The 57,316-nt window shown below is 74.9% G+C and carries 44 protein-coding genes (1 of these 44 cut by a window edge); 17 read left to right on the forward strand and 27 right to left on the reverse strand.

Annotation, left to right across the window (positions count from 1 at the left end):
• The 7 genes from OO47_RS11410 to OO47_RS11440 all read right to left on the reverse strand — a co-directional run.
• A partial coding sequence (locus OO47_RS11410) for a cellulose binding domain-containing protein (protein ID WP_033208824.1) occupies positions 1-1,127 on the reverse strand: 1,127 nt, incomplete at its 3' end.
• A gap of 268 nt (positions 1,128-1,395) precedes the next feature.
• Positions 1,396-2,190 carry a helix-turn-helix transcriptional regulator gene (locus OO47_RS11415; protein WP_033208827.1) on the reverse strand — a complete coding sequence of 265 codons (795 nt, stop codon included), beginning with the start codon at positions 2,188-2,190 and terminating at the stop codon, positions 1,396-1,398.
• Positions 2,191-2,493: 303 nt separating this feature from the next.
• The gene (locus OO47_RS11420; protein WP_030207622.1) at positions 2,494-2,826 is read right to left on the reverse strand and encodes a WhiB family transcriptional regulator; all 333 of its coding nucleotides are present in this window, start codon (positions 2,824-2,826) and stop codon (positions 2,494-2,496) included.
• A 127-nt stretch (positions 2,827-2,953) separates the two neighbouring features.
• Complete coding sequence (locus OO47_RS11425; RefSeq protein ID WP_030207623.1) at positions 2,954-3,298, reverse strand: DUF3140 domain-containing protein; 345 nt, start codon at positions 3,296-3,298, stop codon at positions 2,954-2,956.
• Entirely contained in the window at positions 3,298-3,525 is a 228-nt protein-coding gene (locus OO47_RS11430; RefSeq protein ID WP_030207624.1) for a hypervirulence associated TUDOR domain-containing protein, read from the reverse strand. Before OO47_RS11430 ends, OO47_RS11425 begins: the two co-directional genes overlap by 1 nt.
• Positions 3,526-3,740: 215 nt before the next feature.
• Positions 3,741-4,193 carry an SRPBCC family protein gene (locus OO47_RS11435; protein ID WP_030207627.1) on the reverse strand — a complete coding sequence of 151 codons (453 nt, stop codon included), beginning with the start codon at positions 4,191-4,193 and terminating at the stop codon, positions 3,741-3,743.
• Between the two features lie 127 nt (positions 4,194-4,320).
• On the reverse strand, positions 4,321-4,926 hold the full coding sequence (locus OO47_RS11440) for a lysozyme family protein (RefSeq protein WP_033208833.1): 606 nt from the start codon (positions 4,924-4,926) through the stop codon (positions 4,321-4,323).
• A gap of 294 nt (positions 4,927-5,220) precedes the next feature.
• On the opposite strand from OO47_RS11440, the gene OO47_RS11445 reads away from it, so the two are divergent.
• The gene (locus tag OO47_RS11445; RefSeq protein WP_030207631.1) at positions 5,221-5,448 is read left to right on the forward strand and encodes an EF-hand domain-containing protein; all 228 of its coding nucleotides are present in this window, start codon (positions 5,221-5,223) and stop codon (positions 5,446-5,448) included.
• Positions 5,449-5,467: 19 nt separating this feature from the next.
• Here OO47_RS11445 and OO47_RS11450 read toward each other — a convergent pair whose 3' ends face one another.
• Together OO47_RS11450 and OO47_RS11455 are read right to left on the reverse strand one after the other, a co-directional pair.
• Complete coding sequence (locus OO47_RS11450) at positions 5,468-5,776, reverse strand: hypothetical protein (RefSeq protein ID WP_030207634.1); 309 nt, start codon at positions 5,774-5,776, stop codon at positions 5,468-5,470.
• Between the two features lie 120 nt (positions 5,777-5,896).
• Positions 5,897-6,190, reverse strand: coding sequence for a hypothetical protein (locus OO47_RS11455; RefSeq protein WP_030207636.1), 294 nt, complete (start codon positions 6,188-6,190; stop codon positions 5,897-5,899).
• A gap of 200 nt (positions 6,191-6,390) precedes the next feature.
• Here OO47_RS11455 and OO47_RS11460 point away from each other — a divergent pair, with 200 nt between their 5' ends.
• The 3 genes from OO47_RS11460 (at position 6,391) to OO47_RS11470 (ending at position 9,297) form a co-directional block, all read left to right on the forward strand.
• Positions 6,391-6,702, forward strand: a complete 312-nt coding sequence (locus OO47_RS11460; RefSeq protein ID WP_030207639.1) for a hypothetical protein — start codon at positions 6,391-6,393, stop codon at positions 6,700-6,702.
• A gap of 136 nt (positions 6,703-6,838) precedes the next feature.
• Positions 6,839-7,879 (forward strand): vWA domain-containing protein, encoded by a 1,041-nt coding sequence (locus OO47_RS11465; RefSeq protein ID WP_030207641.1) that lies wholly within the window; start codon positions 6,839-6,841, stop codon positions 7,877-7,879.
• Positions 7,880-8,109: 230 nt separating this feature from the next.
• The gene (locus OO47_RS11470; protein WP_030207643.1) at positions 8,110-9,297 is read left to right on the forward strand and encodes a phospholipase D-like domain-containing protein; all 1,188 of its coding nucleotides are present in this window, start codon (positions 8,110-8,112) and stop codon (positions 9,295-9,297) included.
• 177 nt (positions 9,298-9,474) lie between these two features.
• Here OO47_RS11470 and OO47_RS11475 read toward each other — a convergent pair whose 3' ends face one another.
• From OO47_RS11475 to OO47_RS11490, 4 genes are all read right to left on the reverse strand, one after another.
• Positions 9,475-9,924 (reverse strand): ATP-binding protein, encoded by a 450-nt coding sequence (locus OO47_RS11475; RefSeq protein ID WP_051736388.1) that lies wholly within the window; start codon positions 9,922-9,924, stop codon positions 9,475-9,477.
• Positions 9,925-10,158: 234 nt separating this feature from the next.
• Positions 10,159-10,551 carry an STAS domain-containing protein gene (locus tag OO47_RS11480; RefSeq protein ID WP_030207651.1) on the reverse strand — a complete coding sequence of 131 codons (393 nt, stop codon included), beginning with the start codon at positions 10,549-10,551 and terminating at the stop codon, positions 10,159-10,161.
• 139 nt (positions 10,552-10,690) lie between these two features.
• Complete coding sequence (ppk2, locus tag OO47_RS11485; protein WP_078489589.1) at positions 10,691-11,704, reverse strand: polyphosphate kinase 2; 1,014 nt, start codon at positions 11,702-11,704, stop codon at positions 10,691-10,693.
• A 142-nt stretch (positions 11,705-11,846) separates the two neighbouring features.
• Positions 11,847-12,701 carry a DMT family transporter gene (locus OO47_RS11490; protein WP_030207656.1) on the reverse strand — a complete coding sequence of 285 codons (855 nt, stop codon included), beginning with the start codon at positions 12,699-12,701 and terminating at the stop codon, positions 11,847-11,849.
• Between the two features lie 166 nt (positions 12,702-12,867).
• Between OO47_RS11490 and OO47_RS11495 the strand changes: the two genes are divergently transcribed.
• The 5 genes from OO47_RS11495 to OO47_RS11515 all read left to right on the forward strand — a co-directional run bounded on the left by OO47_RS11495 (position 12,868) and on the right by OO47_RS11515 (position 18,668).
• Positions 12,868-14,025, forward strand: coding sequence for an AI-2E family transporter (locus tag OO47_RS11495; protein WP_078489590.1), 1,158 nt, complete (start codon positions 12,868-12,870; stop codon positions 14,023-14,025).
• Between the two features lie 193 nt (positions 14,026-14,218).
• On the forward strand, positions 14,219-14,971 hold the full coding sequence (locus OO47_RS11500; protein ID WP_030207661.1) for a D-Ala-D-Ala carboxypeptidase family metallohydrolase: 753 nt from the start codon (positions 14,219-14,221) through the stop codon (positions 14,969-14,971).
• A 116-nt stretch (positions 14,972-15,087) separates the two neighbouring features.
• Complete coding sequence (locus OO47_RS11505) at positions 15,088-16,875, forward strand: phosphatase PAP2 family protein (RefSeq protein WP_051715399.1); 1,788 nt, start codon at positions 15,088-15,090, stop codon at positions 16,873-16,875.
• Complete coding sequence (locus OO47_RS11510) at positions 16,841-17,818, forward strand: YihY/virulence factor BrkB family protein (RefSeq protein ID WP_030207668.1); 978 nt, start codon at positions 16,841-16,843, stop codon at positions 17,816-17,818. The genes OO47_RS11505 and OO47_RS11510 overlap by 35 nt, the downstream gene beginning before the upstream one ends.
• Before the next feature lie 43 nt (positions 17,819-17,861).
• Positions 17,862-18,668, forward strand: coding sequence for a phosphatase PAP2 family protein (locus tag OO47_RS11515; protein ID WP_063831894.1), 807 nt, complete (start codon positions 17,862-17,864; stop codon positions 18,666-18,668).
• A 15-nt stretch (positions 18,669-18,683) separates the two neighbouring features.
• On the opposite strand, the gene OO47_RS11520 is transcribed toward OO47_RS11515, so the two are convergent.
• A complete protein-coding gene (locus OO47_RS11520) occupies positions 18,684-18,920 on the reverse strand; it encodes a hypothetical protein (protein WP_051715402.1) in 237 nt (78 codons plus the stop codon).
• Positions 18,921-19,024: 104 nt separating this feature from the next.
• Positions 19,025-19,426, reverse strand: a complete 402-nt coding sequence (locus OO47_RS11525; protein ID WP_030207674.1) for a hypothetical protein — start codon at positions 19,424-19,426, stop codon at positions 19,025-19,027.
• A 215-nt stretch (positions 19,427-19,641) separates the two neighbouring features.
• On the opposite strand from OO47_RS11525, the gene OO47_RS11530 reads away from it, so the two are divergent.
• The gene (locus OO47_RS11530; protein ID WP_030207678.1) at positions 19,642-20,625 is read left to right on the forward strand and encodes a GlxA family transcriptional regulator; all 984 of its coding nucleotides are present in this window, start codon (positions 19,642-19,644) and stop codon (positions 20,623-20,625) included.
• A 35-nt stretch (positions 20,626-20,660) separates the two neighbouring features.
• Here the strand turns inward: OO47_RS11530 and OO47_RS11535 are convergent, their stop codons facing one another.
• The 3 genes from OO47_RS11535 to OO47_RS11545 all read right to left on the reverse strand — a co-directional run bounded on the left by OO47_RS11535 (position 20,661) and on the right by OO47_RS11545 (position 23,269).
• Positions 20,661-21,173, reverse strand: coding sequence for a hypothetical protein (locus OO47_RS11535; RefSeq protein WP_234323133.1), 513 nt, complete (start codon positions 21,171-21,173; stop codon positions 20,661-20,663).
• A complete protein-coding gene (locus OO47_RS11540) occupies positions 21,170-22,072 on the reverse strand; it encodes an alpha/beta fold hydrolase (RefSeq protein WP_078489591.1) in 903 nt (300 codons plus the stop codon). Before OO47_RS11540 ends, OO47_RS11535 begins: the two co-directional genes overlap by 4 nt.
• A gap of 99 nt (positions 22,073-22,171) precedes the next feature.
• Positions 22,172-23,269, reverse strand: coding sequence for a DUF1152 domain-containing protein (locus OO47_RS11545; protein WP_033208867.1), 1,098 nt, complete (start codon positions 23,267-23,269; stop codon positions 22,172-22,174).
• 264 nt (positions 23,270-23,533) lie between these two features.
• Between OO47_RS11545 and OO47_RS11550 the strand changes: the two genes are divergently transcribed.
• Complete coding sequence (locus tag OO47_RS11550) at positions 23,534-24,919, forward strand: STM4012 family radical SAM protein (protein WP_030207700.1); 1,386 nt, start codon at positions 23,534-23,536, stop codon at positions 24,917-24,919.
• 15 nt (positions 24,920-24,934) lie between these two features.
• Here the strand turns inward: OO47_RS11550 and OO47_RS11555 are convergent, their stop codons facing one another.
• From OO47_RS11555 to OO47_RS11565, 3 genes are all read right to left on the reverse strand, one after another.
• Positions 24,935-25,831, reverse strand: coding sequence for a DMT family transporter (locus tag OO47_RS11555; RefSeq protein ID WP_030207703.1), 897 nt, complete (start codon positions 25,829-25,831; stop codon positions 24,935-24,937).
• Positions 25,832-25,996: 165 nt separating this feature from the next.
• Positions 25,997-26,764: an SDR family NAD(P)-dependent oxidoreductase gene (locus OO47_RS11560; protein ID WP_030207704.1), complete on the reverse strand. Its 768-nt coding sequence runs from the start codon at positions 26,762-26,764 to the stop codon at positions 25,997-25,999.
• A 133-nt stretch (positions 26,765-26,897) separates the two neighbouring features.
• A complete protein-coding gene (locus tag OO47_RS11565) occupies positions 26,898-27,821 on the reverse strand; it encodes an NADP-dependent oxidoreductase (protein ID WP_030207705.1) in 924 nt (307 codons plus the stop codon).
• A gap of 125 nt (positions 27,822-27,946) precedes the next feature.
• Between OO47_RS11565 and OO47_RS11570 the strand changes: the two genes are divergently transcribed.
• The 3 genes from OO47_RS11570 (at position 27,947) to OO47_RS37230 (ending at position 30,273) form a co-directional block, all read left to right on the forward strand.
• A complete protein-coding gene (locus OO47_RS11570) occupies positions 27,947-29,032 on the forward strand; it encodes a GlxA family transcriptional regulator (protein ID WP_078489593.1) in 1,086 nt (361 codons plus the stop codon).
• 76 nt (positions 29,033-29,108) lie between these two features.
• On the forward strand, positions 29,109-29,666 hold the full coding sequence (locus tag OO47_RS11575; RefSeq protein ID WP_030207707.1) for a hypothetical protein: 558 nt from the start codon (positions 29,109-29,111) through the stop codon (positions 29,664-29,666).
• Positions 29,667-29,682: 16 nt separating this feature from the next.
• A complete protein-coding gene (locus OO47_RS37230) occupies positions 29,683-30,273 on the forward strand; it encodes a hypothetical protein (RefSeq protein WP_199812293.1) in 591 nt (196 codons plus the stop codon).
• A gap of 43 nt (positions 30,274-30,316) precedes the next feature.
• Here OO47_RS37230 and OO47_RS11585 read toward each other — a convergent pair whose 3' ends face one another.
• Genes OO47_RS11585 through OO47_RS11595 form a run of 3 tightly spaced genes read right to left on the reverse strand, consistent with a single transcriptional unit; the run spans position 30,317 to position 32,141 of the window.
• The gene (locus tag OO47_RS11585) at positions 30,317-31,447 is read right to left on the reverse strand and encodes an ABC-2 transporter permease (RefSeq protein ID WP_051715408.1); all 1,131 of its coding nucleotides are present in this window, start codon (positions 31,445-31,447) and stop codon (positions 30,317-30,319) included.
• 13 nt (positions 31,448-31,460) lie between these two features.
• Positions 31,461-31,871: an SRPBCC family protein gene (locus OO47_RS11590; RefSeq protein WP_030207715.1), complete on the reverse strand. Its 411-nt coding sequence runs from the start codon at positions 31,869-31,871 to the stop codon at positions 31,461-31,463.
• Between the two features lie 15 nt (positions 31,872-31,886).
• Positions 31,887-32,141 carry an HU family DNA-binding protein gene (locus OO47_RS11595; protein WP_030207718.1) on the reverse strand — a complete coding sequence of 85 codons (255 nt, stop codon included), beginning with the start codon at positions 32,139-32,141 and terminating at the stop codon, positions 31,887-31,889.
• Between the two features lie 127 nt (positions 32,142-32,268).
• On the opposite strand from OO47_RS11595, the gene OO47_RS11600 reads away from it, so the two are divergent.
• A complete protein-coding gene (locus OO47_RS11600) occupies positions 32,269-32,784 on the forward strand; it encodes a 2'-5' RNA ligase family protein (RefSeq protein ID WP_030207720.1) in 516 nt (171 codons plus the stop codon).
• A gap of 44 nt (positions 32,785-32,828) precedes the next feature.
• On the opposite strand, the gene OO47_RS11605 is transcribed toward OO47_RS11600, so the two are convergent.
• The 3 genes from OO47_RS11605 to OO47_RS11615 all read right to left on the reverse strand — a co-directional run bounded on the left by OO47_RS11605 (position 32,829) and on the right by OO47_RS11615 (position 55,654).
• Entirely contained in the window at positions 32,829-40,430 is a 7,602-nt protein-coding gene (locus OO47_RS11605; protein ID WP_030207727.1) for a non-ribosomal peptide synthetase, read from the reverse strand.
• On the reverse strand, positions 40,427-55,012 hold the full coding sequence (locus tag OO47_RS11610; RefSeq protein ID WP_030207729.1) for a non-ribosomal peptide synthetase: 14,586 nt from the start codon (positions 55,010-55,012) through the stop codon (positions 40,427-40,429). Before OO47_RS11610 ends, OO47_RS11605 begins: the two co-directional genes overlap by 4 nt.
• Before the next feature lie 423 nt (positions 55,013-55,435).
• A complete protein-coding gene (locus OO47_RS11615) occupies positions 55,436-55,654 on the reverse strand; it encodes an MbtH family protein (protein ID WP_030207731.1) in 219 nt (72 codons plus the stop codon).
• A gap of 740 nt (positions 55,655-56,394) precedes the next feature.
• On the opposite strand from OO47_RS11615, the gene OO47_RS33935 reads away from it, so the two are divergent.
• Both OO47_RS33935 and OO47_RS11625 read left to right on the forward strand, forming a co-directional pair.
• A complete protein-coding gene (locus OO47_RS33935) occupies positions 56,395-56,817 on the forward strand; it encodes an SsgA family sporulation/cell division regulator (protein WP_051715411.1) in 423 nt (140 codons plus the stop codon).
• 69 nt (positions 56,818-56,886) lie between these two features.
• Positions 56,887-57,316 carry the 5' end (the start) of an oxygenase MpaB family protein gene (locus tag OO47_RS11625; protein ID WP_078489595.1) on the forward strand. 548 nt of this gene lie beyond the right edge of the window, so 430 of the gene's 978 nt are visible here — the first part of the coding sequence; it begins with the start codon at positions 56,887-56,889; its stop codon lies beyond the right edge, outside the window.

Genomic DNA, 57,316 nt, shown 5'->3' on the forward strand with positions numbered 1-57,316 from the left:
CAGGACTGGGCGAAGGCGGCCGGGTTCTGCACGGCCTGGCCGAAGCCGCCGGACCAGGTCCAGCCGCCGAAGGACCACAGGACCTTGATGTGCGGGTACTGCGCCTTCAGCTTGCGGAGCTGGTTGAAGTGGCCGCGCAGCGGCTGGTCCCACACGTCGGCCTTGCCGTCCACCGACTGGTCGGCGGTGAAGGACTTCTCGTAGTCGGCGTAGGAGTCGCCGACGGTGCACTTGCCGTTCTGCACGTTGCCGAAGGCGTAGTTGATGTGGGTGATCTTCGACGCGGAGCCGGAGGTCACCAGGTTCTTCACCGTGTAGGGGCCCCAGTTGGTGAAGTAGCCCAGGTTGATCTTCCCGTTGCCGCCGGGGTTCTCGCCGCCGCCACCGCCGCCGGTGGTGCGGACCGCCGTGGCGGCGGAGGCCGGGCCGGTCTGGTCGGCGGTGTCGCGGGCGACCACGGTGTAGCTGTAGTCGGTGCCGGCGGTCAGGCCGGTGTTGGTGTAGGTGGTGCCGGTGACGGTGGCGACGGTGGTGCCGTCGCGCTTGACGTCGTAGTTCTTGACGCCCTTGTCGTCGGTGGCGGCCGCCCAGGTGAGCTTCACCGAGGTGTCGGTGACGTCGCTCGCGGTGGGCTTGCCGGGCGCGGAGGGCGCGTTGTCGCCGGGGTTGGTGGTGCCGCCGTCACAGGGGGCGCCGTTGAGCTTGCAGCCGCTGGGGGCGCCGGTGCCGTTGCCGTTGAACCCGAAGGAGATGGAGGCGCCGGGAGCGAGGGTGCCGTTCCACCCGAGGTTCTTGGCGGTCCAGTGGTTCGCGGAGTTGGTGACGGTGGCGTCCCACGCGGAGGTGACCTTGGTGCCGGTGGGGAAGTCCCACTCGACGGTCCAGGAGGAGAGCGCGGTGGTGCCGGTGTTCTTCACCGTCCACTGGCCCTCGAAGCCGGAGCCCCAGTCGGACTTCTTGGTGTACGTCGCGGTGGCGGAGGCGGCTGCCTCGGCGGGGGCCGCGAGCCCGACCATGGCGGCCAGGGGAAGGAACAGCGCGGTGACGCCCGCGACGGCCTTGGCCCGGCCGGACCGGGTGACGCTCCGCGGCGACCGGGGTCGGCGGCGGGGTGTTTCGGTGCTCAACGATGCTCCTCGGATGGGATCCGGCGCGCAGGGGTGACCCGTGATCCGCACGCCCTGCCTGGCCTTGAGTACGTGGTGCCCTGCCCTGCGCTCACCGCAGTGCGTTGCGGCGACACTAAGAAGGTCTGGACCAATCGTCAAGAGGTCTGGACCGCTTGATCCGTACGAGGGGAATGACCAAGTCCTCTTCCGGCACCGCCGTTTGGGTTCCGGAGCGCAGGTCAGGAGGCTCCCGGCTGCGGAGCGTCCGGGTCGTGGAAATCCCGGGTCACGAAGCTCCCGCGTCCTCCGCGAGCAGGCCGGCGCGCTGGGCGCGCAGCACCGCGCCGAGCCGGTCCGCGGCTCCCAGCTTCCGGTAGAGCGCGTGCAGGTGCTTGTGCACGGTGCGCGGCGAGATCCCGAGGCGTCGGGCCATGGAGTCGGCCGACAGGCCGGTGGCGAGCAGGTGCAGGACGTTCAGTTCGCGGGGGGTCAGCGGCGCCGCCAGGGAGCGGTTGGCCTCCCGTCTCCGGTCGGCGCCCGCCGCCTCCCGCACCGCGTTCAGGAGGGACCGGTGGTTCGTCGCCGCCTTGAGCAGCGGCTGTACGCGCTCGGCGTACCGCACGTCGTGCGGGGAGAAGTCGCCGCCCGGCCGGTGCACCATGAAACCGCTGACGTGCGGGCCCGTACCGGGGAACGGTATGCCGAGCACGTGCCGCGTCCCGAACGCCCGGTGGAGGGCGTCGGCCGTCGCGCTGTGCCGCCAGACCCGTGCCCCCGTGATGCCCGCGGCGCTCCGCGGAGCACGGTCCTCGCCGGCCCCGTAGTGGTCGGCGAAGGGGTAGCCCTCCCGGATGCGGCGCCGGACCGACTCGTCGTGGTGGTGCTCCTCCGCCTCCGGCCGGCCCGGCCAGAACGCCACGCTGCCCCGCTCCCGCGTCCAGGGCTCTTCCTTCACGACGACCAGCGCCGCGTCGAGCGCGGTGAGCAGTTCCCCGGCGAGCAGGGGCCAGACGCGGTCCGGGTCCTCGGTGCTCATCACCTCGACCGCCAGGTCCAGCATCCGCGCATGCCGTTCCCGCATGACCGCTACTCCCGGAAGACCTGGTGGACCGTGCCGTTCCACGGTAACCGACCGCCGTCCATACGTACTTCTCCCCATGGCCCGGTTGTCCGGTTCACGCCATGATCGGACACCGGCGCATTCACCGCCACGGCCTCGGAACGACGCGGAGCGGCTCGGAGCCGGTCCGGGCCGTCCCGAGGCGCGACGCGCCGCACCACCGTGCTGAACGGGGTTGAGCACGGCGGGCAGGGGTCGACGGTCCGCTCGTGTGCCTGCTCCGCCGAGCAGGACGCGAGCGGCCGCGCCGGACCGGGACGCCGGTCAGCGGGCGGCGTACCGACGCGGGGCGGCCGTACCGCGCACCCGTCGTTCGTGTTCCGTCCGCGCCGACTCCAGGAGGCGCCGCCAGGACGCCACGGTGGGACGCCGCCGCAACAGGGCGCGCCGTTCCCTGTCGGTCATGCCGCCCCACACGCCGTGCTCGATGCGCCGGTCGAGGGCGTGGGCCAGACATTCGGTGCGCACCGGGCAGGCCACGCAGAGCGCTTTGGCCTGGTTCTGGGCGGTGCCGTCGACGAAGAGCTCGTCGGGGTCCGCGGCCCGGCACGCCGCTCGCTCGCTCCAGTCCTCCCGGTCGTGTCGGTGTCGGTCCACCCCGTCCTCGCCCTCTCCCTGTTCGGCACGCCTCGCCTTCCGGCACCGTCCGTATGCCCGGCGTTCGGACATGGATGCGGACGGACGGCACCGGAGGAGGGGGATCCGGTCCGGGCGAACCGGTGGATCACTTCTCGGGGTCGTGGCCCCAGTTCATGAGGGAGTGGCGCCACCTGGTGTCGGTGACGTCGCCCTCGGGGCGCTGTTCGACGTGGCGGTGGACGTAGCCGGTCACCTTGCGCATGTGCGCCAGGTCGTCGTCGTCGAGGTCGGCCTTCCGGGTGCGGAGGAGCTCGACGATGCGCCTGCCGGACGCGTGGCCGACGCTCTCTCCGCCCCCGTCGCTCTGTCCGGCGCTCTTCGACTCCTCCGTGTCCAGCCACTTCTCCATCTGCGAGGCGGTCATGTTGACCGCCTCGTCGAACGCGGAGACGATCTCGTCCCGGTCCTGGTCGCGCCGCTCGGGGGCCATCAGGATTTCCCGCCCTTCTTGCGCAGGGCTCCGGGCTTGTGCACGGCGGAGCGGCCGGTCCTGTCGCTCTCCACCTCGTACTGCGGCTCCTCCTTCGAGGCGTCGACGGTCCGGCCCGCCGCCCGGGTCCGACCGGTGATCTTCTTCTTGACCTTTCCCTCGACGGTCCGGCCGTGGCTCTTCCAGGAGACGTCGTCGCCCGTGCCCAGGTCGTCCTTCTTCGTCATCGTTCTCTCCTCACGGCCCCCGGTTCGTCGTGTCCCCCGAGGACCAGGGTCCTCCCCCGCGCCCTCGCCCGCACGGGAGGACGGGCATACGTGCGAACCCGTACCGGTGTGCGGTCCGGAGCACGGCGGAGCCCGGCCGTCGGGGACGGCCGGGCTCCGGGCCGGGCGGGCGGTGTCCGGGCCGTGGGCCGGGTGCCGCCGGGGGACGACCCCCGTCAGACCTCGCCGCGCCAGCCGCCGGTCTCGACCCCGCCGCGGGACTCGATGAACTTCTTGAACCGCTTCAGGTCGCCGACGGCCTGCCGCTTGACGACCCCGAGCTTGTCGCCGACCGTGTCGACCAGCCCCTGGGGGTCGTGGTCGAGCTGGAGCATCACCTTGGTGGTGCGGTCGTCGATGCGGTGGAACGTCACCACGCCCGCCTGCCTGACCTCGCCGCCGACGGTGGTCCAGGCGACGCGCTCGTCCGGGATCTGCTCGGTGATCTCCGCGTCGAACTCCCGCCGGACCCCGTCGACCTCGGTCACCCAGTGGGTGAGGGTGGCGGTGCGCTGTTCGATCCGCTCGACGCCCTCCATGAACTCGGGGAACTCCTCGAACTGGGTCCACTGGTTGTACGCGGTGGTGACCGGGACGTCGACCTCGACGGACTCTTCGACCTGCGACATGCTGTCCTCCTCGTTCCGCACGGGCCCGGTGGGCCACTGCGCGACGGTGGGTCCGATGAACGTCTTTCGTCTCGTATGCCTCACTTGAGGCGTTCTATGCGCCGGGCGGGGTCGGTCCTCCGCGGCTTCACAACCGGCCGGTGGCGCTGTCGTACGTTTCGCGGTGGTCCGCCAGGATCTCGGCCGCCCTGCTCCGGTGGTCGCGGAAGCGGCGCAGGTACGAGCGCGCCATGGGGCCGGGCGGCACGCCCCGGGCGAAGAGGCGCATGTTGCGCGCGCCCGTGTTGTAGCCGAGGGCGAGCAGTTCGTCGCGGGTGTAGCGGCGCGCGTGGCGCTCCGGAAGGCACCGGTCGAGGTCCTTCAGGTGCAGGGCGGCCGCGTGGACGGCGAAGGCGGGGTCGTCGCGGAGGTCCTGCCACCGCTCCGCCAGGCCGTGCGTCCGGCGGACCTGTTCGAAGGCCGCGCGGTGCATGTTGGCGAGACCGAAGGACGCCCCGGGCTTCCACCACTGCCAGAGCCGCTCGAGGAGGGGGTGGTGCGGCTTGTACGCCTCGTTGTGGAGCACGGTCATCACCAGCAGGGGGGATACACCGGCCTCCTCCGCGCTGCGCAGGACGCACGGGGCGTAGTCGGCCGGGTCGTAACCACCGGGCCTCAGGGGCGGTGTCGGAACGTCGCCCCGGTCCACCAGTCGCAGCCTTCGCCCCGGTTCCGGCACGGTCCGCCCGGTCATACGCACTCTCCCTCGTTCCCTGTTCTCCGTACTCGGCCGCGCCCGGGAGACCGGGCGCGTGCCGTCACGGATTCACGTGCCCTGCGAATCCGCGCCCATTCCCGCGCGCACGACGCGCCGGAGGCGCCGGCCGGCGGGAACCCGCCGGAAGAGGCGCCGGCGGACGGAAGTCCCGCGCGGCCGCGGCCGGAGCCCGCGCGGTGGACGCGGGGCCGGCACCGTTTGTGGCCCGGCGGGAGGGGCAACCGGACATCACTCGCGGCGGAGCGCCCGGGGACGACGAGGGGGTTTCACATGATGATCGAGGCGAACGCGCCGGACGGGACCAGGGCGGTGTTCGGGGAGTTCGACACCGACGACGACTGGCTGCTGGACGTCCACGAGTTCGGCGGCGCCGTGCGACGGCTGACGGGACGGTCGCTCGACGACGAAGCGCTGCGGCGCCTCTTCCGCAGGGCGGACGTCGACGGCGACGGTCTGGTCTCCCTCCCCGAGTTCGAGGGATGCCTGAAGGAGCTGTGACCCGCCGGGAGGCCGGGGATCAGAGGTCGCTGTCGATGCCGGTGACGGTCGGCGCCCCGAGAGGGGCGTCGTCCCGTGCCACACCCGCCTTCCCCAACGCCTCCGAGACGATCCGGACGGCGTCCAGTTCGGCCTCGTAGCGGTCCGGGGCCTCCACCTCGAGGCGGACCGAGAAGGTGCCCCCCTCGTTCAGCGTGAGGAGGTCCAGGCCCTCGCTCTCGCTCACGTCGGTGTGCTGGGGGGACAGTTCCCTTTCGAGGGCCGTGCGTGCGGAGTCGGTGATGCCCGAGGTGAACGTACCGGGGACGGTGATGACGAACGTGGTCATGGCTGCTCCTCAACGGGACCCGGCCCGACCGTCGGGCCGGGTCTCCTCTCGGTTCTTCTGACGAAGCCTTGCCGGAAGGTTCCCGCGACGCACCGGAAGGCGATCCCGCGCGGGTCGGCCTCAGGCGTTCGCGTGGCGGGGAGCGGACGCCCGTCGCGGTGCGGCGTGGTGCGCAGGACGGCTCCCGGCGGCGGTCCGGAGACCGCGCAGCCAGACGGCGACGGTGCCCAGCAGGGCGACGAAGACCGCCAGCAGGCCGACGGAGACCCACATCTGCCGGGACCCCGGATGGGTCCACGCCGTCCAGGCCGCCGCGACGGCCCACAACAGGGCGGCGGTCGCGTAGAAGGTACGGATCCGGCGCAACTGGCGCGTGGTCCGCACGGGGGTGGGGTGATCGGTCTTCGCTGCCATGCCGGCCCGTGTACCCCGTGTCGTGCGATTCACCGGGGGCCGTACGGCCCTTTTCGGGTCGCGGGGAGAAGCGGGGGCGCGGCTCCTGTCGCAGAATGGCGGGAGGCCGCCCCCGGATCCCGGTGCGCCGCCGCGGGAGCCGGCCGGCGGGTGCGTTCCGGGCGCGCCCCGGAAGGCGGAGCCGAAAGGAGCCGGTGCCGATGACGTCGGGGTCCCACCCGGAGCACACGCCCGACGGGCGCTACATCGTCGTCGGCGGCCGTCGGTGGCGCGCCACCGACCCCGACATCCCTCCGGAGGCGGCCGCGAGGCTGCGCTCCCTCCTGATGGCGGCCCGTCGTGCCGTCGGAGCGGCTCTGCGGGAGCGCGACGCCGAGGCCGAACGCGCCGCGCGGGCGCGCGTGCACACGGCAAAGGTGGCCCTCGGGGAGCGCGGGGAGCCGTGGTGGGAGCAGAGCCCGGCGGAGCGGAGGGCCCGTTGGAGGCGGGGGTTGGAGGCCCTGGACGGGTGACGGGGGCGCACTGTTCGCAACCCGGTCTGACGGGGGCGCGGGGCCGGACGGCGCCGAAGCCGGTTGTCAGTGGTGGATGGCACGGTAGGAGCATCCAGTCGGAAGCTCGGAGACTCGGAAACGAGGGGGAGCCGTCATGTCCGGGAACCAGAACTACATCAATCACGTCGCGCTCGTGCTGGACGCCAGTTCGTCGATGCACCACCTGAGCGGCAAGGTCGTGGAGGTCGCCGACCGGCAGATCGCGTACCTCGCCCGCCGGTCGAAGGAGTTGGACCAGGAGACCCGGGTCACGGTGTACGTCTTCGCCGACGAGGTGAAGTGCGTCATCTACGACAAGGACGTGCTCCGGATGCCGTCGCTGAAGCAGTTGTACCGGGTCGGGGGGATGACGTCCCTGCTGGCGGCCGCGCTGAAGTCGCAGCGGGAGCTGGCGCGGACGGCCCAGTTGTACGGCGACCACAGCTTCCTGACGTTCGTGCTGACGGACGGCCGGGAGAACGCGAGCCACCGCTGCCCGGACGCCCCGTCCGGGAAGCCGCACGAGCTGGTGGAGGCCGTGGCCGGGATGATCGGGACGCAGCAGGACAACTGGACGCTGGCCGTCCTGGTGCCGGACGGGGCGGGGAAGCGCGAGGCCGTGCGGTGCGGCTTCCCGGAGGAGAACGTCGCCGTCTGGGACGCCACGAGCACGCAGGGCCTGGAGGAGGCCGGGCAGGTCATCCAGGAGGCCACGGAGAAGTTCATGGTGGGCCGCACCAAGGGCATCCGGGGATCGCGGACGGTTTTCTCCACCGGCGCGGAGGCCGTCAACAAGGACACGGTCGCGGCGGCCGGTCTCACCCCCGCGGATCCGTCGGCGTACCGGCTGGTGCCGGTGGACCACGACACGGCGATCCGGGACCGGGTCGTCGAGTCCGGACACGCCTACCGCACCGGTTGCGCGTTCTACCAGTTGAGCAAGTCGGAGAAGGTCCAGGCCCAGAAGCAGATCGCGGTGCTGGAGAAGAGGACGGACCGGGTGTACACGGGGCCCGAGGCCCGGGCCCTGCTCGGCCTGCCGGACGTGGAGGTGCGCGTGAAGCCGGACCACAACGACGACTTCACCATCTTCGTGCAGAGCACCAGCGTGAACCGGAAGCTCGTGCCGAACACGCGGCTCCTGGTGATGGTCTGACACCGTCCGTGTGATCACCCTTTCCCCCGTGGTGCCACGGGCGCGCACAGCCCTCCACGCGGGCCGGCGGACCGGTCGGTGAGATCTTGCCCGCACGACCGGATACGGTTCCGGCGGCCGGGCATGCGAGCACCATGGAAACGAAAGTCAGTTCGTCCGCGAAGGCCGGTCGTCCCACCGGGCGGGGCACGTCCCACAAGCTTTCCGGGCGTTTCGAAGGGGAGAAGTGGATGACTTCCGTCGAACAGGGCCCCAGACCCGCCGAGGTCCGCATCCAGCACCTGCGCCGGCGGCTGGAGCGGTTGATGGGCGTCGCCGCGACCGAGGGGAACGAGCTGGTCGCGCTGCGCAACGGCGATCAGATCTTTCCGGCGATGCTGGACGCCATCAAGGCGGCCGAGCACACCATCGACATGATGACCTTCGTCTACTGGCGCGGACAGATCGCCCGGGACTTCGCCGTGGCCCTCGCCGAACGGGCCGCCGCCGGCGTACGGGTGCGTCTGCTCCTCGACGGCTTCGGCGCCATGCGGATCGAACGGGACCTCCTCGACCGGATGGGCGAGGCCGGCGTGAGGATCGCCTGGTTCCGCAAGCCGCTGTGGCTCTCGCCGCTCAAGCAGAACCACCGCTGTCACCGCAAGGCGTTGATCGTCGACGAGCACACGGCGTTCACGGGCGGCGTGGGCATAGCCGAGGAGTGGTGCGGCGACGCCCGGAACCCCGGCGAATGGCGCGACACCCACGTCAAGGTGCGCGGTCCGGCGGTGGACGGCATCGCCGCGGCCTTCTCGCAGAACTGGGCCGAGTGCCACGACGAGCTGTACGACGACCGGGACCGGTTCACCGAGCACGAGCAGCCCGGGGACTGCGTCGTGCAGGTGATCCGCGGCTCGGCGAGCATCGGCTGGCAGGACATGCAGACCCTGATCCGGGTCATGCTCACGAGCGCCGAGCAGCGCTTCCGGCTGGCCACCGCCTACTTCGCGCCGGACACCTACTTCGTGGACCTGCTGTGCGCGACCGCACGGCGCGGCGTCACCGTGGAGATCCTGCTCCCCGGCCCCTACACCGATCAGCGGGCCTGCCGGTTGGCGGGCCAGTACCACTACGAACGGCTGCTGGAGGCGGGGGTGACCATTCACCAGTTCCAGCCGACGATGATGCACGCCAAGGTCATGACGGTCGACGGCGTGGCCTCGCTGATCGGCTCGACCAACTTCAACCGGCGTTCCATGAGTCATGACGAGGAGGTGATGCTGGCCGTCCTCGACGAGGAGTTCACCGCCGGTCTGGACCGGGACTTCGAGGAGGACCTGCGGCGCAGCGCCCCCGTCGATCCCGCTCGCTGGCGGCGCCGGGCCGCCCTCCAGAGGATGCTGGAGGCGGCGGTTCTGCCCATCCGCCGGTTCCTCTAGCCCGCGGCCGGCTTCGCCGGGCCCTGGGATCCGGCCCGTCGTGCCGGCCGTTCACGAAGTCCGCGTCCTTCCTCGGCCTCCTGCGACGCGTCGCGTACGGGCGTACGGGAGGGACGGTCTTCGGCACGGGGCGGGGCGTCGGCGCCCCGCTCCCTGCGGAGCCGCGGGCCGATCGCGTCACGCCCGGGACGGGGCGGGGAGAGCGGCGCCCTCGGAGCGGCCGGCGCCCGGTTCCGCCGGGAGCGCGAAATGGACGACGATCCGCTTTCCCCCGCCGTACGGCGCCGTCACGACCCTGTCGCTGACCGTGTGGATCACGCGCAGTCCGTGGCCGCCCACGCGCGCGGGGTCGGCCTCCCTCATCTTCGGCACCTCCGCGGAAGTGTCCCACACGGCGATCGTGAGTTCCCCGTCGGACAGCCGCAGGACGAGGCCGCAGGGGCCGGGGGCGTGGCGGGCGGCGTTGGTGACGAGTTCGCTGACGACGAGTTCCGCGTCCAGGCGGAGCGCCTCGGGCACCGCGGCGCGTCCGGTGTGCGGGGCCCTGTCGAGGAGGGCGCGCAGGGCGTGACGTGCTTCCGAGGCACGGGCCGCGCCGTCCTCCCAGACCACTTCGTGCCGCAGCATGGCATGATCGTCCGGGGCCGGCTCGTCTGCCGTCTGCTTTCCGGGCGGAATGACCATGCGGGAATCTTTCCTCGTGTCCGTCGCTCTTCGGCGCTTGCGTGCTCCTGCGCCTACCCCCGGCACCGAACGCGCACACCGTGGTCGGCTCCGAGTGCCGCCGAACAGAGTACGCGGTCGCGCCGGAACGGCACAGCCACGGTCACGGGCCGCCCGGCATGATCTACGGAGCGCCCCCTAACAGGCGGCGGCCTCCTCCACCGTCTTCCGCACCTTGAGGACGGTGCCGGCCCCGGTGAGCTCCAGGATCCGTCGTACCGGTGTTCTCGGCCCGGCCAGGCGCAGGTCGGTCGTCCGGCCGGTGGGGATCAGCAGGTTCGGGGAGGCCGAGTCCGCGAAGGTGACGCCGGAGACGTCCGGGACCACGCTCGGGTGCTCCTCGGCCGCGGCGCGCAGGGCGGCCGCCAGGGGCGCGATGGTCTGCATGTCGCAGTCGCCGCTCGCGACGACGACCCGGGTGCCGTGCGCCTCGTGCCGCGTCACCGCGGGCCGGTCCGGGACGCGCGGCACGCCGGGCGGCCCGGCCGCCCCTCCCCCGCTCCCGTCGGCACCGACCGTGGGCCCCGTCATGCTGCCGTTGGCCTCCCTGCTCTCCCTGCTCGTGCAGGACGAGACCGACCGTGCCGGGGGACCGCAGGAGCCGCCGCGTCCGGCGGACGGCGACGTGCCGGAACAGGCGCGTGCCGGCCGGAGCACGGCGGGTCCGGGGTCAGCGGGCCGGAGGATGCTCCCCCGGGCCCTGCCGGGAGGGGGCCAGGGGGGTGGGAGAGAGGTCGGTCGTCTCCTCCCCCGGCTCCAGGAGGGTGTCCGCCGCTCCGACGATGAGCGGGTCGGGCGTGCCGACCGCCTCCTCGTCCTTGTTCGCGTAGTCGATGCGGGACAGGAGGCTGCGCATGGCTTCGAGGCGGCCCCGGCGCTTGTCGTTGTTCTTGACCACGGTCCAGGGGGCGTGGTCGGTGTCCGTCGCCCGGAACATGGCGACCTTCGCGGTGGTGTAGTCGTCCCAGCGGTCGAGGGAGGACAGGTCCGTGGGCGAGAGCTTCCACTGCCGCACCGGGTCGACCTGGCGGATGGCGAACCGGGTGCGCTGCTCGGACCGGGAGACGGAGAACCAGAACTTCACGAGGTGGATCCCGTCCTCGACCAGCATGCGTTCGAACAGCGGGCACTGGTGGAGGAACAGGTCGTACTCCTCCTCGGTGCAGAAGCCCATCACCCGCTCGACGCCGGCCCGGTTGTACCAGGAGCGGTCGAAGAAGACGATCTCGCCCGGGCCCGGGAGGTGGGCCACGTAGCGCTGGAAGTACCACTGGCCGGCCTCGCGCTCGGTCGGCTTGTCGAGGGCGACGATCCGGGCGCCGCGCGGGTTGAGCCGTTCGGTGAACCGCTGGATGGTGCCGCCCTTGCCCGCCGCGTCCCGCCCCTCGCACAGCACCGCGATCCGGGCGCCGGTGTCCTTGGCCCAGCGCTGCAGCTTGAGCAGTTCGATCTGCAGGATCCGCTTCTGCCGCTCGTACGCGGCGCGGCGCACCTTGCGGGTGTACGGGTAGTTCTCCCGCCACGTGCGGATGGGCTCGCCCCCGGCACCGAGCAGGAGCGGCTGCTCGGGCCGGCTGGTGTCCACGCTGAGCCCTTCGAGCAGATCCGGTGCGGCGTCCCGCTCCTCCCGGCCCTTCCGGTCCTTCCGGTCGCCCCCGTCGCCCGTACCGTTCACGCCGGCCATCGGCACCTCGTCTCCTTCGCGCGTTCTTTTCGCAAGTTCTTTCGGAACTGGTGTGTACCCGGTGACCGCGATCTCACCGGTCCTCCCGCCTCCGGTGTCACCCGGTCGCCGCCGACCGGGCCGTGCGGGCCCGTGTCCGGGGTCAGGACGCGCCGACCCCGCTGCGGGCCAGGGCGAACACGCCGAGGACGATCAGCGCGACGCCCGCCAGCTGGGGCAGCAGCCACCAGCCGGTGCGGATGTGCTCCTCGTACAGCAGGACGCCCAGGGCCAGGCTCACCGTGGCGTCGCCGAGGGTCAGGGCGGGCTGCGAGGCCACGAGCGGGCCGCCCTGCATGGCGTGTTCGAGCAGCAGGAGGGCCGCGATCCCCGCCGCACAGAAGGCGTAGGTCTGCCAGGCCGTCAGGAAGGCGCCGATCCCGCCGTCGTCGAGGACGTGCATGGACGTCTTCATGAGGGCGGCGGTGAGCGCGTAGCAGATCGCGGTGGCGGTGCCGAGGCAGCCGGCCCTGGCCCGGCCGGGCGGTCTGCGCAGTCCGGTGGCGGCGAGCGCCACCACGGCGACGGCGCAGGCCACCAGGACAGGTAGCCAGCGGTCCAGGGCGATGTGGGTGCGGTTGCCGTCGGGCGAGGCGGCGACGAGGGCCGCGCCGAGTCCGGCCACGACCGCCGCGACGGCCGCCCAGAGGCGGGCGGGCAGCCGTTCGCGCGCCACCAGGGAGGCGATGAGGAGGGCGAGGGGCAGTTCGAGGACGAACAGGGGCTGGACGAGGGCCAGCGGCCCGGTCGCGAGGGCCGCCGCCTGTCCGACTCCGGCGGCGACGACGGCGAGGATGCCGGCCACCCAGAGCGGGCGGCGCAGCAGGTCGAGGACCAGTCCGGGCCGGAAGGAGTCGGACCGGGGGACGGTGAGCGCGGCACGCCGCTGGAGCACCGTGGCCAGCGCGTTGCTGAACGCGGCGAAGAGGGAGAAGAGGACCGGCAGGACGACGCCCATGCACCGATCCTGACCGGGCGGCGGACGTCCGGGGGCGGCGACACCGGCGGGGCGCCCGTACGGGGGAACGGGCCGGGGGCCCGGTCGGGCCAATGCCGGGTCCTGGTCGGGCGAATGCGGGGCCCGCCGGGATGTCCGGCGGCGCCGCGGTGGTACGTCGTCGGGCATGCAGCCAAGCCCTCCACCGCAGGTCGCCCCGTTCCTCCGCACGGCCGCCGCGTACGCGTGGCGGCTGCTCGTCGTCGGCACCCTCGTGTACGCCCTGTTCGCGCTGCTCGGGCGGTTCCACGAGATCGGGGTGGCGGTGTTCCTCGGGCTGGTCGCCACCGCGCTGCTGCGACCGGTCGTGGACGTCGTCGCCCGGGGGCTGCCCCGGTCGGCCGCGGTCGCCCTCACCCTGTTGGGCGGCATCGCGCTGGTCCTGGGGGTGCTCACGCTGGTCGGGGAGGCGGTGGCGGGTCAGCGGACGACGCTGGTGCGGGAGTTCCGGGACGGTGTCGGGCGGATCGAGCGCCGGCTGGAGGAACCGCCGTTCCGGCTGGACCCCGGGGCGCTGTCGGACGTGCAGGAGCGGATCGGGCAGTTCCTCTCCGACCACCGCTCGGCGCTGGTCAGCGACGCGGTGAGTGGGGCGCACCATCTGGTGGCGGTGCTGACCACGCTGGCGCTCGCGCTGTTCTCCTCGGTGTTCTTCCTCCATTCGGGCGACCGCCAGTGGGCGTGGTTCCGGGAGCAGCTGCCGGTGCCCCTGCGGGGGCGGACGGAGGTCGGCGGGCGGGCGGCGTGGCGCACGTTCACCGGCTACACGCACGGGATCGTGCTGGTGGCCGTGGTGAACGCGGTGCTCGTGGGGATCGCGCTGTGGCTGCTCGGGGTGCCGCTCGCGGTGCCGCTGGCGCTCCTGGAGTTCGTGGCGGCGTTCGTGCCGCTGATCGGTTCGCCGGTCGCCCTCGCGGTCGCCGCGGTCGTCGCCCTGGCGGCGAAGGGGCCGTTCGTCGCGGCGGTCGTGATCGCCCTGATCGTGGTGATCGGCCAGATCGAGGGGCACGTGCTGCATCCGCTGGTGATGAGCTGGGCCGTACGGCTGCACCCGCTGGTGGTGGCGGTCTCGGTCGTCGCGGGCTCGATCGCGGCCGGCATCGTGGGCGCGGTGGTGGCGGTGCCGCTGGTGTCGGTGGTGTGGTCGGTGGTCACGGCGCTGCGGGAGGCCCGCGCGGCGGAACGGCTCGTGGACGGGACCGGTCCGGGACCGGATCCCGGGGGCGGGGGCGGGGCCGGTACTGGACCGGGGCCCGGTTCCGGGGGTGGGGCAGGTGCCGGGTGAAGGCGGAGGGCCGGACGCGTGAAGCGGAGGTGTCGTTCCGCTGCCGTCATTGGGCGGACGAATGGCGGCGGCCCCGGCGGGTTGACGCGCGTCAACCGGACCGCCAGTCTCTGAGTGCCCGCGCCGTGGATCACGTCCTCCACGCGCGGCCTGGACAGCGTCCGCATCCGATTCGTGAGGCATTGGAGGCCCGATGGCCGACCGCACCGCACGCTCCCTCCCCCTGCGCTTCCTCCTCTCTATTGTCATGCTCATGGCTGCATCGTCGGCCGGGGTGGTGGCCGCCGCGGGCACCGCGCAGGCCGACGGCTGCTACACCTGGTCGCGCACCCTCTCCCAGGGCGCGTCCGGCGCCGACGTCACCGCGCTCCAGATCCGGGTGGCCGGCCACCCCGGCTACGGCGCGGTGCTCGGCATCGACGGCTCCTACGGGCCGGCGACCGCCGCCGCCGTCAAGCGCTTCCAGGCCGCCTACGGACTGGCCGCCGACGGCGTCGCGGGCCCCGCGACGTTCAACAAGATCTACGCCCTCCAGGACGACGACTGCACCCCCGTCCACTTCTCCTACGCGGAGCTGAACAACTGCAACAGCACCTGGGCCGGGGGCGCGGTGAGCGCGGCCACCGCCAAGTCCAACGCCCTGCGCACCATGTGGAAGCTGGAGGCCCTGCGGCACGCCCTCGGTGACCAGCCCCTCCGCGTCACCAGCGGCTTCCGGAGCCAGGCCTGCAACAGCGCGGTCGGCGGGGCCTCCTCCAGCCGCCATCTGTACGGTGACGCGGCCGACCTGGGCGCCGGGCCCCACTCGCTGTGCCGGCTCGCCCAGCAGGCCCGCAACCACGGCTTCAACGGCATCCTCGGGCCCGGCTACCCGGGCCACGACGACCACGCCCACGTCGACCACCGCCCCAGCCGCTTCTGGTCCGCGTCCAGCTGCGGCATCTGACGTACGGACGGCCCGCGTTCCCCCCGGGGACGCGGGCCGCCGCGTCCGTGGACGCCCCGCCGGGAGCGGCGCGGCGGTCCGCGCATGAGCCGCCCCCGGCGGGTAACACGGCGGCAATGACGAACGCACACGACGTGGGGGCCAGACCGGGGCGCGCGCTCCTGCTGCTGCCCGTGCAGGCGGTCCTGATCGCCGCGCTGGGGCTGCTGGTCACCGGGCCCCTGGCGCACCACTGGCCGCTGTCCGCGGAGGACGACGTCAACCGCGCCCTGGCCGACCGCCGCGCCCCCTCCGCGACCTCGCTCACCGACTGGCTGTCCCTGGTGGCCGACACGCAGACCGTGATCGGCCTGACGCTGCTCTGCGTCCTGGGCCTGCTCCTCGTGGCCCGGGCGCCCCGGTGGTGGGAGGCGGGGTTCCTGGCCGTGGCCGTGGCCGCGCAGTCCGCGATCTTCCTGCTCGTCACCCTCGTCGTGAACCGCGACCGCCCCGACGTGCCCCACCTGGACGGGGCTCCGCCGACCTCCAGCTTCCCCTCCGGCCACGTCGGGGCCTCCGCGGCGCTCTACGGGGGCCTCGCCGTGCTCGCGGCCCGGCACCTGCGGGGCGCCTGGCGGAACCTCGTGGTGGGGCTCCTCCTGCTGGTCCCCCTCGCGGTGGCGTTCTCCCGGCTGTACCGGGGCATGCACCATCCGTCCGACGTGGTGGCGGGGCTCCTGAACGGCGCCTGCACGCTGCTTGTCGTCGGGGCCGCGCTGCTGCCGAACGCCCGGAAGGACGAGGCGGAGCCGGAGCCGGCCGTCCGCGGCGCGCGGCGGGCCGTCGTGGTGCGCCACCCGCACGCGTGCGACGACGGGACCGCCGCCCGGGTGCGGGCCGTCCTGCGCGGGCACGGGTACGCGGAGCAGTGGTGGACGGACACGACACCCGAGGATCCGTCCGGCGGCCTCGCCCCGTACCTGACGGGGACGGGCGCGGATGCGGATGCGGCCGGATCGGCCGGGCCAGCCGAACCGGTCGAACCACTCGGGCCGGTCGGACCGGTCGCACCGCTCGGACCGGTCGACCTGGTCGTCGTCTGCGGCGGGGACGGCACCGTGCGCGCCTGCGCCGACCTGGTGGCCGGGACCGGGACCCCCCTCGCGATCGTCCCCTGCGGCACGGGGAACCTCCTCGCCCGCAACCTCGGCCTGCCGGTCGAACCGGTGGCCGCGCTGCGGGAGGCCCTGTCCGGGCGGGCCGTCGGGCTCGACGTGGGCCGGATACGGGGCGACGGCCTCGCGCCGACCCGGTTCGCGGTCATGGCGGGCGCCGGGTTCGACGCCGCCATGGTCCGGGACGCCTCGCCGCGGCTCAAGGAGCGCCTGGGCTGGGCCGCGTACGTCCTCTCGGCCGCGCGACACCTGCGGGACCCCCGGATGCGCCTTTCGATCCGGCTCGACGGGGGCGCTCCCCTCGAACGGCGGGCCCGCATGGTCGTCATCGGCAACGTCGGCGCCCTGCAGGGCGGACTGCCGCTGCTGCCGGAGGCCCGGCCCGACAGCGGGCGCCTCGAAGTCGTCCTGCTCGACCCGCGCGGGGTGACCGGGTGGCTCGCCGCCGCCGGGTACCTCGCCTCCCGCGCGCCGGTCCGCTCCCGCGCGTCCGGCACGCGGGAGCGGACCGCCGCGCACGGCGCGCTGGAGTACTTCGGCGCGGCCCGTGTCGACCTCAGCTTCGCCCGTCCCCAGCCGCGCGAACTCGACGGCGACGTCCTCCCGGCGGGCACCCGGCTGACCGCGGAGGTCGAGCCGGGGGCGCTGCGGGTATGCCTGCCCGCGCCGGCGCGGATCGGCGCGCAGGACCGGACCGGAAGGGAGGTGGAGGAGCTTGGGCACCGCGACGCGCGTACCGCGGCTCGATGAGGTCAGGGCCGTGGAGGCCGAACTGCGCCTGCAGGGCGAGGTCCTGTCCGGCGAGGACGCCTGGGCCACGCTCCGCCGCTACGGGGGCTGGGCCCTCGTGCGGGACTCCTTCGTGCGGTTCCGCTACGCCGACGGGTTCAGTCACTCCCGGGCCCTCGCCCTGCAGACCGTCCTGGCGGTCCTCCCCTTCGCCATCGCGGTCATAGGGCTGTCGGGCGTGCTGCACACCGAGGACGTCGGGCGGATCGCCGAGCTGTTGATACGCCGGATCAGCGGTCCCAGCCAGGACGTCGTGGACGACGCCCTGCGGGCGAGCCGCCGGCACGCCGGGAACGGCGGCGCGCTGGCCCTCTGGTTCGGCCTGCTGTTCTCGATCTCCAACGTCACCACCGGCATGTGCCAGGTGGAGCGGGGCGCCAACCGCATCTACGGCGTCGAGCGCGACCGCCCGTTCCTCCACAAGTACGCGCGCGGCCTCGTGATGTCGGTGCTGGCCGGACTGCCCCTCGGGCTGAGCTTCTGCGTCACCGTCCTGGGGTCCGACCTGAGCCACGCCCTGATCGAGGTCTACCACCTCGGCCCCGGCACCCGCCTCGCGTGGGACCTGCTGCGCTGGCCCATCGGGATCCTGCTGGCCGTCCTCGCCACCAGCGTCGTCTTCCGCCGTTCCCCCCGGCGCCCCCAGCCGGGCCACACCTGGCTGGCCTTCGGGGCCGCCGTCCACCTGCTGCTGTGGCTGGGCGCGACGTGGGGCCTGAGCCTGTACGTCGGCTCCGGCGGCTCCTTCACCACCGTGTACGGCCCGCTGAGCGCGTTCGTGGCGCTGCTGCTGTGGTCGTACCTGACGTCGCTCTCGCTCTTCCTCGGCCTGTCCTTCGCGGCCCAACTGGAGGCCGTACGGGCGGGGGTGGACGCCCCGGTCAGCGAGGACCCCGGGGTCTGAACGACTCCCCCGCCCCCGTACCACGAAAGGAACCGTACCGACCATGACAGAGCGTTCCCCCCGGCCCTGGAGGCGCCGCCTCGGGCGGCTCGTGACGGGGCACGGCGGGCCCGACGCCCGGTTCGGCGCGCGGCTGCTCGCGGGCACGGCCCTGACCGCCCTGGCGGCCGTCCCGTTCTCGCTCGCGCTGGTCCTGGTGGAGTCGCACTGGGCCCCGCTGCACCGGCTCGACCAGGGCGTGGCCGAACGGCTGCACCGCTCCGCGCTCGACCATCCGGGCTGGGTGCGGGTGCTCGACTTCCTCACGCACGTGGCGTGGGGGCCGGCGACCATGCGGATCCTGGTGGCCGGGGTGGTGGTGTGGCTCCTGTGGCGGCGGGCCTACCGGCTGGCCGCCTGGGCGGCCGTCACGGCGACCGCCGGCGGGCTCGTGGGCCTGCTGGTGAAGAACGTGGTGGAGCGCGCCCGGCCGCACCTTCCGGATCCCGTCTCGCACGCGCCCGGCTTCTCCTTCCCCTCCGGGCACTCCATGACGGCCGTGACCTCCTGCGCCGTCCTGCTGCTCGTCCTGCTGCCGCTGGTGCCGCGCGCGTGGCGGCCGGTGCCGTGGGTCCTGGCGGCGGTGGCGGTGCTCGGGGTGGGCTACACGCGCGTCGCGCTCGGGGTCCACTGGGTGAGCGACGTGGTCGGCGGCTGGCTGCTCGGCGTCGCGGTGGTCACCGCGACCGTGCTCGCCTTCGAGGCGTGGCGCGGTGACGTCGGCCGGCCCCGCACCACTCCCGCCGAGGGGCTGGAGCCCGAGATCACGACGGAGGACCCGGAACCGGCGGGCCGGTCCGGGTCCCGGTGACGCGGGGGCGCCGGGTCAGGCGTCGTCCTCCGACCCGTCGGCCCGCCCGCTCCCCCGGCCCTCCGCCGCGCGTCGCCGGGCGTCCTCCTGCGCGCTCCGGCTGGGCGTGAGGGCCTCGGCGGCCTCGCCGTCCCCGTCGGGGCGCGGGTCCTCCCGTACGTCCGTCTCGGCCTCCTCGAACTCCTTCAGGACCTCCTCGGCGGCGGTCCTCGGGTGGTCGGCGTTCCCCTCGGTGGTGCGGTGCTCCGACATGCGTCCCTCTCCTTGGCGTTTCGTTGCCGTCTGGGCTGTCCGGCCTCTTTTGTACGCGTTCCGGTACCCGGTGTCGTGCGCTTCAAGCCCTGGCGGCCGGTCGCTCAGGCCAGCAGGAGGATCGCGAGGGCGCCCGAGGCGTCGACGACGCCGCACCACTCCGACCAGGCCCGGGGCACGACGCGGCCCGAGCGGTGGTGGACGAGGTCCCACAGGCCGTGGGCCAGCCAGCCGGCGGCCAGGACGTACAGGGCGGGCCGGCCGTCCAGGGAGAGGACGAGCGCGGCCGCCGCGCAGAAGGCGGCGAGACCGGCGAGCTGGACGGCGAGCGTCCGCCGGTCGCGCAGTTCGCCCCGGGCCGCCCCGAAGCCCAGGTAGCAGAGGGGCATGACCACGAGCAGCGCGGCGAGGAAGCCGGTCGGCGGGGCGCCGTCGACGAAGGTGACGAGGGTGAGGGCGAGGGCCAGCAGGGTCGGCCAGCAGTGGGCGAGGAAGCGGATCGTCATGGCGCCCACTGTCCGGCGCGGAGGGCGGGAGGGGGGCGGTTCCCGGCTCCGTACGTCCGTCCCCTTGGGAGGGATGTCCGTACGGGAGGGATGTCCGTACGGGAGGAGTGTCCGTACGGGAGGGGGTCCGTGCGGGACGGGGTCCGTGCGGCAAGGGGTCCGTAGGGGACGAGGTCCGTAGGGGACGAGGTCCGTGCGGGATAGGGTCCGTTCGCATGGGGGAACGCGCTGAGCGTGTGGTGGTCGTCGTCGGTTTCGAGGCGGCCGAGCTGCTCGACATCGCCTGTGTGACGACGGGGCTCGCCATGGCGAACGGGCTCGGGGACGTCGACGTGCCGTACCGCGTGCGGGTGGTCGGGCCCGGCGGGGGCGCCATCCGCTGCGGCACCGGGCTCACGCTGGGCAGCGACGAGTCGCTGGAACGCACGAGGGGGCCGCTGGACACGCTCGTCGTCTCGGGCGGTCTGGGCGTCGAACGGTTCGCCTCGGACGCCCGTCTCGTCGGGCACGTCCGGCGCCTCGCCCGGGAGAGCCGCCGGGTGTCCTCCGTGTGCACGGGCGCGGGCGTCCTGGCTGCGGCGGGGCTCCTCGACGGCAGGCGGGCCACCACGCACTGGCAGTTCGCTCCCCGGCTCGCCGCGCGGTACCCCGGCGTCTCGGTCGACCCGGCGCCGCTGTGGATCCGCGACGGGAACGTGTACACGTCGGCCGGCATCACCAGCGCGCTCGACCTGACCCTGGCGTTCGTCGAGGAGGACCACGGCTCGGAACTGGCGCGCCGGGTCGCCCGGCACCTCGTCGTCTACATGCAGCGGCCCGGCAACCAGACCCAGATGAGCCTCTTCACGGCGGCGCCCCCGCCCCGGGACGACACGGTCCGCGCCCTCGTCGCGCACATCGCCGCCCGCCCCCACGAGGATCTGAGCACACCGGTCCTGGCCGCCCGGGCGGGGGTGACGCCCCGTCACCTCACCCGGCTGTTCACGGAGCACCTGGGGCAGCCGCCCGGCCGGTACGTGCGCACGGTCCGCGCCGAGGCGGCCGCGCAGCTCCTGGTGTCCACCGCGCTCCCCCTGGCCTCGGTGGCCGCGCGCTGCGGCTTCGGCACGCCGGAGACCCTCCGCAAGGCGTTCGCCGACCACTACGGCGTCTCGCCCTCGCGGTACCGCAGCAGCATGCGCTCGACGGGCGGGCGGTAGGCAGGTCCTCGGCGACGGGTCGGCGGCGGGTCGTCTCAGGCGTCGTCCCGGTCCCGCCCCGGGGACCGCCGCCCCCGCGTCGACGCCAGCACCCCTCCCACGACGGCGATCACCGCGAGGGCCAGGGCGATGCTCACCCAGCCCTCGGTGTCCCAGTAGACGTCCTCCAGGCTGATCAGCAACGCCGCCTCGTCGACGATCAGGGCCGTGCCGACGCCGTAGGCGAGTCCCATCCAGGCACGCGCGCGTGCCGAGCGTTCCACGAGGCCCGCCGCACCCACCACGGCGAGGAGCAGGATCCCCCACACGTAGTGGTGGATGTGCACCCCGCCGGCCTGCACGTCGCCGATGCCGGCCACGTCGATGTGGATCAGCCAGGTGAGCAGGCGCATTCCGCCGAAGGTGAGGGCGAAGCCCCACCACGCCAGGACGAAGCCGCGGCGCTCGGAGGAGATGCCGGGCAGGAGGCGCAGCCACGGTGACCGGTGGGCCGTGGGCGCGGACGTCGGGCGGTGGTCGGGCGACCGCGGGATGTGCGAGGGCGTCACGCCTTCTCCCCTGTCCTTCCTGTCTCTTGTGCTTCTGCCGCTTCTGTTTCTTCTGTTTCTTCTGTTTCTTTCGGTTCTTCCGGTTCTTTCGGTTCTTCTGTTTCCTCTGCCGTGAATTCCTCGATCAGCCGGGCCACGGCCTCGGGCGCGCTGTGGTGCGCCGCGTGCGCGGCGCCCGGGACGTCGACCGCGCGCCCGTCGGGGACCAGCCGGGCCGCGTGCCGGATCCAGGCGTGGGAGGCGATGGTGTCACCGGTGCCGCGGATCACGAGCGTCGGCGCGGCGACCCGGGCCAGATGCCCCTCGAATGCCCCGGCCGCGTCCCGCAGGGCGTGCCGCAGGGACGCGGCGAAGCGGAGGGGGCCGGTGAGCAGGTAGTCCGTCGCGGCCACCCCGAGCAGGGAGAGCGGTTCCCGGGGCGCGTCCGCGAGGAGCCGGCCGCAGTGGCGGAGGCCCGACACGCCCGGTTCGAGCGCCGGGCCGAGCAGCACGAGCCGCCGGACCAGTCGCGGGTGGCGGACGGCGAGGGCCGCGGCCACCTGGCAGCCGACCGAGTTGGCCGCCAGCAGGCTCGGCCCCGGGGAGAGCCGCCGGTGCCAGCGGGCCAGGGCGTCGGCGGCCCGCTCCACGTCGGGCATCCGGCGGGCGGCGGCCCGTGACCACGCGTTGCCCGGCAGGTCCGGCACGAGCACGGTGGCCCCGTTCGCCGCGAGGCGCCGGGCCAGTGGAGTGAAGTACCGTCCCGAGAGGCCGAGTCCGTGCACCAGGACCACGGTCGTCCCGCCCGTCCCCGGCGGGGGACCGAAGGAGCGGGTGAAGAGACCGGCGCGGACCCCCGCCCCCTCCCTCCGCCCGGCTCCGCCGGGCCGGGCGGTGGCGGGGGCGGTCTGCTCGGTCATGTCGGCTCCCTCTCGGTCGTACGGTGCGCTCGTCGTACGGCGCACGAGCGCGGCTGCCCCGGAGGAGTCCCGGGAAACGGCGTCGACCGGGTGGGGGCGTCAGGTGCCGGCCAGGCGCCAGAGAGGGGGTACGCGGCGCGGCGGCGTCTCCGTCCGCAGGACCCGGTAGAGGTCGGCGGCCTCCGGAGGGGTGAGGGCGAGTTCCTCGGTGATCCTGCGGGTGGTGACGTAGCCGAGGCCCTCGGCCGACCGGGCCTGCTCCCACGCGGCGAACCGGGCGAGAAGGGTCGCGGGGTCCGCCGGCGGGCGCGGGGACGGCACGGCGGGCGCCGCCCCGGCCCGCCGCCGTTCGCGCGCGATCTCGGAGAAGCCGCAGACCTCGTACGACACCTCCTCGGCCGCCTCCAGGCCGGAGCAGCGGTCGAGCGCCTCCGCCAACGGGTTGAGCCGGAGCGCCTCCTCACAGGTGAGCCGGTGCACCTGGCGCGCGGAGTCGTCGAGGACCAGGGGGCGGGGGGCGTCACGGGTGCCGCAGACGCCGCGCACGCCCCGGGCGGCCGCGACGAGCACGGCGCCGGCCTCGGACGGGTGCCAGTCGAAGACGGCGAGGACGCCCTCGGTGTCCTCGGGGGCGAGGATGAGGGCCGGCTCGCCCAACCGGGGCATCAGGAGAGGCAGGGGCACTTCGTTGTCCAGGCCGGGCCCGGCGACGTACACGGTCGTGGGGATGCCCGTCGCGGCGCAGGCCGCAAGGGCCAGCGCGTCGCCGAGGGGGCTGCGCAGGGTGGGTTCGTCCCCCCTCGCCACGACGTCCCCGCCCACGTCCACGAGGTCGATCCGGTCGGCCCCGCACCAGCGTGCCGCCGCCTCGATCTGGCGGGCGAGGCCGAGCGTGCCGCCGTAGGGGTCGAGCAGTCCCAGGGCGGGGCGCAACTGGGCGGCCAGGCGGGGCAGCAGCGAGCCGGCCGGCGCCTTCGGCGCGGTCCGCGGGGTGATGAGGGTCAGGCCGGGCGCGGGCGCGAGGGTGCCGGTGAAGTCCGCGGCGCCGCGCGGGCCGGGAACGGGGTCGACGACCAGCCTCTCCCAGGCGTAGGTGAGGACCAGTGCCGGGGTGTCCGGTCCGTACAGCGCCGCGTGCACCATGGCCGCCGTGATGGCGTCGCCGCCACCGCCCGCGGCGACGAGAAGTCGTTTCATGGCGGACACCCAACTCCACGGGCGGCCTCCCCCGCCATTCGGAGCGGTCGGTTCCACCACCCCGACCACCGTACGAACCGAGGCATCCGTGAGGAAACGGCCTTCTTCGCGAAAAGTGCATACGAAACTCCATGCGGCGAAACCGATTTTTTGGCGTTCGAACTAAAGATGCCGACACCGACGTCGCCCTAGGGTCACGGTCTGTCACCCGACGTGACGTCGTCGTCCGAGAGTGAGTCACATCGCGCCATGGGCAAGCCAGTCATGCTTCCGTCGCCGTCGACCCGGCCCTCCCTCCCCGCCGCCTCCGAGGAGGAGAGCCCCTACCAGCAGTACGTGTACGCCTATCCGCACCAGAAGGCCTACCGCCTCCTCGAGAACGGTCCGCTCCTGAGCGACCTGTGGGCGGGCGAGCGCCTCGACGCCCTCTCCTTCTACGCGCACATACCGTTCTGCGAGATGCGGTGCGGCTTCTGCAACCTCTTCACCCGCACCGGCGCCCCCGAGGAGGTGACCGGAGCCTTCCTCGACACCCTGGAGCGGCAGGCACGGGTCACCCGGGAGGCCCTCGACGCCCAGGGCCGGCCGTTACGGTTCACCCTCGCGGCCTTCGGCGGCGGCACGCCGACCTACCTGACGGCCGACGAGCTCGTCCGGCTCTGCGACATCTCCGAGGACGTCATGGGCGTCGACCTGCGGGCGGTGTCCTGGTCGGTGGAGACCTCGCCGGCCACCGCGACCGCCGACCGCCTCGCCGTGCTCGCGGAGCGGGGCGCCACCCGGCTGAGCATCGGCGTGCAGAGCTTCCTCGACGAGGAGGCGCGCGCGGCCGTCCGTCCGCAGAAGCGCGAGGAGGCCGAGGCCGCCCTGGCCCGCCTCAAGGAAGCGCGGTTCCCCGTGCTCAACATCGACCTCATCTACGGCATCGACGGCCAGACGGAACGCACCTTCAAGGTCTCGCTCGACGCCGCCCTGGCCTGGGAGCCCGAGGAGATCTACCTCTACCCCCTGTACGTGCGCCCGCTGACCGGGCTGAGCACCCGGCACGCGGCCACCCCCGCCGAGTGGGACGACCAGAGGCTGCGCCTGTACCGCTTCGGCCGCGACCACCTCCTCTCGGCCGGCTACGAGCAGACCTCGATGCGGGTCTTCCGCCGGATCGGCACCGCCGCCGTCGAGGACACCGACGGCAGCAGCATCAGCGAGTACAACCAGCAGGCCGGCATGGTCGGGCTCGGCGTCGGCGCCCGCTCCTTCACGACCGACCTGCACTACACGACCGACTACGCCGTCGCGGTCCCCGAGGTGCGCCGCATCATCGACGACTACATCGCGACCCCGAGCGACCGGTTCCGTCGGGCCCAGTGGGCGTTCCGCATGGACGGGGACGAGCGGCGCAGGATGTACGTCCTCCAGCACCTGCTCGAATCGTCGGGGCTGGACACCGCCGGCTACGGGCGTCGGTTCGGGAGCCGCTTCGAGGACGACTTCGGCCCGCAGCTCGACGTCCTCCTGGGGAGCCACTGGCTGCGGGAGGACGGCGGCGTCCTCCGGCTGACGCCGGAGGGGATGGCCAGGGCCGACGGGATCGGTCCGATGTTCTTCTCCGCGACCGTGCGGGAGAACATGCGCGCCTACCGGGACCGGTGACACCGCCCGTCGCGGTCAGCGCCCGGCCGGCTCCGGCAGGTGATCCTCCGGAGTCCGGCGGCGCTCCGGCACGGAGACCGTGACCAGGCCGCCGAGGAGCAGCGCGGCGCCGGCGGCGGCGAGGGGCCCCGGCCGCTCGCCGAGCAGCGCCACGCCGAGCACCGTGGCGACCAGCGGTTCCGTCAGGCTCAGCGTCCCCACCGTGGCGGCGCTGAGCCCGCCGACCCCCCGGGTGAAGAGCAGGTAGCCGAGCGCGGTCGTGCCGAGCCCCAGCCAGCCCACCAGGGCGACGCCGGGCGCGGTGGCCAGGCCCCCGGGGGCCATCAGGAGGTACGGGGAGACGAGCAGCCCGGCGCACAGGACGCTGACCGGGGCCGCCGCGTCCAGGTCGGCCCCGCGTGCGCCCAGTTCCTTGGTGGCGGCTATGTAGACGCCGAAGCTCGCCCCGGCCGCCACCCCGTAGGCGACGCCGAGCGCGTCCGCGCGTCCGGCGCCGCCCGGGAGGAGCAGCAGCCCGATGCCCGCGACGGCGCAGACCGTGCCCGCCGCCCAGCGCCGCGACGGCCGCTCGCCGGAGAGCAGGAGTCCGCACGCCCCGCCGACCACGGGCACGGTCCCGAAGGCGACCGCCGTCGCGAGGGCCGCTCCGGAACGCTCGACCGCCTGGAGGAAGCAGGCCTGGAAGGAGGCCGTGACGAGCACGCTCACCACCAGCCACCGGCGCGTCCCGGGCAGCCGCAAGGTGCGCAGTCCGGCCGGCCGCACCGTGAGGGCCGCGAGGACGAGCCCGCCCAGGAGCATCCGGGCGGCCCCGAGCGACACCGGGTGCGCCCCGGTGTCGGCCCAGACCTGCGCCGGCCCCACGGTGCCCCACAGGACCGCCGCCACCAGTACGGACGCCACAGCCTTCACTCCGACTCCCCTCCCACCACGCACGGACGGCGCGAACGTATCCGGGTCCGGCGGACGGTGGCCCCTGGTGAAAACCATGAGATCCGCGCCCCGTGCGCCGCCGATCCCGTGTCTTCGCACCACACCCCTCCCGGCGGACGGCGCTCCGGCGGTAGCACCGGGTGGTCAACTGCGCAGGTGGGAGGCGCCGTTGAGGTCGAGGATCGAACCGGACGCCCATTCCGCGTCGGGAGAGGCGAGCCACAGGACGGCCGCCGCGATCTCGGCGGGGGCGGCCACCCGGCCGAAGGGGCTCTGGGCGCGGATCGCGGCCCCCTCGGGGCCCTCCAGGCGCGGTGAGACGCGCTCGGTGGCGAAGAAGCCGGGCGCGATCGAGGCGACGGCGATCCCGTACGGGGCGAGGGAGACGGCGAGCGACTGGCCGAGCGCGTGGACGGCCGCCTTGGTCGCGCCGTACGCCGGGTGGTCGGGTTCGCCGCGGAAGGCGCCCCGGGAGCCGATGTTGACGATCCGTCCGCCCGTCCCCCGGTCGATCATGCGCCGGGCCGCGAGGTGGCTCAGGTTCGCGGTCGCGAGCAGGTTCACGGAGACGTGCCGCCGCCAGACCTCCACCCACTCCTCGTACGGGGTCTCGGCGAGGGGGTGGCGGAGGTTCACCGCCGCGTTGTTGACCAGCACGTCGATCCCGCCGAGCGCCTCGGCCGCCGTGTCGGCCACCGTCGCGGCCGTTCCGGGGTCCGCGAGGTCGCCCCCGACGAGGACGTGGCCCGCCCCTTCGAGGGAGTCCAGGGTCGCCCGGGCCTCCTCGGCGCGCGAGGCGAAGTGGACGGCGACCCGGTCGCCGTTGGCCGCGAAGGCCCGGGCCACCTCCCTGCCGAGGCCCCGGGAGGCGCCGGTGACGAGGACGCGGCGGCCTGTTGCGGGCAGGTTCATGGGGGGTGCCTTCCGGTCGGGGACGTGCCGTCCGGCATTCTGCACGCCGGGCTCACCCGTACCCGACCGTCCCCCGCCGCCGGCCCGGTCTCCCGGCCCGCCCGTCGGGCGGTCGGAAGGGGCCGGGCGGCCGTCAGACGACCGTCAGGACGATCTTGCCCGTGGTGCGGCCCTCCTCGCCGATCGCGTGCGCCTTCGCCGCCTCGGCGAGCGGAAGCACGGTGTCGGCCACCGGCCTCAGTTCGCCGCGCTCCACCAGGGCCGCGAGTTCGCGCAGGCCGAGGTGGTCGGGTTCGACCAGGACCCATGCCGCCCGCACGCCCTCCGGGGCGGCGGGGACGTCGTCCGGGCCCGGCAGGGTGATCAGCCTGCCTCCGGGGCGGAGCACCTTCAGGGAGCGTTCGGCCGTCTCCCCGCCGATGCCGTCGAGGACGACGTCCACGTCCTGGAGGACGTCCTCGAAGCGGACCTCGCGGTAGTCGATCACCTCGTCCGCGCCCAGCTCCCGCACCAGGGCGTGCTTGGCCGCGCTCGCCGTGCCGACGACGTACGCCCCGCGGGCCCTGGCGATCTGCACGGCGAGGTGCCCCACCCCGCCGGCCGCCGCGTGCACGAGCACGCGCTCCCCCGGGCGGACGTCCGCCGCGTCCACGAGGGCCTGCCAGGCGGTGAGCCCGGCCAGCGGCAGCGCCGCGGCCTCCACGTGGGTCAGGGAGGCGGGCTTGGGGGCGAGGTGCCGGGCCGGGGACACCACGTACTCGGCGTATCCGCCCGCCTGACGGGGGAAGAGCGGCATGCCGAAGACCTCGTCCCCGGGGCGGAGGTGTCCCACGCCGGGCCCGACGGCCTCCACCGTGCCCGACACGTCCCAGCCGACGGCCGGGACCGCGCCCCAGCCGATCAGGGCCCCGCTCGCGCGGGTCTTCCAGTCCACCGGGTTCACCCCGACCGCGTGGACCCGCACCAGGACCTCGTTCAGGCCGGGCTCGGGGCGCTCCACGTCCCGCTCGACCAGGGTCTCGGGTCCGCCCCACCGCTCCACGACCACCGCACGCATGTGTCCGCCTCGTTCCGTTCTCGATCGGCGCGCCCCGGAACCCTTCCGCGGCGACGGGTCCACGATCCGGTGCGGTGCCCGCTCGCAGTATTGGCCGTCAGGCCACTATGTGACAGGATCCGGCCATGGGAACGACGTGCGGCCGGACGGTACGGAACGAGCGGGAAGGGGCGGGGCCCGCGCGGCACCGGATCGCCGTGCTCGCGCTCCCCGGCGTGCCTCCGTTCGAGCTCGGCATCCCCTCCCGGGTCTTCGGCAGCGCCGTGGACTCAGACGGGCACCTCCTCTACGAGGTCACGGTCTGCACGGTCGACGGCGCCCCCGTGCCCAGCGACGCCGGTTTCACCGTGCAGCCCGCCGCCGGTGCCGAGGCCCTCGCGGACGCCGACACCGTGATCGTGCCGCCCACCCACGCCATGCCCGAGCTGGGCCTCGGCGGCCCGCTGCCGCCCGAGGTCGCCTCGGCGGTCGCCGCCATCCGGCCCGGCGCCCGTCTGGTGTCGATCTGCACCGGGTCGTACGTGCTCGCCGCCGCCGGACTCCTCGACGGGCGGCCGGCCACCACCCACTGGCGACTGACACCGGAGTTCCGCCGGGCCTACCCGAAGGTCAAGGTCGACGAGGACGTGCTCTTCGTCGACGACGGCGACGTCCTGACCTCCGCGGGGGCGGCGGCGGGCGTCGACCTGTGCCTCCACCTGATCCGCCGCGACCACGGCGCCGCGACCGCCAACCGCACCGCCCGCATCTGCGTCGTGCCTCCCTGGCGGGACGGCGGGCAGGCGCAGTTCATCGACCGGCCCGTCCCGGAGCCCACCCTGGCCGGGACCACCGCCACCCGCGCCTGGGCCCTCGAACACCTGGCGGAACCGCTCACCCTCGCCCGGCTCGCCGAGCACGCCCGGATGAGCCTGCGGACCTTCTCCCGCCGGTTCCGCGACGAGGTCGGTCTGACCCCCGTCCAGTGGCTCACGGCCCAGCGCCTGGAGCTCGCCAAGCAGCTCCTGGAGACGACCGACCTGCCGATCGACCTCGTCGCGCACCGTGCCGGCCTGGGCTCGGGGAACTCCCTGCGCGCGCACATGCGGACGGCGTTCGGCGTCTCCCCCGCCGCCTACCGCCGCGCCTTCGGCGCCGGCGCGGACCCGGTCCCGGTCCCGACCCCGGTCCCGGTCGCCGGGGGCAGCGACGGGGGCGGGACCGGGACGTGACGTCGCGTCCGTTTGGAGCACGGGGCTCAGGGCAACCGGGGTGCTACGGACAAGACACAGCGAGAGGTGCGAGTCGATGTCGACCGGAATCGTCCTGGCCATCGTCATTGCCGCCGTCGTGGTGGTCGCGCTCGTCACCGTCGCCGCGGTGAACCACCGGCGACGGGCGCGTCTGCGCGACCGGTTCGGACCCGAGTACGACCGGGCCGTCGAGGAGACGGGCAGCAGGCGGGCCGCCGAACAGGACCTCGACGCCCGCGAGCGGCGCTACCAGGAACTGGACATCAAGCCGCTGTCGAGCGGCACGAGGGAGCAGTACGCGCAGCGGTGGAAGGAGCTCCAGGAGGAGTTCGTCGACGCGCCCGAGGGCGCGGTGCACGAGGCCGACCGGCTGGTGACGGCCCTGATGCACGAACGCGGCTACCCCACCGAGGAGTACGAGCAGCGGATGCGCGACCTGTCCGTGCGGCACGGCCGCACGCTGGAGCACTACCGGGCCGCCCAGAAGGTGCACGCCCTGAGCTCCTCGCGGTCGGCCACCACCGAGCAGCTGCGGGAGGCGATGGTGCACTACCGCGCCCTCTTCGGCGACCTGCTCACCGACGGCGAACCGACCGGCTCCCGCCGGTCCTGACGCGGAGGCGGAACACATGTGCGACCACGACACGGCCGAACGGGCGGCGCAGACCGCCCCGTACGAGACGGACACGCAGACGGACACGCAGACGAGCAGGCGGACGGACACGCAGCACGGGACGGACGAACGGTCCGGAACGACCGGCCGGGGTGAAACCGGGGACCGGCGCGGGACGGACGGGCGGCACGGGACGGACGGGCGGCCCCCCGTCCCCGTGGAGCGGAGCACGGCACCGGCGGGGACGTCCGCCCCTCCCGGGCGCTCGGACGTCCGGCCCGCCCCGTTGGCGAAGGCCAGCGGGCACGGGGACGGCGAGCACGTTCCGGATCTGCTCGGCAAGGCGGACGGCGACGCGTACCGCGAGCGCTGGCGCGAGATCCAGGGCCGGTTCGTCGACGACCCGCGCGAGGCGGTCCACTCGGCCGACGAGCTCGTCGCCGACGTGATGAAGACGCTGGCGGAGGCCTTCGCCGACCACAAGCACACCCTCGAAGGGCAGTGGAGCGAGGGCCGGGACGCCGACACGGAGGACCTGCGGGTGGCGCTGCGCGAGTACCGTTCGTTCTTCAACCGGCTCCTGACCACCTCGGCCCCGCAGCGGTAGGGGAGCCGGCGCCGCCGGGAGCGGGGCGGGGCGGCACGGGGCGTCACAGCGCCGCGTGCGCCCCGCCCCGCTCCCGTCCGCCCGGATGGCGGTGCCGCCAGACCCAGAAGACGGCGGAGGACACCAGCGCCCACCCCGTGAGCACCACGAAGGGGAAGAGGTGCTGGTGGCCGCCGAAGTACACCGCGGTGTGCTGCGCGTTCACCGAGGCGCCCGGCGGCAGCCACTGGCCGATGCGCCCGAGCGGCGACGGCAGCAGCGGCCAGGACACCGCGCCGCCCGAGGAGGGGTTGCCGAGGAGCACCATCAGCCCCCAGGTCGGGAGCATGGCCCACCGCCCGATGAGGGTGTTGAACATCGAGAAGACCATGCCGGAGGCGAACATGGTCAGGGCGAGGATCAGCCACGACTCGACGAACGGCAGGTCGAGCGCGCCGAGCAGCCAGTCCACGGTCGCCGCGATCGCGAACCCGCCCAGCAGGGCGTAGAGCACGGTGAAGGCGATCCGCTCGGCGGGGTTCAGCGGCCTCGCGTGCACGCTGAGCTGGATGGCGCCCACGAAGCCGATGATCACGGCGGCGAGCGAGATGTAGAACAGCGCGAGGCCGCGCGGGTCGCCCTTCTGCAGCGGTTTGACGTCCGCGACCGTGACCGGCACCCCGGTCGCCCGGCCCACCTCCACCGCCGACTCCGCGAGGAGCTGGGCCACCGAGGCGCCCGAGGCGCCGGCGACGTCGAGGGCCACGCGGCCGTCCCGCAGGGTCACGACGGCGAAGACCTCCTGTTCGTTCACCGCCTTCATCGCCTCGGCGCGCGTCCGGTAGGGCCGCAGTTCGAGCGAGGAGTCGAGCGCCCGCTCCATCCCCCCGGTGAACGTCCTGCCGGTCGGCGAGTCCGCCGCCCCGAGGACGGCCGTCGGGATGTGACGGGGGGTCGGGTTCGCCATCGCGTACGTGTACGAGCCGGCGAACAGCGCGGCCGCCGCGGCCAGGATCAGGACCAGGACGGTGGCGGGGAAGAAGGGCGAGCGGGTGAACGTGGTCCAGCGCTCGGAGCGGCTCGGCGGTCGGCCGTGGGCGCCGTGGGGCGGCGCGGTCCGCTCCTCCTCCCGCCCCGCGCCGTCTCCCGTGGGACCGTCGTGGGGCGGTGGGCTGTCCTCGTACGTGTCGGCCATGTCTCCACCCTCGTCACGACGAACCGGATGACCGGCTCCACTCGCCCACCAGACGCCCCATGGCCCACCGGGCCGGGCCCGCGTACGCCGCGAGGGCGAGGGCCGGTCCCTCGATCCGCAGCGTCGTGGCCGATCCGGCCGGCCGGGCGAGGACCGCGTGGTGCAGCCGCAGGCGCACCGGCCCGAGGCGGACCCGCCACGTCCACCGCCGCCGTTCCTCGTCGACGGACTCCACGACGAACCGCGCGGAGACGCCGAGGAACGAGACGACCTCGCCCCTCGTACCGGGCGCGATCCGCCCGTCCTCCACGCGCACCGCCCTGATCTGCGGCGACCACGTCGGCCAGAGGGCGGGTACGGCGTACCGCGTCCAGACGTCCTCGGCGGGGGCCGGGCCCTCGGCCCGCAGCGTCAGGGACGTCATCGGCCCGCTCGGCCCTCAGCCGACCCGGCCGTGGACGAACTCGTCGAGGGCCTTGCCCGGTCGCAGCCCCACCTCGCCGTCCTCGTCGTGGAAACTGCCGAAGCCGAGCAGGGTGACCGTCACGCCCTCCCTGAGCGCCTCGGCGATCGCCCCCGCGTCCTCGACCGTGCCGAACACGGCGTCGACGACGCGGCCGATCTGCTCGGAGGACGGGACGTCCCCGTCCGTCACCTTGCGCGTGACCGCCTCGATCAGTCCGGACCTGTCCATGCGACGCACCCACTCCTCGACGGGAAGACCAACGGAGCGGCGACCCCATCACCTGCCGGTCACCGCCGTCCGGGCCACCATCGTCACATCGCCGCCGCTCTTCCGCACGCGGCCGTAGGCTGCCTGTGTGCACAGTGTCGAACTCCTGCCCGACGCGGCGACCGAGCGGGCCGTCCGGGAGGCGTGGCGGCTTCTGGCGGACGCCGGTCTGCCCAGTCTGGCCGGACACCGCCATCCGACGAACCGGCCCCACCTCACCCTCGCCTCGGCCGACGCCCTGTCCGGTGAGGTGCGCGCCCGGCTGCTCCGCGCGTTCGCGGAGGCGCTGCCGGTCCCCCTGCGTCTCGACGGACTCGTGCGGTTCTCCGGCCGGACCCGCGTCCTGGCGTGGGCCGTACGGCCCGACGACGCCCTGCTCCGGCTGCACGCGGAGGTGGGACGGATCCTGCGCGGGGCGCCGGAGAGCGGCAGGCCGAACCCCCTCCTCGATCCGGCCCGCTGGGTCCCCCACGTCACGCTCGCCCGGGGGCGCGGGGCCTTCCCCGACCCGCCCGCCGGTGCGCCGGGCTCCCTGGCCGGGGAGTGGACGGCGGCCCGGCACTACGACTCGGTCACCCGTACGGTCGCGTACCTGACCTCCTGACCGCCGGGCGGAGGGGGCGTGCGTCCGCCCCCTCCGCCCGGCCGTCACTCCGCGTCCGGGGCCGGCAGGAAGCCCGTCCCCCGGAAGTAGGCCAGGTAGCGCACGAGGACCTCCTCCGTGAGGGCCGGCGGCCGTACGCCGAGCCGTGCCGCCGCCTCGGCCGTGCGGCGGGAGTCGAAGCGGCGCCCGTCGACGGCCTCCCCGGTGTTCCCGGCGCTCCCCGCGTTTCCGCCCTCGCCGAGGAACAGCTGGGCGGCGTTGTCGGGGCGGGCCGCGACGAGTGCCCGCCACTCCTCTGCGGGCACTTCGCGCAGTTCGTAGCCGAGCTTCCCGGCGACGGCGAAGACCCGGTCCAGGCCGGGCGCGTCCGGATGGGTGTACTGGAAGGTGTCCGTGCCGCCGGGCGCGGCCGTGGCGAGCGCCACCACCGCCGCGCTGACGTAGTCCACGGGCACCCAGCCCGTCGACCCGTGCGGCAGGTCGGGGACCGCCTTCGCCTGGAGGCAGCCCTTGATGAGCTGCCACAGCAGGTCGCGGTCCTGGCAGGCGCCGGTGGCGGTGTCGCCGCTGATGCGGCCGGGCCGGTGGACGGTGACCGGGAGGCCGCGCTCGCGCGCCAGGCCGATCAGTCCCTCCGCGACCCATTTGCTCCGCGCGTAGCCGTCGGGCAGGGCGTCGGCCGGGCCGGTCGGCGTCGTCTCCGTGACCGTCACGGGGCGGGCCGACGGGGCGTGGACGCTCGTCGTGGACACGTGGTGCATGCCGGGCGAGTCGGAGTCGGCGAGCATCCGCAGCAGTTCCTCGGTCCCGGCGACGTTCGCGGCGCGCAGGTCGCCGTAGCCGGCCGCGAAGTTGACCCGGGCGCCGTTGTGCAGCACGGGGCCGAGTCGGCGGACGAGGGCGGCGCGGACCTCCGGGGTGAGGCCGAGGCGCGGGGCGGCGAGGTCGCCGGGCACGGCGTGGATCAGGTCCGTGTAGCGATCGCGCCACAGGCCGTACCGCCGCAGGTTCTCCCGCAGGCGGTGGGCGCCGTCCTCCTCGTCCCGGGCGCGGACCAGGCAGTCGACCGGTGCGCCGGTCGTCTCGATCAGGTCGCGCAGCAGGAACGCGCCGAGGAAGCCGGAGGCGCCCGTCAGGAAGGGCCTGGGCGAGGGCCGGGAGCGGTGCCGTCGTGCCGGGTCCGCCGGTGCGGGCGTCCGTCCGGCGCCGGTGACGTCGTCGGCGAGACGGACCTCCGCCGTCCAATCCACCGGTCCGGGCCCGTGCGGCGGGGCGGTGCCGTCCTCCGGGTCCGCCAGGAGGCGGGCGACGCCCTCGACCGTCGGGGCGGCGAACAGGGCGCGCAGCGACAGGCGCCGGCCGCACTCCTCCTCGATCCGGCGGGCCAGCGTCACGGCGAGCAGGGAGTGCCCGCCGAGGGCGAAGAAGTCGTCCGTGGCGCCGACCCGGGGCACCCCGAGGGTCCGCGCGAACACCTCGCACAGCGTCCGCTCCCGGTCCGTGCGCGGCTCGCGTCCGCCGGGGCGCGGCTCCTCGGGCGCCGGCAGGGCCTTGCGGTCCGTCTTGCCGTTGGGCGTGAGCGGGAGGGCGTCGAGGCGTACGTGGGCGGAGGGCACCATGTGGTCCGGCAGGACGTCCGCCAGGCGGGCCCGCACCTCCGCCGCGTCGGGCCCGGCCGTCCCCTCGGCGGGCACGGTGTAGGCGACCAGGCGGCGGTCGCCGGGGCGGTCCTCCCGTACGACGGCGCAGGCGGCGGCGACGCCGGGGAGCGCGGTGAGCGCCGCCTCGACCTCGCCGAGCTCGACGCGGAAGCCGCGCAGTTTGACCTGGTCGTCCACGCGGCCGACGTATTCGAGCTGTCCGCGGTGGTTCCACCGGGCCAGGTCGCCGGTGCGGTACATCCGGCCGCCCGCCCGGTCGAACGGGTCGGCGACGAACCGGGCGGCGGTGAGCCCCGGCCGGTCGTGGTACCCGCGGGCCAGGCCGTCGCCGGAGACGTACAACTCCCCCACCACGCCGGGCGGTACGGGGGCGAGGCGGGCGTCGAGGACACGTACCCGGGTGCCGTCGACGGGGGCGCCGATCGGCACCGTGCGGTCCGGGGCGAACGGTCCGTCCGCCTGCTGGAAGCCGCTCATGGTGGCGCAGACGGTGGTCTCCGTGGGGCCGTACGCGTTGACGAGGTGCCGTTCGCGCGCCCAGGTCCGGGCGAGGGCGGGCGGGCAGGCCTCACCGGCGAGGACGATCGTGGTCCCGGCGGGGAGCGAGTCCGGCGGCATCACCGCGAGGGCGGCCGGCGGGAGCGTCAGGTGGGTGATGCCGTGGTCGCGGACGCGGGCGGCGAGGGCCGGTCCGGGCAGCAGGGCGTCGCGCGCGTCGATCTCCAGGCAGGCCCCGGAGAGCAGGGCCATGCACAGCTCCCAGAAGGCGGCGTCGAAGCTCACCGACGCCAGGTGCAGGACCCGGCTGTCCGGGGTGAGCCGCAGCCGTTCCCGCTGGGTCGCGGCCATCGCCCCGATCCCCCGGTGGGTGACGACCACGCCCTTGGGGCGGCCGGTGGAGCCGGAGGTGTAAATGACGTACGCGGGGTGCGCGGGGTGCGGGACGGGCAGGGGGGCGGACGGGTCCGGGGCCGGGTCCGGTCCGTCGTCTCCCGGATGGAGGTGCGGGACCGTCGCGTCCGGGAGGCGCCGGTGCAGTCCGGGGGTGGTGAGCAGCAGGCGGGGGGCCGCGTCGTCCAGCATGTGCGCGAGGCGGGCGGCCGGGTAGCCGGTGTCGAGGGGCAGATAGGCCGCGCCGGCCTTGAGCACGCCGAGCAGGGCGACCACCAGTCCGGCGTCGCGGGGCAGTGCCACGGCGACCCGGTCCTCCGGGCGGATGCCCCGTGCGACGAGCCGCCGGGCGAGGGCGTCGGCGCGCGCGTCGAGTTCGCGGTACGTCAGGGTGGTGTGCGCGTCGCGGACGGCCGGGGCGTCCGGGGTCCGCCGTACCCACCGGTCGAGGAGTGCGGGGAAGGTCTCCTGCGGGAGGTCCCGGTGCGGGCCGGTCCCCCACCGGACGAGGCGGGCGTGTTCGGCGTCGCCGAGGACGTCGTAGGCGTGCAGGGGCAGGCCGGGGTCCTCGGTGACGGCGTCGAGCAGGCGGACGAGCCGGTCGGCGAGGCCGCGCACCGTGTCCGCGTCGAAGAGTTCGGTGGCGTAGTCGACGGAGGCCCGCAGACCGCCGGGGGCGCCCCAGCCACCGGGGGCGTCCTCGCCACCGGACGCGCCCTCGCCACCGGGTGTCTCCACGAAGGTGAACGACAGGTCGAACTTGCTGGCGCCGAGGTCGACCGGCACGCCGTGGACGGTGAGGCCGGGGAGGTCGACGGGGGCGGCGGTCGCATGGTTCTGGAGCACCAGCATCGTCTGGAACAGCGGGTGGTGGGCTGCGCGTGCCGGGTTGAGGAGTTCCACGAGCCGTTCGAAGGGGACGTCCTGGTGGGCGTGGGCGGACAGGTCGAACTCCTTGACGCGGTCGAGGAGTTCGCGGAAGGTCGGATCGCCGCTCAGGTCGGTGCGCAGCACGAGCGTGTTCACGAAGAAGCCGACGAGGTCGGCGGTGGCCTCGTCGGTGCGCCCGGCGACGGCGGTGCCCAGGGGGACGTCCTCGCCGGCGCCGTGCCGGGAGAGCAGGAGCGCCAGGGCCGCCCGGAGCACCATGAAGACGCTGCACCCGTTCGCGCGGGCGAGCGCGGCGATCCGCCGGGCCGTGGCGTCGTCGACGGTGAAGTGGTGGGTGGCGCCCCGGTGCCGGGGGGCGGGGGGACGGGGGCGGTCCCGGGGCAGTTCGACGCATTCGGGCAGGCCGGCCAGGGCGTCCCGCCAGAAGGCGAGCTGGCGCGAGAGCGGGCTGTCGGGGTCTTCCTCGTCGCCGAGGAGGTCCCGCTGCCACAGCGTGTAGTCGGCGTAGTCGACGGGCGGCGGGGACCACTGCGGGGCCGTTCCGCCGAGGCGGGCGCGGTAGGCGGTGCCGAGGTCGCGGAGGAGGGGGGCCAGGGACGAGCCGTCGGCGGCGATGTGGTGGATCACGAGGACGAGGACGTGGGAGTCGTCCGCGAGCCGCAACAGGGTCGCCCGCAGCGGGAGTTCGCGTTCGACGTCGATCGGTTCGGCCACGGCGGCGGCGATCCGGTCGGCACACTTGTCCTCGTCCACGGGGTCGAGGAGGAGCACCGGCCGGGCGTCCTCGGGCGGAAGGACGTGCTGCACCGGGTCCCCTTCCCGCTCGGGGAAGACGGTGCGCAGGGGCGCGTGGCGGGCGACGGTGTCGTGGAGGGCCCGGCGCAGGGCGTCCACGTCGAGCGCGCCCTCCAGGCGCGCCGCGAAGGGGATGTTGTACGTGGCGGAGGGGCCGTCGAGCCGGTGGAGGAACCACAGCCGCCGCTGGGCGTACGACAGGGGGAGCACGTCGGGCCGGCTCCTCGGGACCAGGGGCGGGCGGGCCGGGCGGGCGGCGTCCTCCAGGGCGGCGGCGAGCGAGGCGACGGTGGGGTGCTCGAAGAGGGTGCGGATCCCGGTCTCGGCGTCGAGCGCCGTGCGGATGCGGCCCACGAGCAGGGTCGCGAGCAGCGAGTGGCCGCCGAGCGCGAAGAAGTTGTCGTCGGCGGCGACCCCCGGCAGGCCGAGCACGTCGGCGAACAGCCCCGCGAGGATCTCCTCGCGTGCGCCGCGCGGGGCCCGCCCGACCGTGTCCGGCAGGGCGGCGGGCGCCGGCAGGGCGGCCCGGTCGAGCTTGCCGTTGGGCGTCAGCGGCAGCGCGTCCAGGGGCTGCACGGCCGAGGGGACCATGTACGCGGGCAGGCGGCTGCCCACGTGGGCGGTGAGGGCGGCCGGGTCGGGCGTGCGGCCGGGGGCCGGGACGACGTAGGCGGTCAGGGCGCGGTCGCCGGGCAGGTCCTCGCGGACGACGACGCACGCGGCGCGCACGGAGGGGTGGGCGCGCAGGGCGGCCTCGATCTCGGCGGGCTCGATGCGGTGGCCGCGCAGCTTGACCTGCTGGTCGGCGCGGCCCACGTAGAGGACGTCTCCGCCGGGGGTGCGGCGGACGAGGTCCCCGGTGCGGTACATGCGGCCGCCGGCCGGGTCCGAGGGGTCGGCGACGAACCGGGTGGCCGTCGCCCCCGGCTGTCCGAGGTAGCCGCGCGCGACCCCCGGCCCCGCCAGGTACAGCTCGCCCTCGGCGCCGTCCGGCACGGGGCGCAGGGCGGCGTCCAGGACGAGGGCGCGGACCCCGTCGAGGGGCCGTCCGACGGGCGGTGAGCCGTCCGGGTCCGCGTCGGCGGCGACCTGGTGGAGCAGGGCGAAGGTGGTGGTCTCGGTGGGCCCGTAGGCGTTGAGGACGCGGGTGCCGGGGTGGGCGGCGGCGAGCCGCTGGAGCACTCCGGGGGCGGCGGCCTCCCCTCCGGCGGCGGCGAGGCGGAGCAGGCCGAGGGCGCCCGGGTCGGTCTCGGCGAAGACGTTGAACAGGGCGGTGGTGAGGAACGCCGCGGTGACGCCGTCCCGGGCGACGAGCTCCCTGAGCCGTTCGGGCTGGAGCACCCCGTCCGGTGCCACCACGATCCGGCCGCCGCGCAGCAGCGGCACCCAGATCTCGAAGGTGGCGGCGTCGAAGACATAGGCCGAGTGCAGCAGGACCGCGTCGGTCGCGCCGTCGTCCCAGGTCCGCTCGGCGGCGAGGGCGGCGATGTCGGCGTGGGTGACGCCGACGGCCTTGGGCAGGCCGGTGGAGCCGGAGGTGAACATGGTGTACGCGAGCCGGGCGCCCCCGGTGGCGGCGGGCAGCGGGCCGGGGGCGGCGGGCCGGCCGTCCCGGACGCGGCCGGCGGCGTCCACGGTCACGATCCGCGCCCCGGGGCCGAGGGACCGCACCCAGGGATGCGTGCGGTTCTCCTCGTCGACGACCAGGAGGCGCGGAGCGGCGGCCCCGGTCACCCGGGTGAGCCGGTCGTCGGGCCAGCGGGGGTCCAGGGGCACGTAGGAGGCGCCCGCGCGCAGGACTCCGAGCGGGGCGGTGACCTGGGCGGCCGAGCGGCCGACGAGGAGGCCGACGCCCTCCTCGGGGCTCGCGCCGAGGCCGGTCAGGGCCCCGGCCAGGTCGTCGGCGAGGGCGCACAGCTCCCCGTACGTGAGCCGCTCCCCGGTCCCAGTGACCGCGACCGCGTCCGGGTGGGCGGCGGCGTGCCGGGCGACGGCGGCCGGGAGGTCGGTGGTGAGCACCGCGGCGGGGAGGACGGCTCCCTCGCCCTTGGCGAGCAGCGCCTCGCGCTCGCCGTCGAGCAGGACGGACACGGAGTCGGCCGGGCGGTCGAGGCCGTCGGCCAGGGCCGTCAGGAGGACGCGCATCCGGGCGACCGTGCGGGCGGTCTCCTCCCGGTCGAGGGCGGTGGGCCGGAAGCCGAAGGTGATGCGCAGGGCGTCGCCGGGGGCGACGGTGAGGGTGAGGGGGTAGTGGGCGGCGTCCGTGCCCTCGAACCCGGTGACGGCCAGGCCGGGCAGGCCCTGCCGGGCCGTGCGCAGGGTCTCCTCGTCCAGCGGGTAGTTCTCGAAGACGGCCAGGGTGTCGAAGAGCGTGTCGAGGCCCGTCGTCCCGCGTATCTCGGTCAGGCCCACGTGCTGGCTGCCGAGGAGGCGGCCCTGCTCGTCCTGGAGGCGGGCGAGGAGTCCGGCGAGGGTCTCGCCGGGGCGGAGGGTCAGGCGCACCGGCACGGTGTTGATGAAGAGGCCGACCATCGACTCGACGCCGGGCAGCTCCGGCGGGCGGCCGGAGACGGTCGTGCCGAACAGGACGTCCCGGCGGCCGGTGAGCCGGGCGAGCAGCAGGCCCCAGGCGCCCTGGACGAGGGTGTTGAGGGTGAGCCGGTGGGCGCGGGCGGTCTCCCGCAGCCGCTCGCTGGTCGCCGCGTCGAGTTCGAGGACCAGGGTCTCGGGCAGTTCGCCCGCGCGGGCCGCCTCCGTCGCGCCGCGCCCGGCGAGCAGCGTCGGTGCCTCGACGCCCGCCAGGGCGGTGCGCCAGGCGTCGAGGGCGGTGGACTCGTCCTGCCCGGCCAGCCAGGCGAGGTAGGTGCGGTACGGGGTGACGCGCGGCAGGGTGGCGTCGTCGCCCCGGTGGGCGTACAGCTCGAACAGCTCGCGCACGAGGACCGGCGTCGACCAGCCGTCGAACAGGATGTGGTGGCTCGTCATCACCAGGCGGTGGCGGTCGGGTCCGGTGCGCAGCAGGGAGAACCGCATCAGCGGCGGGGTGGCGAGGTCGAAGCGCCGGGTGCGGTCGGCAGCGAGGAAGGCGCGGACCCGCTCCTCGACCGTCCGCCCGTCGTCCGGCGCCGTGAGGTCGTGGTGGGCGAGCGGCACCGGCACCTCGGCGGCCACGGCCTGCACCGGTTCGTCCAGGTCCTCGTGGAGGAAGCCCACGCGCAGGTTGGCGTGCCGGCGCAGCAGCGTGCCGACGGCGGCGTGCAGCGCGGCCGTGTCGACGGTGCCTTCGAGGGTGAAGACGAACTGCGCGGTGTAGACGTCGACGGCGTCGGAGTCGTACAGCGCGTGGAAGAGCATGCCCGCCTGCAACGGCGTCAGCGGCAGGACGTCTTCGAGCTGGAACCCGGTCACTTGCGGCCACCCCACTTGTTCTTCAGTCGGTCGAGCTGGTTCTGGTCGAGGGAGACCAGGGGAAGGTCGGACGGCGTCCAGCCGCCCGCGTCGGGCCGTTCGGCGTGTTCGGCGATCGCGTTCAGGGCCCGGTCGAAGGCGTCGGCGAGGGCCGTCACGTCCTCCTCGGCGAGCAGGTCGGCGGGCCAGGTCCAGCGCGTCACGAGGCGGGGCCCGCCGGGCCGGTCCTCGGTGTGGGCGTTGACGTCCAGGACGTGGTGGACGGGCATGTCCCGGTCCTGGGCGGCCGGGCCGCCGCCGTCGAGCACGACCTGCCAGTCGGCGTCCCCGTCGCCCGCCGGGTCCCCGGCCGCGTACCGGCCGAGGTAGTTGAAGCCGATCTGGGGTTCGGCCGCGCCTTCGCGGCGGGCCCGCGCGCCGGGGTCGAGGCGGTACAGCACGCCGTGGCCGATGCCGTGGTCCGGCACGGCCCGCAGCTGCTCCTTGACGCGTTTGACGGCCCGGTCCACGAGGTCGGCGCCGAGGCGGGCGGGGTCGCGCGGGTCGAGGGGGCCGGGGTCGAGCAGGACCGGGTGGAGGCTGGTGAACCAGCCGACCGTACGGGACAGGTCGAGATGGCCGGCGATCTGCTCGCGGCCGTGGCTCTCCAGGCCGATCAGCACGCCGGTGCCCTCCGGGCGCGGTGTGCCGGTCCGGTCGGCGCGGTGCGCCCGCCAGGAGCGGACGGCGAGGGCGAGGGCCGTGAGCAGGACGTCGTCCACGCCGGCGTGGAAGGCGGCGGGGGCGGTGGTGAGCAGGGCCCGGGTGCGGGCGGTCGCCGGGTGGGTGGTCAGGGTCCGGGTCCGGCCCGCCGTGTCCCGCGCGGGGTCGAGGGGCCGGTCGGCCAGCGGCGGGTCGGACGCCCGCGCCACCGTCTCCCACAGCGGGATTTCGGACGCCCGGGCGCCTTCCCGGGCCTGGGCGGCGAGGAGCCGCGCCCAGGAGCGGTAGGAGGTGGTGACGGGGGGCAGGGCGGGGGCGGTCGCCCCGGCAGTCGCCCCGGCGGTCGCCCCGGTGGGGGCCTCCGGTTCGGGGGCGGTTGTCCCGGCGGGGGCTCCCGGCACGGTGCCGGTGGACGTGCTCGCCGGATCGGTGGCGGCGGCGGACACGGCGCGCCAGGCCGTCGCCAGGTCCTCGACCAGGATCCGCCAGGACACCGCGTCGACCGCCAGGTGGTGCACGACGAGCAGGAGCCGTCCGCGGGCCCCCGGCCCGGCGTCGCACCACACCGCCCGGAACACCTCGCCGTGCGCGGGCCGCAGCCGTTCCCTGGCCCGCTCGCCCGCTTCGGCGAGGGCGGCGCGGACCCCGTCCGCGTCCCGCCCGGCGACGTCGATCCGGGTGAGGCGGGGGCGGACGGGCACGGTCCCCCGGGGCAGGGTCTCCAGGGCCGGTTCGCCCCCGGCGGTGCGGGTGACCCGTACCCGCAGCATGTCGTGGTGGTCGACGAGGAGTTGGAGCGCGGCGGCGAGGCGCTCCTCGTCGGCGTCCGCGGGGGTCCGCAGGACGGCGGACTGGTTGTAGCCGTCCGTGGGTCCCGGCCGGTCCAGGAACCAGGCCGCGATGGGGGTGAGGGGCATGGTGCCGACGCCGTCGTCGGCCGGGGCCGGGGTGCGTCCGTCGAGTTCCTCGGCGGCCGCCGCGATCGCCTCGGGCGTGCGGTGCAGGAAGACGTCCCGGGGGGTGATGCCGAGCCGGTTCTCGCGGGCCCGGCCGACCAGCTGGATGGAGAGGATGCTGTCGCCGCCGAGCGCGAAGAAGTCGTCGTCGGTGCGGACCCCGGGCACGCGCAGCACCGCGGCGAACACCTCGCACAGGACCCGCTCCCGCTCGGTGCGCGGCTTCCCGCCGTCCCTCCGCCCGGCCTCCGGGGCGGGGCGGGCGGGGGCCGGGAGCGCGCGCCGGTCCGTCTTGCCGTTGGGCAGCAGCGGCAGCGCGTCCAGGGGGACGAAGTCGGCGGGGACCATGTACGGCGGGAGGGAGGCGGCCAGCCGTTCCCGCAGCGTACGGGGATCGGGGACGCCGGGTCCCCCGGGTTCGGGGACGGTGTAGGCGGCGAGGCGCTGCTCGCCCGGCCGGTCCTCGCGGACGAGCACGCAGGCGGTGCCGACGCCGGGGAGCGCGGTGAGGGCGGCCTCGATCTCGCCGGGTTCGATGCGCAGGCCGTGCAGTTTGACCTGGTCGTCGGCGCGGGACACATAGGCGAGGAGACCGTCCGCGGTGCGGCGGACGAGGTCGCCCGTGCGGTACATGCGCGTCCCCGGGGGCCCGAACGGGTCGGCGACGAACCGTTCGGCGGTCAGGCCGGGGCGGCCGAGGTAGCCGCGCGCCAGGCCCTCGCCGGCGAGGTACAGCTCACCCACGACGCCCGGCGGGACCGGGGCGAGGGCGTCGTCGAGGACGTACGCGCGGGTGTTGTCGACCGGTCGGCCGAGGGGCACGGTGGCCGTGGCCCGGGCGCCGGACGCGGTGGCGTCCGCGGGCCGGTGGCGGTGGGCGGTGGCGTCGATGGTCGCCTCGGTCGGCCCGTACAGGTTGTGCACCTCGGCGCCCCAGACCCGCCCGGCGCGTTCGGCCAGGGACGCGGTCAGGGGTTCGCCGCCGCACAGGACGGCCCGCAGGGAGGCCGGGGGTCGCTCGTGCTCGGTCTCGCCGAGGACGAGGGAGAGGAGCGAGGGCACGAACTGGGCCACCGTCACCCCTTCTCCGCGCATCCGGGCGAGGAGGCCGGCCGGGTCGTGGTTGAGGGACGGCGGCACCGGGCAGGTGGCGCCGCCGTGCAGGAGCGGCAGCCAGGTCTCCCACACCGAGGCGTCGAAGCTCGGCGAGGTGCGGGCGAGGACGCGGTCGGCGTCGGTGAGGGACAGGTGGCCGGCCATCCACGCCATGTGGTTGGTGAGCGCGGCGTGGGTGACGACGACGCCCTTGGGGCGGCCGGTCGATCCGGAGGTGTGGATGACGTAGGCGGCGTCCCGCGGGTCCGGTGCGGCGGCCGGGGAGGACGCGGATACGGATGCGGGCTCCGCCGCCTCGGGCCCGTCGACCGCGAGGACCGGCACCGGCAGGTCCGGCAGCGTCCGCAGGGTCGCCGCGGTGGTCACGAGGAGGACGGGCCGGGCGTCCTCGATCACGAAGCCGAGCCGGGCGGCGGGGTACTCCGGGTCGACCGGCAGCCACGCGGCCCCGGCCTTGGCGACCGCGAGCATCGCCACCACCTGGTGGGTGGTGCCGGGCAGCGCGAGCGCCACCACGTCCCCGCGGCCGACCCCGCGCCCGCGCAGCAGGTGCGCCATCGCGTCGGAGAGCGCGTCGAGTTCGGCGAAGGTGGTGTTCCGTCCACCGTCCCGTACGGCGAACGCCCCCGGGGTGCGGTCGCGCTGGGCGCGGAACGCCTCGGGCACGGTCCGCGCCCGCACCGTCCGGGCGAGGCCGTGGCCGCTCCGTACGAGCGCGGTCCGCTCGTCCGCCGTCAGGACGTCCGCCGTGCGGACGGGCCGGTCGGGGGCGGCGGCGAGCGCGCCGAGGAGCCTGGTCAGGCGGGCGGCGAGGGCGTGCGCGGTGGCGTGTTCGAAGAGGTCGGTGGCGAACTCCAGGTTGCCGTCGAGGCCGGCGGGGCGGCCCTCCTCGTCACGGCGCTCGGTGAAGGTGAACGTGAGGTCGAACTTGCTGATGCCGGTGTGGACCGGCTGCTCCGTCACCGTGAGGCCCGGCAGGTCCACGCTCGCTCCGGCGTGGTTCTGCAGCACGAGCATGGTCTGGAACAGCGGGTGGCGGTTCTGGGCCCGCTCGGGGTCGAGGGCGTCCACCAGGCGTTCGAAGGGCACGTCCTGGTGGGCGTAGGCCGCGAGGTCGAACTCCCGTACACGGTCCAGGACTTCGGTGAAGGTGGGGTCGCCGCTCAGGTCGGTGCGCAGGACCAGGGTGTTGACGAAGAAGCCGACCAGGTCGTCGAGCGCCTCGTCGGTGCGGCCCGCGACGGGCGTGCCCAGCGGGACGTCCTCGCCGGCGCCGTGCGCGCGCAGCAGTACCGCGAGCGCGGCCTGGAGGACCATGAAGAGGCTGCATCCCCGGGACCGGGCGAGGTCGGCGAGGGCGCGGTGCGTGGCGGCGTCGACCGGGAAGGGGAACGCGTCGCCCCGGTGGGTGGCGACGGCCGGGCGCGGCCGGTCGAGCGGCAGGTCGAGGAGGTCGGGCAGTCCGGCGAGCGCGGTCCGCCAGAACTCCAGCTGCCGGGCGGCCGTGCCGGACGGGTCCTCCTCGTCGCCGAGGAGTTCCCGCTGCCACAGGGTGTAGTCCGCGTACTGGACGGGGAGTTCGGCCCAGGCCGGCTCCTGCCCCGCGACGCGGGCGCGGTAGGCCGTGCCGAGGTCGCGGGCGAGCGGGGCGAGGGACCAGCCGTCGCCCGCGATGTGGTGGACGAGGAGCACCAGGACGTGGGAGTCGTCCCCGAGGCGGAGCATCCGGGCCCGCACCGGCCGTTCGGAGCCGACGTCGAAGGCGTACGCGGTCTCGGCGGCGAGGACCGCGTCGAGCAGGTCCGGTGCGACGTCGCGGGGCGTCAGGTCGAGGTCGGCGCCGGCGGCGTCGAGGACCCGCTGGCCCGGCACGCCCGCGGTGTCGGGGAAGACGGTGCGCAGGCTCTCGTGCCGTTCGACCACGTCCGTGAGGGCGCGGGTCAGGGCGTCCGTGTCCAGCGGGCCGTCCAGGCGCAGGACGAGCGGCACGTTGTACGTGGGGCTCGGGCCCTCGAAGCGGTGGAGGAACCACAGGCGCTGCTGGGCGTAGGACAGCGGCATCGGGTCGGGGCGGCGGGCGACCCGTCCGAGCCGTGCCCTGGCCGTGCCCGCGCCGTCGAGGACGGCGGCGAGCGCGGCGGGCGTCGGGTGCTCGAAGACGGTCCTGACCTCGGTCTCCACGTCGAGCACGGTGCGCAGCCGGGCGGCGAGGCGGGTGGCGAGCAGGGAGTGGCCGCCGAGGGCGAAGAAGTCGTCGTCGGCGCCCACGGTCCGCAGGCCGAGCAGGTCGGCGAAGAGGCCGCAGACGATCTCCTCGCGGGCGGTGCGCGGGGCCCTGCCGCGGGCCGGGGCGTCGTGCTCGGGCGCCGGGAGCGCGGCGCGGTCCACCTTTCCGTTGGGGGTCAGCGGGAACGCGTCCAGCGGGACGATCGCGGCGGGCACCATGAAGGCGGGCAGGGCGCGGCCGACCTCGCGGGCCAGCTCGGCGGGGTCGGGCCGGGCGCCGGCGGCCGGTACGACGTAGGCGACGAGGCGGCGGTCGCCGGGCAGGTCCTCGCGGACCAGGACGAACGCGTCGGCGACCTCGGGGCGGCCCGCGAGGACGTTCTCGATCTCGCCGGGTTCGACGCGGTGGCCGCGCAGCTTGACCTGGCCGTCGGCGCGGGCCACGTACGCGATGTGCCCGTCCGGGGTCCAGCGCACGAGGTCGCCGGTGCGGTACATGCGGCCGCCGTCGGCCGCGAAGGGGTCGGCGACGAACCGGGTGGCGGTCGCGCCGGGGCGTCCGGTGTAGCCGCGCGCCACGCCGCGTCCCGCGAGGTACAGCTCGCCGAGGACGCCCGGCGGGACCGGGCGGAGGGCGTCGTCCAGGACGTACAGGCGCATGCCGTCCAGGGGGCGGCCGATGGGCGGCGGTCCGGCCGGGAGGTCGGCGGCGACGGTGTACCGGGTGGCGAAGGTGGTGGTCTCGGTGGGCCCGTAGACGTGCAGGACGCGGGTGTCGGGGGCGAGCGAGGCGACCCTCTGCATGGCTTCGGGGGAGGCGAGTTCGCCGCCCGCGCACACCGTCCGGAGGCCGGCGAAGGCCCCGGGGTCGGTCTCGGCCATGACGTTGAACAGTGCGGTCGTCAGGAAGACGGCCGTCACCCCGTGTTCGTGGACGGCCGCGTCGAGGGTCCGGGCCTCCAGGAGTCCTTCCGGTGCCACGACGACCCGGCCGCCGTTGAGGAGCGGGGTCCAGATCTCGAAGGTGGAGGCGTCGAAGACGTACGCGGAGTGCATCAGGACCGCGTCGGCGGCGCCGTCCGCCCAGGCCGTGTCGTGCGCGAGGGCGGCGACGTCCGCGTGGGCGACGCCGACGCCCTTGGGCAGGCCGGTGGAGCCGGAGGTGAACATGGTGTAGGCGAGGGCGGTCGGGGCGGGGACGGGCGCCGGGGTGCCGGGCCGGTCCGGCCCGCCGCGCAGCACGCGTCCGAGCCGGTCCACGACGACGACCGGCAGGTCGTCGGCCCGGGCGGTCGCCCAGGGGGTGATGGCGTTCTCCTCGTCGACGACCAGGACGCGGGGCTCCGCCACGGCGGCGACCCGGTCGAGCCGTTCGCCGGGCCAGCGCGCGTCCAGCGGCACGTAGGCGGCGGCCGCGCGGACCGCGCCGAGGGAGACCGCGACCACGGCGGGCGACCGGCCGAGGAGCACGCCGACGGAGTCCTCGGGGCCGACGCCGAGGCCGGCGAGGGCGGCGGCGAGGTCGGCGGAGATCCGGTCGAGTCCGGCGTAGGAGAGGGTGTCGGCGCCGTCGGTGACGGCCGGTGCGTCGGGGGTGCGGCGCGCCCATCGCGCGAAGAGGGCGGGCAGGGTGCCGTTCCCGGCGTCGGCTCCGGTGTCGCTTCCGGTTCCGGTGTCGGCTCCCGCTCCGGTTCCGGCGGGGAGGGCACGGCCGGTGCCCCAGCGGGCGGTGCGGAGGTGCTCGTCCGGGGTGAGCGGGTCGTGTCCGGACAGGCGCCGGTCCGGGTCGGCGACCACCTGTTCGAGCAGCCGGACGAGCCGGGCGGCGAGCGCCTCGACGGTGGCGCGGTCGAAGAGCGCGGTGGCGTACTCGATGCCGCCGGACAGACCGCCGCCGTCCCCGTTCTCGTCCTCCTGCTCGTTCTCCTCGAACGCGAAGGTGAGGTCGAACTTGCTCAGTCCGTTGTGGACGAGGCGGTGCTCGACGGTGAGGCCGGGCAGGTCGGGGCGGACGGGCCGCTGGTTCTGCAGGACCAGCATGGTCTGGAAGAGCGGGTGGTGGTCCCGGGCGCGGACGGGGTTGAGGCTCTCGACGAGCCGCTCGAACGGCACGTCCTGGTGGGCGTGGGCCGTCAGGTCGAACTCCCTGACGCGGTGCAGCAGTTCGCGGAAGGTCGGGTCGCCGGACAGGTCGGTGCGCAGGACGAGCGTGTTGACGAAGAAGCCGACCAGGTCCTCCAGGGCCTCGTCGGTGCGTCCGGCGACCGGCGTTCCGAGGGGGATGTCGTCGCCCGCGCCGTGCTGCCGCAGCAGTGCGGCCACGGCCGCCCGGAGCACCATGAAGAGGGTGCTGCCGGAGGTGCGGGCCAGGTCGAGGAGGCCCCGGTGCAGGGCGGGCGGCACGTCGAGGGCGACCACGGCTCCCCGGGGGTCCGCGACGGCGGGCCGGGGCCGGTCGAGGGGCAGTTCGAGCAGTTCGGGCAGGCCCGCGAGCGCACCGCGCCAGTGGTCGAGCTGCCGCCCGAGGACGTCGCCGTCCTCCTTGAGGAGCTCGTGCTGCCAGAGGGCGTAGTCGGCGTACTGGAGCGGGGTGCCGGTCGCGGGTGCGGGCGCCCGGCCGGCGAGGCGGGCGCGGTAGGCGTCGCCCAGGTCGCGGGTGAGCGGCCCCAGGGACCAGCCGTCGCCCGCGATGTGGTGGAGGACCAGGACCAGGACGTGGTGCTCGGGGGCGGCGCGCAGCAGCCGGGCGCGCAGCGGCGGGTCGGTGAGCACGTCGAACGGTTCGCGGACGGCCGCCAGAACGGTCGCCTCCAGGTCCGCCGGCGCCGTGCTCTCGACGGGCGGCCGGGGCGCGGCGCCGGCGGCGGGCAGCACCACCTGGTGGGGCACCCCGTCCCGTTCGGGGAAGACGGTGCGCAGCGCTTCATGGCGCTCCACGACGTCGCGCAGGGCGGCGCGCAGGGCGTCCGCGTCCAGCGCGCCGCGCAGTTCCAGGACGAGGGGGACGTTGTAGGTGGAGCCGGGCCCCTCCAGGCGGCCGAGGAACCACAGCCTGCTCTGCGCGAAGGAGAGCGGCAGGGGGTCGGGGCGGCGGCGGACGGGCGTCACCGCGGGCCGGGCCGGTGCCGCCGGGTCCAGGACCCGGGCGAGGGCGGCGGGCGTGGGGTGTTCGAAGAGGGTCCGTACCGCGAGGTCGGCGCCGAGCACGGCACGGATCCGGCTGACGACGCGCATCGCGAGGAGGGAGTGTCCGCCGAGGTCGAAGAAACTGTCGTGGGGTCCGACCGAGGGGCGTTCCAGGACGTCGGCGAAGATCCCCGCGACCAGGTCCTCCCGGAGGGTGCGCGGGCCCGGTCCCGTCCGGTCCGGGTCGTCGTCGGCGGGGGCGGGCAGGGCGGCACGGTCCACCTTGCCGTTGGGCAGCAGCGGCAGCGCGTCGAGGACGACGACCGCCTCGGGGACCAGGTGGTGCGGCAGTGTCCCGGCGAGCGCGTCCCGCAGGGCGGTGGCGCCCGGCGCCCGGTCGGCGGTGACGGCGTACGCGACGAGCCGGCGGCGGCCGGGGGCGTCCTCGCGGACCACCGCGCAGGCGGCCGCGACGCCGGGCAGGTCGAGGAGGGCGGCGGCCGCCTCGCCGGGTTCGACGCGGAAGCCGCGGAGCTTGACCTGGTCGTCGGCGCGTCCGACGTGTTCGAGCAGCCCGTCGCGGTTCCACCGGGCCAGGTCGCCGGTCCGGTACATGCGGGCGCCGGGGGCGTCGAACGGGTCGGCCACGAACGCGGCGGCCGTGAGGGCCGGGCGGTCGAGGTAGCCGCGGGCGAGGTGGGGACCGGAGAGGTACAGCTCGCCGGTGACGCCGGGCGGCACGGGGCGCAGCCGCTCGTCGAGGACGTAGGCGCGCGTCCCGTCGACGGGCCGTCCGATGGGGACGGACCCGCCTGACGCCGTGCGGGCGGGCTCCGCCGGGCCCACCCGGTGGGCGGTGGCGTCGATGGTCGCCTCGGTCGGCCCGTACAGGTTGTGCGGTTCGGCGTGCCAGCGGGCGGTGACGGCGGCGGCGAGGGCGCGCGGCAGGGGTTCGCCGCCGCAGAGGACGGCCCGCAGGGCGGGCGGTGGCGTCCCTGCCTCCTCGGCGAGGACGAGTTCGAGGTGGGAGGGCACGAACTGGGCCACGGTGACGTCGAAGCGGCGCATCCAGGAGAGGAGTTCGCGCGGTTCGCGGTTGGCGCCGGAGGGCGCCACGCAGACCTCGGCGCCGTGCGCGAGCGGCAGCCACAGCTCCCAGACGGAGGCGTCGAAGCTGGTGGAGGTGCGGGCGAGGATCCGGTCGTCCGGGGTGAGGTCCAGGTGGCGCGCCATCCAGGCCATGTGGTTGGCGAGGGCCCGGTGGGGGACGACGACGCCCTTGGGGCGGCCGGTCGACCCGGAGGTGTAGATGACGTAGGCGGCGTCGGCCGGGTGGGGCGGGGCCTGGGCGGCGGGTTCGGCGGCCGGATCGGCGTCGCGTACGGCCGGATCGTCCAGGGAGAGCCGGGGTATGCCGCCCGTGGGTATGCCGGCGGGGACGTCCGTGCCGGTGAGGAGCAGGACGGGGCGCGCGTCGTCCAGCATCTGGCGGATGCGGGCGTGGGGGTACTCGGGGTCGACGGGCACGTAGGCGGCTCCGGCCCGCAGGACGGCCAGCATGGCGACCGCGGTGTCCGCCGAGGCCGGGACCGCGAGCGCCACCAGGGTGCCGCGGCGGACGCCGCGCTCGCGCAGCACGCGGGCGAGGGCGTCGGCCCGCGTGTGCAGTGCGGCGTACGTGAGGGTGGTGCGGGGGTCGCGGACGGCGGGTGCGTCCGGGGTGCGGGCGGCCCACTCCCCCACCGCCTCGGGCACGGTGAGGGACGGCAGCGGGTGCCGTTCGCCGCGGCCCCGCTCCAGGAGGTCCGCGCACTCGTCCGGGGCGAGCGGGTCGAAGTCGTCGACGGCGCGGTCGGGTTCGGCCACCGCGAGGGCGAGGACGCGGGCGAACCGGTCGGCGAGCGCGCGGGCGGTGGCGCGGTCGAAGAGCTCCGTGGCGTATTCGAGGTGGCCGCCGAGCCGTACGGTCTCCGGGTTCGCCGGGGACCCCGGAGCCGCCGGGGCCTCCGGGTTCTCCGGAGCCTCCGGACCCTCCCGGACCTCCACGAGCGAGAACGTCAGGTCGAACTTGCTGATGCCGGTGTGCCGGGACCTGTCCCGTACGGTGACGCCGGGCAGGTCGAGGGCGGCGGCCCGCTGGTTCTGGAGCACCAGCATGGTCTGGAAGAGCGGGTGGTGGCCGCCGGAGCGGTCCGGGTTGAGCTCCTCGACCAGCCGCTCGAACGGCAGGTCGGCCCGGTCGAAGGCCGCGAGGTCGAACGCCGCGACGCGGCGCAGCAGTTCGCGGAAGGCCGGGTTCCCGGACAGGTCCGTACGCAGCACGACGGTGTTGACGAAGAAGCCCACCAGCTCGTCCAGGGCCTCGTCGGTCCGGCCCGCCACCGCGGTGCCCAGCGGGATGTCGGTGCCCGCGCCGTGGGCGCGGAGCGTGACCGCGAGCGCGGCGTGGAGGACCATGAAGGGCGTGCAGCCGGTGTCGCGGGCGAGGGCGCGCAGCCGCGCGTACGCGTCGGCGGGCAGGGCGAACGGCACCGCGTCGCCCCGGTGGTCCGGGACCGTGGGGCGGGGCCGGTCCAGGGGCAGTTCGAGGAGGTCGGGGGCGCCGCGCAGGGCGTTGCGCCAGAAGGCGAGCCGGCGGGCCACCGGGCTCTCCGGATCGGTGTCGTCGCCGAGGAGTTCCCGCTGCCAGAGGGTGTAGTCGGCGTACTGGACGCGCAGTTCGGGCCAGTCGGGGGCGGTGCCCGTGGTGCGGGCGCGGTAGGCGGAGCCGAGGTCGCGGCAGAGCGGGGCGAGGGACCAGCCGTCGGCGCCGACGTGGTGGAGCACGAGCACCAGGACGTGCCGGTCGGGGCCGGTCGCGAGGAGCCGGGCGCGTACGGGCAGGTCGGTGGTGAGGTCGAAGGGCTCCGCCGCCAGGCGCCGTGCCGTCCGTTCGGCCCAGTCCTCGGCCGGTTCGCCCGCCGGGGGCGTCTCGACGGCGAGGGGGACGAGGGACGCGGCGGTCCGCGCGTCGGTCACGATCTGGCGGGCGGCGCCGTCGTGTTCGGCGAGCACGGTCCGCAGGCTCTCGTGCCGGGCGACCACGTCGGCGAGGGCGCCGCGCAGCGCCCCGGTGTCGAGGGGGCCTTCGAGGTCGAGGACGAGCGGCACGTTGTAGGTGTCCCCCGTGTCCTCGGCCCGGTTGAGGAACCAGAGCCGCTGCTGGGCGAAGGACGGCGGGAGGGGGTCGGGCCGGTCCTTGGGCACGAGGGCGGGCCGGGTCTCCCCCGCCGTGCCGAGGGTGGTGGCGAGGGAGGCCACCGTGGGGTGTTCGAAGAGGTCGCGCAGTTCGGTGCCGGCGCCCGTGGCGGCCCTCACCCGCGAGACGAGCCGGGTGGCGAGCAGGGAGTGGCCGCCCAGGGAGAAGAAGTTGTCGTCGACGCCCACGGCGGGCACTCCGAGGACGTCGGCGAACAGGCCCGCGAGCACCTCCTCGCGCGGGGTGCGCGGGGCGGACCCCTGGGTGGTGGGGGCCTGGGGTGCGGGGAGGGCCTTCCGGTCGACCTTGCCGTTGGCGTTCAGGGGCAGCGCGTCGAGGAGGACGAACGCGGAGGGCACCGTGTACGCGGGCAGGACGCGGCCGAGGGCGAGGGCGAGTTCCGGGCCGTCCGGCCGCGTGCCGGGGACCGGTACGACGTAGGCGACGAGCCGGCGGTCGCCGGGCGCGTCCTCGCGGACCAGGACGCGGGCGTCGCGGACGTCGGGGCGGGCGAGCAGGGCGTTCTCGACCTCGGCGGGTTCGATCCGGAACCCGCGGAGCTTGATCTGCCCGTCGGTGCGCCCGGCGTACTCGACGTCCCCGTGGGCCGTCCAGCGCGCCAGGTCGCCGGTGCGGTACATCCGGCCCCCGTTCCCGTCGTACGGGTCGGGGACGAACCGGGCGGCCGTGAGGCCGGGCCGGTCCAGGTAGCCGCGGGCGACTCCGGCGCCGCTCACGTACAGCTCGCCCACGGTGCCGGGCGGCACGGGGCGCAGGGAGTCGTCGAGCACGTACAGGCGCGTCCCGTCGAGGGCGCGGCCGACGGGCGGGACGCCGGGGGCGGCGGGCGCGACCCGGTGGCGGGAGGCGAACGTGGTGGTCTCGGTGGGTCCGTACACGTGCAGGACGCGGGTCCCGGGGGCCGCGGCGGCCATCCGCCCCATCAGGTCGGGGGCGGCGGCCTCGCCGCCCGCGGCGACCAGGCGCAGGCCCGCGAAGGCCGTCGGGTCGGTCTCGGCGACGACGTTGCAGAGGGCCGTGGTGAGGAAGGCGGCGGTGACGCCGTGGCGGGCGGTCGCGTCCTTGAGCCCGCGGGCGTCCAGGAGGCCGGCGGGGGCGACGACGACCCGGCCGCCGTTGAGGAGCGGCACCCAGATTTCGAAGGTGGAGGCGTCGAAGACGTACGCGGAGTGCATGAGGACCGCGTCGCAGGTGCCGGTCCAGGCGGAGTCGGCGGCCAGGGCGAGGACGTCGGCGTGGGCGACGCCGACGCCCTTGGGCAGGCCGGTGGAGCCGGAGGTGAACATGACGTACGCGAGCCGGTCGCCGCGGACGGGTCCCGGCGGCGGGCCGGGCCGTTCGGGGCCGCCGCGCAGGACGGTGCCGGTGCGGTCGACCACGAGGACGGGCAGCCGGGTGGCGGCCTCCTTCACCCAGTCGCGTCCGGCGGCGTCCTCGTCGACGACCAGGGCGCGGACGCGGGCGGTCCCGGCGACGCGGTCGAGGCGTTCGGCCGGCCAGTCGGCGTCCATCGGCACGTACGCGGTTCCCGCCTCCACCGTGCCGAGCGAGGCGGTCACGACGGCGGCCGAGCGGCCCGCGAGGACGCCGACGCCGTCCTCGGGGCGGAGGTTCCAGCCGGTGAGGGCGCGGGCCAGGCCGGTGGCCCGCGCCGCCAGTTCCGCGTACGAGAGGACGGTGGCGCCGTCCACGACGGCGGGGGCGCCGGGGGTGGCGCGGACGCGCGCGGCGAACGCCTCCGGGAGGCTCGTGTCCGTGGTCCCGGGGGGCAGTGCGGCGCCGCGTCCGTGGTCGAGGAGCGTCCGGGCGGCCTCCTCGCCGAGCAGCGGGAGGTCGCGCACGGGCGTGTCTGAGTCCGCGCCGGCGAACGCGGTCAGGAAGCCGATCACGGCCTGCTGGTGGAGGTGGACGTCGTCGGGGTGGTGGAGCGCCGGGTCGGTGTCGAAGCCGATCTGCGGTCCGGTCCCCTCGGGACGTTCGGAGACGAACAGGGAGACGTCGTCGACGGGGCCGAGGGACAGCAGGCGGGAGGCGGCGGGGCTGCCGGCGAAGTCGAGGTCGTAGCCGTACCCCATGATGTTCACGACGAGGTCCGTGAGGCGGGCCGCTCCTTCGGCGAGGTTCAGCTCGCGGGCGAGTTGTTCGCGCGAGAAGCGGCGGTGGCGCAGTGCGCCGCGCATCTCGGCGGCGACGCTCCGGACGAGTTCCCCGACCGTCGTGCCGGGATCGACGGCCAGCCTGAGGGGCAGGATGGTGGAGGTCATCCCGACCACGTGCCGGAGGGCGCCGTGGCGGCCGTGGGAGGCGAGGCCCACGCAGACCTCCCGGCGTCCGGTGATCCGTCCCGTGCAGGCGGCGACCGCCGCGACGAGGGCCGCGCTCCAGGTGGTGCGGTGGCCGGCCGCGAGCCGTCGCAGGCCGTCGAACACGGGCAGGGGGAGGGTCTCGCCGGTGTGCAGGGCGCCGGGGCCGGGGTGTTCGTCGTCGCCCGCCCTGTCCGTGCGTCTTCTGAGGAGGGGGGCGCCGTCCGTGCCGCCGCCCGCGGCGCGGTCGGAGAACCTGCCGGTCCAGTAGGCGCGGTCCGCCTCCAGTCCGCCGGAGGCCCGGTGGGCGGCCTCGTCGGCCACCAGGGCGTGCAGGGGGCCGAAGGGCGGCTCCAGCGCCGTGAGGTCCTCGCCGCGCACGGCACGCGTGTAGAAGTCGGCCACGGCGCGGGTGAGGAGCGCGGCGCCGAGGCCGTCCACGGCGATGTGGTGGAAGCGGACGTACCAGTAGTGGAGCCGTGGGCCGAGCCGCAGCAGCGCGAAGTGGTGGGACGGTGCTTCGAGGCGGTCGACGGCGGCCATGTCGTCGGCCATGTACCGCTCCGCCGCCGCGACGGGGTCGTCGGCTCCGGTGAGGTCCACCCGGTGCAGCCGGTCGGTTTCGGCCGCCGGGCGGACCACCCGCTGGCGGACGGTCCCGTCCTCGGCGACGAACGTGGTGTTCAGGCTGTCGCAGAGGTGGGCCACCCGGTTGAACGCGGCGGAAAATAACCTCTCGTCAACCTCTCCGCGAATCTCCAGGCATTCCCCGATGTTGTATTTGGGGCTGCCCGGGTCGACCAGTTGGCCGTACCACACACCCTGCTGGGCCGTAGTCAGTTCGAGGAATTCGGGGGCGGACTCGTCCGACGGAAAGGAGTGGTCTTCAGGCATGCCGACGACACCTTCGGTGAGGTTTTCAGGGGACGGTTGAGCGGGGTTCGGGCATTGCGGCACGACGAGGTCGCGGCGGCTTTCCTCCGCGCGGCGGCACACGCGGGAAGACGCCGTCCGGTCTGCACCGCCGGCGCCGCGGAGATCTCGTACGGGGATGTGCCCGCCCCGTGCGGAGCCGCGCGGTCCGTACGGGGCGCGTGGTCCGTGCGGTTCCGCACGAGGGAAAGAGGGAGGCCGCAGGACACCCCCGTCGATGTCTTTCGCCGGGGGATCCAGGGCGTCATGAACGACCGGCCGCCACAGATGACCGACCGGGAATCACTCTTGAGCGAAATCGCTCATCATGTGCGCGAAGTTGACAGCCGGGTCACCGGAAGCAGGCCCTGACCTGCACAATGCCTCCGGTGACCCGGCGGGGCGTCAGCCCGCTTCGGCCTCCATCGCCGCCACCAGGCTGGCGGGGCGCATGTCGGTCCAGACGCTCTCGATACGCTCCAGACACTCCTGGCGCGACCCCTCGGTCCCCTCGCGGTCCCAGCCGCCGGGGACGTCGAGATGCGCGGGCCAGAGGGAGTACTGGGCTTCATGGTTCACCAGTACGACGAAGCGACCCGACTCGTCATCGAAGGGATTGCTCACGTTCCCACCCGTTCTCGATATCTTGTTCCATTCTTTTCACGCGCGGTTCACCCGGTCGCACCGGGCGGCCGAAACGGGATTCCCCCCGGACTCCGCAGCGCGCGCAGCTCCCCCCAAGGGCTTCGCCACGATCACGGAGGCCGGCGGTCCACCCGCTCCGGATCGGGACGACGAGCGCCCCCGGCCAAGACTTCCCCCTAAAGCGGAACTCACTCCGATCACATTAAAGGATCCACCTCGGCCAAGGATGTGGACTCTCATGTTACTTCCCAGTAATCCATCGGACGGAAAGCCGAGAAAGGGTGACGGTCATATGCCAAGCGCCACCTCGTGCTGGATATCCGGCCATCGAAAGCCCGTTTTACGTTCGCTTGTCCGCCTATCACCCACGCCATTCCGGCTGACCGCCCGACGCACCCGCCGGCTCCCCGTTACGCCCCCCACCGGCTCGCCACGCTCCCGTGCGCCGGGCATGCGCCCCGCCCGACAGGCAACCTCAAGCCGGAAAAAGCGCTCCCTCCGGCCATCGCGGCACACTCCGGGCGGCCGGTTGACGACGCTCCTCCGCCCCCGGCCTCACCCCTCGGAAGGGTGGTCCGCCGAGAACGGTTGACGGTCACCACGGTTTCTCGACAGATCCCCCTCCGTAACCGCACACTTCCGTGGAGTGATCACGGCTCACGGGGTAACCGCACCGGGAAGCGCCACCGCCCCGGGTGGCGTCCGAAGTTGGAGCCCCCGTGTCCCGTCCCGTTTCCCCCGTCCCGCCGGCCTGCCGCGAGATCAAGTGGAGGACGACCGCCTTCCTGCTCACCGACTCCTGCCGCGTCCCCCTCGGGGCCACCGTCCACTACCGGTCCCGCTCCCCCTTCGTCATCACCCTCACCCTCCACACCCCGACGGGCGACACGGTGTGGCACCTGGACCGCGACATGTTCCTGGCCGGCACCGAAGGCCCCGTCGGCATCGGCGAGGTGCGCATCAGCCCCGCTCCCTACGACCGGGTCGTGCTGCGCCTGGGCGACCCCGCCCGGTCCGTTCTGATCAGCCTCGGGCGCGGACCCGCGCTGCGCTGGCTGAACACGACGTACACCGTCGTGCCCTCGGGCTCCGAGAGTTCCCACATCGACTGGCGACCGCTCCTCGACGCCCTCGCCGACTGACCCCGGGGCGCCGCGACCGGGCACCCGCCGTCCCCGACGGCCTCGCCACGGCGGGCGCATACTGACCCTGTGGAGTGGTCGCCCCCCTTCGTGGACGACCTGAGGGAACGGCTCGGGAGCGAGCTCTTCCGGCGCGTCGCCGGGCCCTCGGGCGAGAAGACGCGCGCCCGCGTCCACGACACCCCGGGGCCGCGGTGGTTCGGCCCGGACCGGCCGATCCGCACCGTCCACGGCGACGCGGCGATGTTCGCCGGGGGCCTGACGGCGCTGCTGCTGCAGTCGCTGCACCCGTCGGCCATGGCGGCCGTGGCGGCCCATTCCGGGTTCCGGGGCGATCCGTGGGGAAGGCTGCAGCGGACCAGCACCTTCCTCGCGGTCACGACGTTCGGCACGGCCGACGACGCGCGGCACGCGGTGGAGCGCGTGCGCGCGGTCCACGAGCGGGTACGGGGCACGGCGCCCGGAGGACTGCCGTACCGGGCCTCCGATCCGCACCTCC

Origin of the sequence: Streptomyces bikiniensis (assembly GCF_000716625.1) — a bacterium.
Classification (GTDB): domain Bacteria; phylum Actinomycetota; class Actinomycetes; order Streptomycetales; family Streptomycetaceae; genus Streptomyces; species Streptomyces bikiniensis.

What these genes read in the sequence shown, in the direction of transcription:
- OO47_RS11575 (WP_030207707.1), top strand. Translation starts at nt 29,109, where the DNA reads ATGTCGACCGGAATCGTCCTGGCCATCGTCATTGCCGCCGTCGTGGTG.
- OO47_RS11560 (WP_030207704.1), bottom strand. Translation starts at nt 26,764, where the DNA reads ATGAACCTGCCCGCAACAGGCCGCCGCGTCCTCGTCACCGGCGCCTCC.
- OO47_RS11415 (WP_033208827.1), bottom strand. Translation starts at nt 2,190, where the DNA reads ATGCGGGAACGGCATGCGCGGATGCTGGACCTGGCGGTCGAGGTGATG.
- ppk2 (WP_078489589.1), bottom strand. Translation starts at nt 11,704, where the DNA reads ATGGCCGGCGTGAACGGTACGGGCGACGGGGGCGACCGGAAGGACCGG.
- OO47_RS11470 (WP_030207643.1), top strand. Translation starts at nt 8,110, where the DNA reads ATGACTTCCGTCGAACAGGGCCCCAGACCCGCCGAGGTCCGCATCCAG.
- OO47_RS11610 (WP_030207729.1), bottom strand. Translation starts at nt 55,012, where the DNA reads ATGCCTGAAGACCACTCCTTTCCGTCGGACGAGTCCGCCCCCGAATTC.
- OO47_RS37230 (WP_199812293.1), top strand. Translation starts at nt 29,683, where the DNA reads ATGTGCGACCACGACACGGCCGAACGGGCGGCGCAGACCGCCCCGTAC.
- OO47_RS11565 (WP_030207705.1), bottom strand. Translation starts at nt 27,821, where the DNA reads ATGCGTGCGGTGGTCGTGGAGCGGTGGGGCGGACCCGAGACCCTGGTC.
- OO47_RS11520 (WP_051715402.1), bottom strand. Translation starts at nt 18,920, where the DNA reads ATGTCGGAGCACCGCACCACCGAGGGGAACGCCGACCACCCGAGGACC.
- OO47_RS11440 (WP_033208833.1), bottom strand. Translation starts at nt 4,926, where the DNA reads ATGACCGGGCGGACCGTGCCGGAACCGGGGCGAAGGCTGCGACTGGTG.
- OO47_RS11530 (WP_030207678.1), top strand. Translation starts at nt 19,642, where the DNA reads ATGGGGGAACGCGCTGAGCGTGTGGTGGTCGTCGTCGGTTTCGAGGCG.
- OO47_RS11480 (WP_030207651.1), bottom strand. Translation starts at nt 10,551, where the DNA reads ATGACGGGGCCCACGGTCGGTGCCGACGGGAGCGGGGGAGGGGCGGCC.
- OO47_RS11595 (WP_030207718.1), bottom strand. Translation starts at nt 32,141, where the DNA reads ATGGACAGGTCCGGACTGATCGAGGCGGTCACGCGCAAGGTGACGGAC.
- OO47_RS11525 (WP_030207674.1), bottom strand. Translation starts at nt 19,426, where the DNA reads ATGACGATCCGCTTCCTCGCCCACTGCTGGCCGACCCTGCTGGCCCTC.
- OO47_RS11505 (WP_051715399.1), top strand. Translation starts at nt 15,088, where the DNA reads ATGACGAACGCACACGACGTGGGGGCCAGACCGGGGCGCGCGCTCCTG.
- OO47_RS11585 (WP_051715408.1), bottom strand. Translation starts at nt 31,447, where the DNA reads ATGGCCGACACGTACGAGGACAGCCCACCGCCCCACGACGGTCCCACG.
- OO47_RS11540 (WP_078489591.1), bottom strand. Translation starts at nt 22,072, where the DNA reads ATGACCGAGCAGACCGCCCCCGCCACCGCCCGGCCCGGCGGAGCCGGG.
- OO47_RS11425 (WP_030207623.1), bottom strand. Translation starts at nt 3,298, where the DNA reads ATGGCCCCCGAGCGGCGCGACCAGGACCGGGACGAGATCGTCTCCGCG.
- OO47_RS11500 (WP_030207661.1), top strand. Translation starts at nt 14,219, where the DNA reads ATGGCCGACCGCACCGCACGCTCCCTCCCCCTGCGCTTCCTCCTCTCT.
- OO47_RS11475 (WP_051736388.1), bottom strand. Translation starts at nt 9,924, where the DNA reads ATGCTGCGGCACGAAGTGGTCTGGGAGGACGGCGCGGCCCGTGCCTCG.
- OO47_RS11445 (WP_030207631.1), top strand. Translation starts at nt 5,221, where the DNA reads ATGATGATCGAGGCGAACGCGCCGGACGGGACCAGGGCGGTGTTCGGG.
- OO47_RS11590 (WP_030207715.1), bottom strand. Translation starts at nt 31,871, where the DNA reads ATGACGTCCCTGACGCTGCGGGCCGAGGGCCCGGCCCCCGCCGAGGAC.
- OO47_RS11515 (WP_063831894.1), top strand. Translation starts at nt 17,862, where the DNA reads ATGACAGAGCGTTCCCCCCGGCCCTGGAGGCGCCGCCTCGGGCGGCTC.
- OO47_RS11570 (WP_078489593.1), top strand. Translation starts at nt 27,947, where the DNA reads ATGGGAACGACGTGCGGCCGGACGGTACGGAACGAGCGGGAAGGGGCG.
- OO47_RS11460 (WP_030207639.1), top strand. Translation starts at nt 6,391, where the DNA reads ATGACGTCGGGGTCCCACCCGGAGCACACGCCCGACGGGCGCTACATC.
- OO47_RS11465 (WP_030207641.1), top strand. Translation starts at nt 6,839, where the DNA reads ATGTCCGGGAACCAGAACTACATCAATCACGTCGCGCTCGTGCTGGAC.
- OO47_RS11435 (WP_030207627.1), bottom strand. Translation starts at nt 4,193, where the DNA reads ATGTCGCAGGTCGAAGAGTCCGTCGAGGTCGACGTCCCGGTCACCACC.
- OO47_RS11450 (WP_030207634.1), bottom strand. Translation starts at nt 5,776, where the DNA reads ATGACCACGTTCGTCATCACCGTCCCCGGTACGTTCACCTCGGGCATC.
- OO47_RS11545 (WP_033208867.1), bottom strand. Translation starts at nt 23,269, where the DNA reads ATGAAACGACTTCTCGTCGCCGCGGGCGGTGGCGGCGACGCCATCACG.
- OO47_RS11550 (WP_030207700.1), top strand. Translation starts at nt 23,534, where the DNA reads ATGCTTCCGTCGCCGTCGACCCGGCCCTCCCTCCCCGCCGCCTCCGAG.
- OO47_RS11490 (WP_030207656.1), bottom strand. Translation starts at nt 12,701, where the DNA reads ATGGGCGTCGTCCTGCCGGTCCTCTTCTCCCTCTTCGCCGCGTTCAGC.
- OO47_RS11455 (WP_030207636.1), bottom strand. Translation starts at nt 6,190, where the DNA reads ATGGCAGCGAAGACCGATCACCCCACCCCCGTGCGGACCACGCGCCAG.
- OO47_RS11430 (WP_030207624.1), bottom strand. Translation starts at nt 3,525, where the DNA reads ATGACGAAGAAGGACGACCTGGGCACGGGCGACGACGTCTCCTGGAAG.
- OO47_RS11495 (WP_078489590.1), top strand. Translation starts at nt 12,868, where the DNA reads ATGCAGCCAAGCCCTCCACCGCAGGTCGCCCCGTTCCTCCGCACGGCC.